This is a genomic window from Corallococcus sp. AB011P, assembly GCF_003611605.1.
GTDB lineage: Bacteria > Myxococcota > Myxococcia > Myxococcales > Myxococcaceae > Corallococcus > Corallococcus coralloides.
Genome location: NZ_RAVX01000016.1, coordinates 114,604 through 171,256, shown reverse-complemented (window position 1 = coordinate 171,256; position 56,653 = coordinate 114,604). Strand labels below are relative to the sequence as shown.

The following is a 56,653-nucleotide window of genomic DNA, read 5'->3' as shown; positions in this document are numbered from 1 at the left end:
CGCGTCCGCATCCGCCTTGGCGCGGGCGGTGGCCTCGGCGGCGGCCTTCTCCTGGGCCTCGCGCTCCGCCCGGGCGGCGTCAGCGGCGGCCTTCACGGCCTTCTCCTGCGCCTCCCGGTCCGACGCGGCGGCGCGGGCCGCGTCCTGCGCGTTCGAGCCGGCCTGGGTGTTGGCCGCGGTGGCCCCTTGCGCGGGGGTGCCCTGCCCTTCCGTGGGCGTGACCTGCGCGACGACCGCGCCGCCCCCGCTTCCCAGGACCTTCACCACCAGCTTGTTGCCGGAGGTCTGGATGTCCGTCTCCACCTCGCGCTCATAGCCGATGAGGATGCGCGCGATGGACGAGGACTCCGTGCCATAGGCCTGCGTGCGGATGCCCGTCACGGTGCCGTTGCCCACCGGCAGCTCCTCCGGCACGTCCTTGAAGACGGCGCCGGACACGTCGATGACGAGCCGGGGAGGGTCCGTCATGGTGAAGCTGTTGAAGTCCGCCTTCTTGCTGCCGGAGATCTCCACCGTTCCGCCGCTGACGGTGACGGACGTGATGGTGTTGTAGTCCACCGGCTGCTGAGCCAGCGCCACCAGGGGCACCAGCCACAACCCGAGCAGCGACACCGCCAAGCCCCTCATCGACCACTCCCGTGACATGCGTCAGAAGACAGACGCGCACGAAATTATCACGCACCCGGGAGGCACCAACTTTTCAGTCTGGCCGGAACGTCCGCGCTTCAACGCAAGCGCGGCAGGGCCGGCGAGCGCGTGCGGTGCGTGCGGGTGTATTCGATGAGGTTCTTGATGTCGTAGCAGATCTGCCGGATGTCGTGCCCCATGGTGAGCTCGACGTGGCTGTTGCCCTTCACCGGCCGCCACAGCAGGTACTCGCTCTTCGCGGCGCGGTAGACGCTGCGCGTGGATTCCACGGACGCCAGCGGATCCAGGTCCCCGAAAATGATGGCCATGGGGATTTCAATCTTCCCGAAGCCGCGCTTGAAGTCGTAGTCCGTGCGGTAGCAGACCATCTCGCCGCGGCGGATCCACCGGGCGAACTGTTCAATCACCTTGCGGGGCTCCCGCTCGCCGCCCTCGCGCAGGAGCCACCGGATGTCGTCCCGGCTGACGCGTTCGGTATTGATGAGCCGGTTCAGCTTGCGCGTGAAACGCTGATACAGCGCGGACTCGTCCGCTTGCGACAGCTGGCGCTCCACCCACTTGAGCACCACGTCCACCGGCACCGCGTTGAACACGAGCGGCTTGGGCACGTCCGGCTCCAGGCGCTTCTGGAGCGCGGGGCTGAAGGCGCCCGCCCCCTTCGCCAGCAGCGACCGGCCCAGCGAGGACGCGCGGCGGTTCAGGTTCAGTCCGCCCAGCGTCAGGTCCACGGCGCTCGCGACGAGCGGTGAGCCGTGCGCCAGCGCGCGCAGGAGCATGAAGCCGCGCCCCAGGTCCGCGGGCGACCCGATGGTGATGAGGCCCTCGAAGTCGTCGTGGATGCCGGCGTAGCCGTAGCCCAGCATGCCGCCCATGGAGTGGCCGCAGTAGAAGACGCGCTCACGGCGGGTGATGCGTTTGACGCCGGAGACGGCCGCCGGCAGGTCGTAGAGGAAGTAGCTGTCCAGGTCCCAGCCGTAGTCCAGGTCCTGAGGCAGCGGGCGCTTGAAGCGCTCCGCGCGCTCCTTCTGGAAGGCGATGGAGCTCTTGCCGTGCCCGCGCAGCTCCAGGATGTGGATGTCCACGCCGAAGAAGAGCAGGTTCTTGACGAACTGGCCGCTCGTCCACGTGTGCCGGTTCTGGGAGAAGCCGTGCACCAGCAGCAGCGGCTCACCGAACAGCGGCTGCGCGAACGCCTGTTTCACCGGCCGGTAGCGCGTGATGACGAGCGACCAGCCGTCCGCCGTCTCCACCACGTAGTTGGTCTTGGAGTACAGCGCCCGGAAGTCGACCTCGTCGACGGTGGGCATCGGAGGTCCCGGGAGCGCTGATCTCCAGTCCGGCAGGCGCATGTCGCAAAGTTACTGCTGCTACCGCATCGCGCCAAGGCTTCGGTCGACCCATCGCTTCACGGCGCCTACCAGGAACAGTGAGCCTGTAGCGAGTACCACGCCGTCCGGACGACCCACTGCATCGGTTCTCGCTCCGGCAAGGGCCTCCTCCAGGGAGGAGTGCGCGACGACCCGTGAACACAAAGTCCGTGCTTCAGCGATGTATCGCTCCGGGGCAAGCGAGCGCGGCGTGTCCAGCGGAGTGAGGTGAACAGAGGCCGCCAGCGGAAACAGGGCTCGCATCATCGGCCCCCGGTCCTTGTCCGCCACCACCCCGAAGACGAGGTGCAACGGCCGCCCGGCATAGAGCGAGTCCAGGGCCTCCAGTAGCACCGCCACGCCCGCCGGGTTGTGGGCGCCGTCCACCACCACCGTCGGCTCCTGGGACACCTCCTCCAGCCGCCCCGGCCAGCGCGCCGTGGCCAGCCCCTCGCGCGCGTCCTCCGGCGTCACCGCTACGCCCCGGGCATGGAGGGCCTCCAGACAGGCCAGGGCCACCGCCGCGTTCTGGTGCTGATACGGACCGCGCAGCGAAATCGTGAGGCCGTCGAGCGACCAGGCGGGTCCCCGGTAGAAAAGCGTCCCATCGGACCCGAGGTCGATGCCGAAGTCGCGGCGCTCCACCTGGACGGGCACGGCGAGCTGCTCCGCGCGGCGCAGGAGCGCGTCCAGGGCCTCCGGCTCCTGCCGGGACAGGACCACCGGCACGCCGAACTTGAAGATGCCGGCCTTCTCCCCGGCGATCTCCCGGAGCGAGTGCCCCAGGTACTCCATGTGGTCGAAGGACACGGGGGTGACGCACGTGACAACGGGGTTCGCGGCGGTGGTGGCGTCCAGCCGGCCGCCCAGGCCCGTCTCCAGCACGGCCACGTCCACGCGCTCGCGGGAGAAGTGCCAGAGCGCGACCACGGTGCCGAACTCGAAGTACGTCATCGGGTCCGACAGCGCGGAGGGGTAGCGCTCCAGGACCTCCAGGATGCGCTGCCCGAAGACGTCGTCCGGGATGTCCTCACCGGAGACGCGGATCCGCTCGTTGACGCGCACCAGGTGCGGGGACGTGTAGAGCCCCACACGGTGGCCGGCGGCCTCCAGCGCGCGCGCCACGAAGGCGCAGGTGCTGCCCTTGCCGTTGGTGCCGGCGACGTGCAGCGCCGGGTAATCCCGCTCCGGGTGATCCAGCGCGGCGAGCGCGTCCCTCACCCGCTCCAGCCCCAGCTTGATGCCGGAGGGGTTGAGCGCCTGGAAGAAGCGCAGGGCCTCTTCGGGGGTGCGGGGCGCGTCCATGGGTGGAAGGCCCGCCGCCCTACCCCAGCATGCCGAGGATCTGGCCCAGCTTCGCGCGCAGGTCCTTGCGGTGGACGATGGCGTCGATCATCCCGTGATCCAGCAGGAACTCCGAGCGCTGGAAGCCCTCCGGCAGCTTCTGGCGGATGGTCTGCTCGATGACGCGCGGGCCGGCGAAGCCGATGAGGGCCTTGGGCTCCGCGAGGATGATGTCGCCCAGCCAGGAGAAGGACGCGGCCACGCCGCCCGTGGTGGGGTTGAGCATCACGGAGACGTACGGCTTGCCGCTGGTGCGGAAGCGGGCAATGGCCGCGGACGTCTTCGCCATCTGCATCAGGGAGAAGATGCCCTCCTGCATGCGCGCGCCGCCGGAGGCGGAGAACACCACCGCGGGGCACTTGAGCTCGAAGGCGCGCTCGAACACGCGCGTGACCTTCTCACCCACCACGGAGCCCATGGAGCCGCCCATGAACTCGAAGACGAAGGAGCCGATGGAGACGGGGTGGCCTTCGATGCGGCCCACGCCGGAGATGAACGCGTCGTTCTCCTCCAGGTTCTTGCGTGTGGACTTGAGCCGGTCCTTGTACTTCTTGGAGTCGGTGAAGCCGAGCGGGTCCTGGGGCTCCAGCGCCTTGTCGAACTCCTCGAAGGAGTCCGGATCCAGCGTGGCCGCCAGCCGCGCGCGAGCCGTCCAGGCGTGGTGGTGCTCGCAGTGCATGCACACCATCCAGTTCTTCTCGAGCTCCTGGCGGTAGATGATCTCGTCGCACTGCTCGCACTTGGCCCAGAGCCCCTGCATGCGGGAGGGCTGGGGCTCGGCGGCTTTCTCTGCGTCGACGGCGATGCGGGGCTTCTTGGAGAACCAGGCCATGAGGCCCGGGGGTTAATCCGCCCGTCGCGGGCCGTCAATACCCGCGTACGCCGCGCCGCGGCACGTCCCTAGAACTGGAACGTCTCGCCCAGTTCCAGGACGTTCACGGGCAGCGGGGCCAGCTCCTTCTTGAGCTGGGTCACGAAGGCGGGCTTCAGGTGGTAGAGCATCACCTGGGCGCCGTTGCGGTCGAACTTGCGCAGCTCCGAGCCCACGGTGGCGGGCGTCAGGTGGCCGGAGATGTCCGCCAGGGCCTGGAGGCTGTTGGGGAAGCTGGCTTCCAGCAGCAGCGCCTTCAGGTTCTTCGTGGCGTTGAGCGCCTTCCACAGCTTGTCCGTGGGGCCGGTGTCGCCGCTCATGGCCAGCGACGTCTTGCCGTCGCTGATGATGAAGGCGCACGACTCCACGGGGTGGCTCACCGGCACGCTCTTCACGGTGTAGGGGCCCACCTGGAAGGTGCTGCCGGCGCGGAAGGTCTTGATGGCCAGGACGGGCTTGTGGCGCGTGGGGATGCGCGTGAAGTCCGGCCACAGCGAGTTGTTGAACATGTTCTCGCGCAGCGCTTTCGCGCACTCGCGGGAGGCATGGATGGTGACGGGCTTGTCCCTGCGGCCGATGACCAGGTCGGCGAGCAGCGGCAGGTCCTTCACGTGATCGAAGTGGCTGTGGCCGACGAGCACGTCGTCCACCTTGCAGAGCTGATCCAACGAGAGCGTGCCGGTGAGTGCGCCCGCGTCGAGCGCGAGCACGTCGTCCACGAGGAAGCAGGTGCTCCTGCACGTGGGAAGCTCGCCGCCGTGGCACCCGAGGACTTGCAGCTTCACGCTAGAGGTCTCCGAACTTCCACTTCATCTCGAGGTAGTTGAGGAAGTCATGCAGCCGGGCCGTGTCGTACACGGTCACCCGGTCACCGCTGCGCTCGATGAGGCCCGCGCGCTCCAGGCGCTCCAGCATGCTGCGCACGGCGGGCTCGCCCACGCCAATCTGCCGGGGCATCTCCCGGATGGCGAAGTCCACCTCCACGCCCTCCTCCAGCGGCCGGCCGCGTGTCTGGCAGGCCTGGAGGATTTGATGGACCACTCGGCTGGCGGGGTCGCCGTGGAGCAGGTTTTCGATCTGGGCGTCCGCCTCGGAGAGGCGCTCGGCCAGCTTCTTGATCATCCGCACGGCGATCTCCGCGTTGCCGCGGATCATCGCCTCGAAGGTCTTGGGGTCGATGACGAGCAGCTTCGCGTCGTCATGCACCACGGCGGAGGCGTTCCGGGGCTTGTTGGAGATGATGGCCATCTCCCCGAAGAATTCGCCCGGCCCCAGGACCGCGAGCACCTTCTCCACGTCGCGCACGCGCTTGGAGATGGCGATCTTCCCGGACTGGATGACGAACATCTCCTTGCCGATCTCTCCCTCGCGGAAGAGCTCGGTGCCCTTGGGGAACTCCTTGCCAAAACGTTGAAAGAGGGTTTCCTCGGCGCCCATCTGGCCCGCGAGTCAATCAGCCCCCACCCCACCGGTCAAATATCCCAGACCGATATCGTGCGGGCGCCCGAGGGCAGTGCGCCGCCGCAAACCCGACACGTCCCATCCGAGGCCCGAGACAGGGACCCCCGGGAGGGGTACAAGGCCGGCCCGTGGGAACGACCTACAAGCAGTCCGGAGTAGACATCGAGGCCGGCGACGCGTTCGTCGAGAAGATCAAGCCCCATGCCGCGCGCACCACGCGCCCTGAAGTCCTGGGCGGGGTGGGTGGGTTCGGTGGCCTGTTCGCACTGCCGCCCGGCAAGTACCAGGCGCCGGTGTTGGTGGCGGGCACCGACGGGGTGGGCACCAAGCTGAAGGTGGCCTTCCTTGCGGGGCGCCACGACACGGTGGGCATCGACCTGGTCGCCATGTCGGTGAACGACATCCTCACCTGTGGCGCGGAGCCGCTCTTCTTCCTGGACTACTTCGCCACGGGGAAGCTGGAGGTGGACGCCGCGGCGGAGGTGGTCAAGGGCATCGCGCTGGGCTGCGAGCAGGCGGGGTGCGCGCTGCTGGGCGGGGAGACGGCGGAGATGCCGGGCTTCTACGCGCGGGGCGAGTACGACGTCGCGGGCTTCTGCGTGGGCGTGGTGGAGCGCTCGGCCATCATCGACGGCAAGACGGTGCAGCCGGGGGACGCGCTCATCGGGCTCACGTCTTCGGGGTTGCACAGCAACGGCTACTCGCTGGCGCGCAAGGTGCTGCTGGACGACGCGAAGCTGCCCCTGGACATGACGCCGCAGGGGCTGGACCGGCCTCTGGGTGACGCGCTGCTGGAGCCCACGCGCATCTACGTGAAGGACGCGCTCGCGCTGTGCCAGGCCGTGAAGGTGAAGGGCATGGCGCACATCACCGGCAGCGGCATCCCGGGCAACCTGCCCCGGTGCCTGCCGGACGGCACGCGCGCGGTGCTGAGCGAGTCCACGTGGAAGAAGCCGGCCATCTTCGACCTCATCGCGAAGACGGGCGGCGTGGCGCGCGACGAGATGTTCAGCACGTTCAACATGGGCCTGGGCCTCATCGTCGTGGTGGCGAAGGAGGACGTGGCGAAGGCGCTGGAGGTGCTGCGCGCCCGGGGTGTGGAAGCGTCCGAGGTGGGCCGGGTGGAAGCGGGCCAGGGCGAGGCCACGGCGGTCATCGACCCATGAGCGCGCGGCGGGCGCGGCTGGGGGTGCTCGTCAGCGGCGGCGGGAGCAACCTGCAGGCGCTGCTCGACGCGGCCGGGCAGGCGGACTACCCGGCAGAGGTGGCGTGCGTGCTGTCCAACGTGCCCACGGCGTTCGCGCTGGAGCGCGCCCGGAAGGCGGGCGTGCGCGCGGAGGTGGTGGACCACAAGGGCTTCGGGTCGAAGGCGGACTTCGAGGCGGCGGTGCTCGGCGTGCTGGCGGACGCGGGCGTCGAGTGGGTGTGCCTGGCGGGCTTCATGCGGCTGGTGAGCGCGGACTTCCTGAAGCGCTTCCCGGGACGGGTGCTCAACATCCACCCTTCCCTGCTGCCGTCGTTCACGGGCCTGCATGCGCAACGGCAGGCGCTGGAGCGCGGCGTGAAGGTGGCCGGGTGCACGGTGCACTACGTGGACGCGGGCACGGACACGGGCCCCATCATCGCGCAGGCGGCGGTGCCCGTGCTCCCGGAGGACGACGAAGCGAGCCTGAGCGCGCGCATCCTCGCGGAGGAGCACCGGCTGTATCCGCTGGCCGTGCGGCTGGCGGTGACGGGCGCGGTGACGCTGGACGGGGCGCGCACGAAGGTGGACGCGCGAGTGACAGGAGACGGCACGGCGCTCCGCAGTCCGGGTGCCCCGAAGTGACGAAGGCCGTGGAGCCAGCGCATTCCGAGGCGTCCGAAGTGACGAAGGCCGTAGCACCGCCGCATGCCGCGCCCGAAGTGACGAAGGCCGTAGCACCGCCGCATGCCGCGCCCGAAGTGCCGAAGGCCGTAGTACCGCCGCATGCCGCGCCCGAAGTGACGAAGGCCGTAGCACCGCCGCATGCCGCGCCCGAAGTACCGAAGGCCGTAGCACCGCCGCATGCCGCGCCCGATGCGCCGAGCCTGACCGAGCTCGCTCCCTTGGATCAAAGCGGGGCGTCAGCCCGCGATGCTCGCCGAGCAGCCCTGCGCGCGGCCCCCACGGTGATGGTCAGCGCGTGCCTGCTGGGCGAGGCGTGCCGCTACGACGGACGCTCGCAGCGTTCGGAGCGCGTGCTCGCGGCGCTGGAGGGCAAGGCCGTCATCCCCATCTGCCCGGAGGCCGCCGCGGGCCTGGGCATTCCGCGGCCTCCCGTGGACCTCGCGGGCGGCACGGGCGTGGACGTCTGGGCCGGCCGTGCGCGGGCCCTCACGCGGGAGACGCGCGAGGACCGCACCGCCGCGTTCCAGGATGGCGCCAAGCAGGCCCTGGAGGCCGCTCGGCGGTTCGACGTCACGGTGGCGCTCCTGAAGGAGAAGAGCCCCTCGTGCGGCAGCCAGCGCGTCTATGAGGCGGGCGTGCTGCGCCCGGGTGAAGGCATCACCACCGCGCTGCTTCGAGCGGATGGACGCACCGTCGTGAGCGACGAGGACCTGTAACCGTCCCCGCGCGCGTTGCTCAGCCCAGCGTGGGCAACTCCATCTCGTCACCCGGCCGAGGCGCGAAGCACGCCTCGACCTCCGCGTCACTCACCTCCGCGAGCGTGGCCGGGCTCCATCGCGGCTTCTGATCCTTGTCCACCAGCACCGCGCGGATCCCCTCCTGGAAGTCCGGCCGCTGCGTCAGCGCCTGACTCAACCGGTACTCCATGCGCGCCGTCGCGTCGTAGTCCTGGCCGCGCCCGATGCGCAGTTGCCGCAGCGTCACCCGCAGGCTCGTCGGCGACATGCGCAGCAGCGTCGCGCGAGTCTCCTCCGCCCACGGCGTCCCCTCGCGCTCCAGCGCCGCGAGCATGTCCTCCACGCGGTCCCCCTGGAAGCACCGGTCGATGACCTCCGCTCGCGCGGCGAGCCCCGAAGCACCGGCGTCCTGATGGAAGCCCTGGAGCACGCGCGCCGCCACCTCGCGCCCCGGCCCGCTCCAGTCCGCGGCCGCCAGCGCATCCACCACGTCCTCCAGCCGCGAGGACTCCACCCGATGCGTCGCGTACCCCAACCACATCGCATCCGCCGCGTCACACCGCGCGCCGGTAAGCCCCAGGTATGTCCCCGCCTCGCCCGGGAAGCGAGGGAGGAACCAGCCACCGCCCACGTCCGGGAAGATGCCGATGGCCGTCTCCGGCATCGCGAGCATCAGCTTCTCCGTCACCACGCGAAAGGCCCCGTGCACGGACAGCCCCAACCCACCACCCATGCAGATGCCGTCCACCCACGCGACGAACGGCTTGGGGAAATGGTGGATCCGGTGATTGAGCGCGTACTCCGCACGGAAGAACTCGCGCGACAGCGATGCGTCCGAGCGTGCGACCGAACTGGCCACCGCGCGCACGTCCCCTCCGGCGCAGAACGCCCGGCCCCCGGCTCCGCGGATCACCACCGCCTTCACGGACGGATCCGCCGCCCAGGCATCCAGCTGGGGATGCAGCGCCCGGCACATCTCCAGGGAGAGCGCGTTGAGCGCCTTCGGTCGATTGAGGGTGACCAGGCCCACGGCCCCCCGAGTCTCCTGCAGCACGTCCTCGCTCATGGCGTGGGGGATATCAGCCCGGAAGGGGCTCGCATGGGAGATTCAGGGGTGACATGGCGTCGGAAATCGGTATTGGGGAGAACATGACTTCCGCAGCCGCCCCCCTGCTCGCCGCCGTCTTCGACATGGATGGCACGCTCGTCGACAACATGGACTTCCACAACCGCGCCTGGGTGACGCTCGCCCGGAAACTCGGTCTGGATGGCCTGACCGCGGAACGCTTCCAGAACGAGTTCGCGGGAAAGAAGAACGAGGAGATCCTCCCGCAGCTGCTGGGCCGCACCCTCTCCGTCGCGGAGCTGGACGCGCTCGCCGAGGAGAAGGAGTCCCACTACCGCGCCATCTACCGGCCGTACCTGGCGCTGCACCGGGGCGCGGAGGGCTTCCTCCACCGCCTGCGTGACGCGCGGTTGCTCCTGGCCGTGGCCACCGCCGCGCCGCACGGCAACCGCGAGCTGGTGCTGGACGGGCTCTCCGTGCGTCCGCTCTTCGCCTGTGTCGTCGGCGCTGAACAGGTGGAGCGCGGCAAGCCCGCGCCAGACATCTTCCTCGCGGCGGCGAAGGCCCTCCAGGTGCCCCCCGAGTCGTGCCTCGCGTTCGAGGACGCCATCAACGGCGTGCTGTCCGCGCGCGCCGCCGGCATGGTCACCGTGGGCATCACCACCACCACGACCGCGGAGGCGCTGAAGAACGCGGGGGCCCACTACACCGCCCCGGACTTCGACACGCTGCCCCCGGAGCTGCTCGCGCGCCTCTTCGTGTCCAGGGCCTGAGGGGGCACATACGCCCCACCCCGGGCGCGGCCTCCCTGGAGAGCCGGGCGCCAAAAGGGCGCCAGACGCGGTGACGTTGTGTAGTGTTCGGCGGCCATGTCGACGTCCGCCAAACTCAAGCTCCCCTCGGGCCCGTCCCGGCACGTCTACGACGTCATCGTGCTGGGCAGCCAGGTCGGAGGCGCGCTCGCCGCCGCGCTCCTGGCGAAGCGCAACCACCGCGTGTTGCTGGTGGAGCACGACGGCATGGGGCCCGGCTACGAGCACGACGGCTTCGTGCTGCCCTACGCCCCCTTCGTCGCGCCGCCCCTCAAGGCGATGCCCGCCGTGGACGAGGCCCTCAACGAGCTGGGCCTGTCCACCGCCATCGGCCGCGCGCTGCGCCCCCACGCGCCGGAGCTCCAGCTGGTGCTGCCCCGGAACCGGGTGGACCTGGTCGGGGACGCCGCCCGCCGCCGCGCGGAGCTGACGCGCGAGTTCGGCGAGGCCGGCGAGGGCATCCAGGGCGCGCTCGCGGGCAGCGCCGCGCAGCACGAGGCCACCGACGCCTTCTTCAAGGCCGGGCCCCAGCTGCCGCCCGACGGCTTCTTCGAGGGCTGGAAGCTCAAGGGGCAGATCAAGGAGCACCCGGCCCTGGACGCCACGCCCCGGCTCGCGGGCGAGGATCCGGCGCTGTCGCTGGTGCGCGGCCTGCTGCCCTTCCTCGTCCACCTGGAGAAGCCTGGCGCGCCCCTGGCGCAAACGCGGGCCCTGTCCCAGGTGCTCACCGCGCCGTCCACCTACCCCGGCGGAATGGACGCACTGCGCGACGTGCTCACCCGGCGGCTGACGGAGCTGGGCGGCGACGTGCTGGGCCGCGACAACCCGGCGGGCTTCATCGTCGAGGAGCTCGCGTTCGACGGCAGCAAGTTCTCCGGCGTGAAGCTGGTGCGCTCGGACACGCTCTACCGCGCGTCGTGCCTGGTGACGGCCACGGACTCCGGGGCGCTGCGCCGGCTGGTGACGGACAAGAAGCACCACCGCGGCCTGCTGGAGCACCTGGATCAGTCCAACATCAAGTCGCTGCTCTTCAGCGTGAACTGGGTGGTGCCGGAGGCGGCGCTCCCACGAGGCATGGGCGAGCTGGTGCTCGTGGACACGCAGGACGCGGAGCTGGGCCCGCTGCTCGTGCAGCAGCACCCGGCGCGCACGGCCGCGACCTCCGGGCACAAGGACGTGGAGGGCGTGCGTGTGCTGTGCGCGGGCGCCTTCGTCCCGGCCTCCGCGCGCGAAGAGGGCGAGGAGCACCTCCAGGCGCTGGCGAAGCGCATCGACGAGCACCTGGAGCGGCTGATGCCCTTCACGAAGCAGCACCGCGCGCTGCGATCGGTTCCCTACCTGGACGCCGGGGGAGTGCGCGGCAGCCGGCTCATGCCCCACCCGCTCTACAGCTTCGAAACGGAAGCCTTCCTGGGCGTCACGGGGTTGAAGCAGCGCACGCCCGCGAAGAACGTGATCCTGGCGGGCCGCGAGGTGCTGCCCGGCCTGGGCCTGGAGGGCGAGCTGCTCGCGGGCATGCGGGCCGCGAAGCTGGTGCAGGACATGTTGAAGAAGAAGGATCCGCTCAAGGGATAGGACCCGGGTCGGATCCGGCTGGATTTCCGGCCTGTTTCTGGTAGGGTCCGCCGCTCTTTTATGGGCTGCTGTCGAACGCCCCAGTTTTCAAGGAGTTAGCAGTCATGGCGTGGAAGTGCGACCTCTGTGGGAAGCGTCCGCTGGTGGGTAACAACGTCAGCCACGCGAACAACAAGACCAAGAAGCGGACCCTGCCGAACCTGCAGAAGGTGCGCGCGAACGTGAGCGGCAGCATCGAGCGCGTCCTGGCCTGCACCCGCTGCATCAAGGCGGGCAAGGTGACCAAGGCCGCCTGAAGTCCGGGAGCCTTCCGGTGGGCATGACGCGCGCTCGAAAGTCCGCGCTTCCGCCCACCGAACGGCTCCATCCCCGTGCGGATGACCTGGACCTCCTCCCTGTCGAGGCGGTCGTCCGACGGTTGCATCAAGAAGACCTGATCGCGCTTCGCGCGGTCCGTGAGGCGTTGCCGTCCATCGCGGCGGCGGCCCGGGCCGTGGCGGAAGCGTTTCGCGCTGGCGGCCGGCTGCTCTACGTGGGCGCGGGAACCAGCGGTCGGCTCGGCGTGCTCGACGCGAGCGAATGTCCCCCCACCTTCGGTGTCCCGGCAACGCGGGTCCAGGCGGCCATGGCTGGCGGCCGGCGGGCCCTGACGCGTGCCGTGGAGGGCGCCGAGGACGACGTCGCCGCGGGGGCCCGGGCGGTGCGGGCATTCCGGGCGCGGGCACGGGACGTGGTGTGCGGCATCTCCGCGTCAGCCTCCACGCCCTATGTCCGGGGCGCGCTGGACGAGGCCCGCGAGCGTGGGGCGAGCACGGTGCTGGTGTGCTGCAACCCGCCCGGGCCGGCCATGCGCGCGGACACGGTGGTGCTGGCGCGCACGGGGCCGGAGGTGGTGGCGGGCTCCACGCGGCTGAAGGCGGGCACGGCGACGAAGCTCGTGCTCAACGCCATCACCACCGCGGCCTTCGTGTCGCTGGGCCACGTGTACCGGGGGCACATGGTGGACGTGCGCCCCACGAACACGAAGCTGCGAGCCCGCGCGGTGCGCATGGTCGCGGAGCTGACGGACCTGCCCCCCGCGCGGGCGGCGGCGCTGCTCCAGGCCGCGGGGGACCACGTGAAGCTGGCGCTGGCCATGCACTTCACGGGGCTTCCGGCGGCCCAGGCGCGGCGCCAGTTGAAGGACGCGGGCCTGCGAGGGCTCGAACGTCCGGCGGCAGCCCGAGCGGCTCCAGGCCCGCGGCCACGTCGGCGCCCTTCGCGCTGAGCGAACTTCCTCCGGAATCCGACACGGAAGGCGTCATTCCCAGACACACGAGGTGCCCTCAGGGCCGGGGTCCGGCGGCCGTGGGAGCTGGCCTTTAGACTTGGGGCATGCGCCCCGCCACGCCCCCCTCCCCCTCCCTGCCGCCCCGGCTGTGCGTGGGCGTGCTGTCCGGCACCAGCGTGGACGCGGCGGACGCGGCGCTGTGCCGGGTGGACGGCACCGGCGCGGACGTGAAGCTCCAGCTGCTCGCGCATGTCTCCCATCCCTTCACGCCGGACCTGGTCGCGCGGGTGCTGGGTCCGCAGGACGCCCGGAGCCTCTGCGCCCTCAACTTCGAGCTGGGGGAGCGCTTCGCCGAAGCCGTGCTGGCCGTCATCGCGCGCGCGGGCGTGAAGCGCGAGGACATCCACGTCATCGGCTCGCACGGCCAGACCATGGCCCACCTGCCTTCGGACCTGTCCGCCATCGCCTCCACGCTCCAGATTGGCGAAGCGGCCGTCATCGCCGAGCGCACCGGCCTGCCCGTCGTCAGCGACTTCCGCACCCGCGACATGGCGGTGGGCGGCCAGGGCGCGCCGCTCGTGCCCTACCTGGACTGGGCCGTCTTCCGGAACCGCGAACGGCCGGACGTCACGCGCGCGTTCCTCAACCTGGGCGGCATCGCCAACATCAGCGTCGTGGGCGAGCACGTGGACGACACGCTCGCGTTCGACACCGGGCCCGCGAACATGGTGCTGGACGGACTGGCGCGCCGGGTGACGAAGGGCCGGCTCGCGTGCGACCGGGACGGGAGCCTGTCCTCCCAGGGCCAGGTGATCCCCGCGCTCATGGAGGAGCTGCTCGCGCATCCGTTCCTCGCGCGGCCGCCACCACGCAGCGCTGGCCGCGAGGGCTTCGGAGAACCGCTGGTGGACCGGCTCTGGGCGGCGGCCCCGGAGCAGCCCCACGACTTGATGGCCACCGCGCGGGCCTTCACCGTGGAGGCCACCGCGCGCGCCTTCGACACCTGGGTGCGGCCTCGCTTTCCCCGGCTGGAGGCGGTGTATGCCTCCGGCGGCGGGACGCGGAATCCGGTGCTGATGGCGGACCTGCGGGCGCGTCTGGCCCCGGTGCCGCTGGAGCGGCTGGACGTGCTGGGCTTCCCCGAAGAGGCGAAGGAAGCGGCCCTCTTCGCCCTGCTCGCGGCCGAGCACCGGGCCGGGACGCCCGCGAATGTTCGCCCGGCAACTGGCGCCGGGCGCCGAGTCGTTCTAGGTAAGCTGACACCGTGAGCAGCGTGAACCTGATGGCCCGCGAAGTGGCCGCGAAGATCGTCTTCTACGGCCCCGGCCTGTCTGGGAAGACGACGACCCTGCGAAAGGTCTACGAGACCGTTCGCCCGGCCCACCGCGGCGAGATGATGTCCATCGCCACCGAAGGCGACCGGACGCTGTTCTTCGACTTCCTGCCGGTGAAGGTGGAGCGCGTGGGCGACTGCTCCGTGCGCCTGGCCCTCTACACCGTGCCCGGGCAGGTCTTCTACAACGCCACCCGCAAGCTGGTGCTCCAGGGCGCGGACGGCGTCGTGTTCGTGGCGGACTCGCAGGCGGAGGCCATGGACGCCAACCGCGAGTCGCTGGCCAACCTGGAGGAGAACCTCCTGGAGAACGGCATCCGCCTGGACCGCTTCCCACTGGTGATGCAGTGGAACAAGCGGGACCTGGACAACATCCTCTCCGTGGAGGATCTGCGCCGGGAGCTCAACCCGCGCGGCGTCCCCGACTTCGAGACGGCCGCCGCCAACGGCCGCGGCGTGATGGACGCGCTCAAGACCATCACCCGGCTGGTCATCAAGGACCTGCGCGCCAAGCGCATCGTCCCGCCGCCCCGCCCCGCCCCGCCCGGCACGGCCCCCGCGGGCCTGGAGGCGCAGCTCTCGCAGCACCTGCACCACCGCCAGCCCCCGGCCGGGACGCCGCCCGCCCCTGCCAGCCCTACCGCCGCCACCATCGCCGCCACGCCCGTGCCCCGCACGCTGACGACGCCCGCTCCGCCGCGCGTGGAGCCCGCCGCCGTGCCCGCCATGGCCGTGGCGCCGTCCACGGGCAGCAAGCTCCTGGGGCCCACCAGCGCGCTGGCGCCGGGGGACCTCTTCGACCACGCCCGGGCCGCGGAGGCCGCCTTCACCGCCGGGGACTACACCACCTGCGTCACCGCCTGCACCGACGCCGTCCGCCGCGCCATGGCGTTCGCGGGTGAAGGCTCCCTGGCCCAGCAGGCCTTCCTGCTGCACGTGGACGGTTCGGACCTGCTGCGCCTGCAGGGCCTGTCCACGCTGCCGCAGCTGCGCGTGGACGACGCGGCGTTCGCGCTCTACGTCCTCATGCAGGTCTTCGTGCGACTCAACGCCGTGGGGCTTCCGACCGCCGGGTGATGCGCGCGTGGGCCCGGCTCGAGCCCGGTGCCCACGGCGCTTCCGTTCAGCGCGGGAGCGTGAGCTGCAACAGCCCCATGCGGTGCAGCTTCGCCAGCGTCTTGAGCGTCTCCAGCTCTCGCGCGGGGCTGGCCAGCACCAGCGTGGACACGTCCCACGTCCCGCTGACGAGCCCGGCGATCTGCCGCTCCTCCGGCTTGAGCATCACCATCGCCTGGGGGGCCTGGATGAGCTGCGGCACCACCAGCGGCGGCAGGTCCGCGTAGAGCGCGGCCACGTGCTCGCGCTGCACCAGGCGCGCGAACTCGCGCACGCGCCGGTCCGCGGGGTCGCTGGCCAGCAGGGACGCGCAGACGATGCCGGCCGCGTCGTACTGGCCCTCGCGCATCAGCACCGCGCCCTTCTCCAGCATCTCCGCCACCGGATCCGCTTCCACCTGCGGCGCGCCGTCCACCTCCACCAGCTTCGCGCGCAAGAGTTCGTGCACCCGGCGCGTCACCGACGAGCGCGACACGCCCATGGACAGCCGCAGCCGCCCCAGGTTCTGCGGCGTCGTCGTCAGCGCCAGGATGATCCGGTGCATCAGCGGCTGGCTGGGGCTGGGCGGCGACAGCGCCTTCACGCTCAGCGCGTCGATGGGCAGCGCCTTGTCCACGTCCCCCTGCTCGTCCACCCAGCGCAGGGACTCGAAGAGCAGCTCGCGGATGCTCATGTCGGACGGCACCCAGTCCTCACCGGTGCGGTCCGCGTCCTCCGTCCAATGGAAGGTGCCCTGCCCCGCGATGGTCAGGTCCGTCATCGCCGCGAACAGCTCCTCGCGGCCCAGGTCGCGCACCCACCTTGCCTGGACACCGTGCGCGTCGAAGGCCGCGTCCACGTCCGGCGTGCGCGCCAGTTCGTCGAACGCCGCCAGCACGCGCGTGCCCGCCGCCAGCTTCGGCAGCGACAGCAGGCGGGCCACCCGGCCGCGCAGGCCTTCGCTCGCGGTGGCGCCCACCTGGCCGGACAAGAGGAACAACTTGCGCTCGCCTGCCTCCCACGACAGCTGGAGCGTCCCCGTCTTGCGGGAGCTGTCCAGCCATTGAAGGAACTCGGGGAGCGGGTAGCTGAAGAGGTCGCCGTGGATGGCCATGCGTGTCGGATTCGAGGATACAGTCCCAGGCCGTGCGCGTCGCGGTCCTGTTCATCGACGGGGTGGGCATCGGACGGAAGGACCCGGCCGTGAACCCGCTCGCGGACCGCGACCACCTCCTGGCCTGGTTCCAGGACGCCCCAGTCCCCGTCCTGCCCCATGGCGGCATGGGCCTCCCGGTGGACCCCACCTTCGGCGTGCCCGGCCGGCCCCAGTCCGCCTCCAACCAGACGGCCATCCTCACCGGGGACCCCGCCCCCGTCCTCGTGGGCGGCCACGTGCTGGGCTACCCCAACACCGCCCTGAGGGATTTGCTCGCGGAACGCTCCATCGTGCGGCGCCTCAAGGCCGCGGGCCGCACCGCCACCTTCGCCAACGCGTATCCCGCGCCGTATCTGGACGCGCTCGGCGTCCCCCGGCGTCCGTCCACGTCCCCGCCGGAGTTCACCCTGCCGGAGCGCGCCGCGCGCAAGGTGCGCCCCTCCGCCGCGAAGCTCGCCTTCGCCGCGGGAGGCGAAGCGCTGCGCACGCTGGACGACGCGCGGGCCGGAGACGGCCTCACCCACGACATCACCGGCGCCGCCGCGCGCGCGCACGGACTGGACGTGCCCCACCGCACGCCCGGCGAGGCCGCGGCCCTCTTCTGGCGCATCGCGGGACAGGCGGACTTCACCTTCTTCGAGCACTACCTCGCCGACGAGGCCGGCCACGCCCAGGACTTCACGGCCGCCCGCCTGGCGCTCGACACCTTCGACGCCTTCCTGCGCGCCGTGGCGGCCACCCGGCCGGACGACGCGCGCGTGTTGGTGTGCAGTGACCACGGCAACGTGGAGGACCTGTCGGTTCGAGGACACACCGTGCACGCCGTGCCCATGCTCTACTTCGGCCCCTCCGCCCCGGAGGTAGCGTCGTTCTCCACCGTCGCGGACGTGGGCCGCGCGGTGATCCGCTGGCTCGGGGCCAACTAGAGGGACGCTGGATGCGGGTGGGCGGTACCGGACGATGGAGCCAGCTGCCCGCCCTGCTCGCGGTGACGCTGCTCCTTTCCGCGTGCGCCTCCGTGCAGAAGGCCCCCAGCCCCGCCGCCACGCTGGCGCTGCCCGGCGGTGAGTTCCTCTTCGAGCACTCCGCGAAGGACGCCCAGTCCGCGGACATGGTCCGCCGCGCCGTGGAGAACGCCGGGCCCCACCTGGCCCGCTGGGGCATCTTCCAGGAGCCCGTCACCCTGGTCATCCACCCGAACCACGCCGCCCTGGAGCGCGCCGCCCGCCGCTCCGGCTACGACTTCCTGCGAGCCTGGGCCCGCTACGAGCAGGTGGAGGTCCAGAGCCCCCGCACCTGGACGCGCGCCGGCGCCACCCAGAAGCAGGTGGACGAGCTGCTCCTGCATGAGCTCACCCACAGCCTCATGTGGCAGGCGTCCGCCACCGTGTCGGACTGGACGAAGAAGGGCATCCCGCTGTGGTTCAGCGAAGGCATGGCCTCCTACACCGCCAGCCAGGGCTACCGCGTCCCCAGCCTGGAGGACCTGGCCCGCTTCCTCCACCAGTACCCCCAGGCGGATCCGCTCGCCCGCGCCGAGTCGCTCTACGAGACCGAGAACGCCACCGTCTACGGCGCCGCCCACCACGCCTTCACCTTCCTCATGGAGCGCTACGGCGAAAAGCGCGTCCGCGGCGTGCTCGCCGCCATGCGCCGGGGCCAGGACTTCACCGGAGGCTTCCTGGAGGCCATCGGCCTGCCCGTGGACGCCTTCCTCCGAGACTTCCGCCGCTACGTGTACCTGCGCGGCTTCAAGGGGGGCCGGCTGACCCCACCTCCGGCCCCTCCACGCCCGGAAGGGCGCGGAATTCCTGGGAATCCGCAGCTCAAAGCGCCATCCACCCCACATTCGCCCACTTCCACGCCACCGGACACAACTCCGGAGGCCCCAAGTCCGACAAGTTGAGCAAGCCCGCTATGCGTGGGCCGCCGGAGGATTGCCCCGTGACTGATTCCAAAATCAACCGCCCGACCCGCACCTCGTCCCCCGCCACGGGAACCACCACGGATGCCGCCACGCTGGCGGAGCGGCAGAAGGCCGCCGCCGCGAAGGCCGCCGCCGCGAAGCGCAACCAGTCTGGCTTCGAGTCCACGCCCGCGTCCGGCGCTCGCGCCCCGGTGGCTGGCACCGGCAACCTGGCCCGCTCCGCCAACGCGAGCGCGCTGTTGGGCGCCGCGCCCACGTCCGCGGTGAAGAACGGCGCGACGGTGGCGAACCCCACCCCCCGCACCATCACCTTCACGTACGACGCGGGCCCGCACGCGGCGCTCACCAACCCGAAGCTCAAGGGCAGCTGGGACGCGGACGGCCGCTACAACGCGCAGTGGTCCTCTGGCGGCATCCCCATGAAGTCGCTGGGCAACGGCAAGTACGAGGCCACGGTGAAGGTGGCGGACGACGGCCTGGCGCGCAACTGGGAGTGGGGCGTCAGCGTGGACGGCCCGTCCGGCAAGGACCAGTGGGCGGTGATGGGCGAGGGCAACCTCAAGTTGGACCTCTCCAAGCCCACCGCGTCCTACTCGCCCACGACGTACCACACGATGGGCGCGCAGAAGTCCGGCCAGGACGTGAACTTCAAGTTCTGGGCGCCGGACGCGCGGGCCGTGCAGGTGAAGGTGACGGACAAGCAGGGCCGCGAGCAGCGCATCCCCATGACGCGCGACGAGGGCGGCAACTGGACCACGCAGGCCAAGGGCGCGTGGTCGCAGATGGAGGGCAAGGCCTACGTCTACGAAGTGGTGGACTCCACGGGCGCTGTCAGCGACCGGCCGGACCCCTACGCGCGCCGGATGATGGGCGAGCAGCGCGGCCTGGACCGGCTCTACCTGGACCCCACGCGCGGCAAGGAGGTGGACCGCTACTTCACCGGCGCCACCGGCCTGATGCGCTTCGACATCGACAGCGCGGAGGGCGCGGACAGCGCGTACCTCGTCCTCAAGGACGGCGACGGCAACCCGCTCAACAAGCAGCAGCTCCAGGAGCGCCTGGGCAAGTTCGACGACACCCTCATCGACAAGCTGCACGGCGGGAAGCTCAACGACTTCTGGTCTCGCAACGTCTCCGACGACGGCCGCATCAAGATGACCAACCAGGCCGGCGCCTGGACCGCGCTCGTCAACGACCCGGACAAGCTGGTCGGCCTGCGCTACGAGTTCCAGGTGTTCGACAAGGACGCGCAGGGCAAGCTGCACCTGCGCGACGACGTGAACAACGACGGCAAGCTCTCCGACACGGAGCGCCTGGCGTCGACGGAGAACGACCCCTGGAGCAACCTCATCACCAAGGGCAGCGGCGTGGACTTCCGCGGCTCCATCCTCACCGACCCCACGACGTTCCAGTTCAAGAACGACGACGTCCCGCGTGAGAAGGATCCGTCCAAGTGGGTGGTGTACCAGCTCCACGCGGGCAGCTTCCTGGGCGAGGCGGGCAACGCCAACCGCTCCACCATGGAGGACCTGATCAAGAAGCTGGATTACTTCAAGGAGCTGGGCGTCACCACGCTGGAGCTGTTGCCCACCAACGAGGTGGAGGGCCCGCGCAACTGGGGCTACCTGGGCGTCAACAGCCTGGCCACGGAGAGCTCCTTCGGCTTCGAGGACGAGAACGGCCAGTGGGTGGAGGGTGATGAGGCCCTCAAGCGCTTCATCGACGCGGCCCACGGCAAGGGCCTGAACGTGGTGTCGGACGTCGTCTACAACCACGTCTTCGGCGACCACAACGGCCTGTGGAACGTGGGCGGCCCCAGCAACCCCTACTTCAACTGGGCCAAGCAGCCCGGCCAGTTCGAGCAGCGCGACACGCCGTGGGGCGCCGTGCCCGCGTACAACACGCCGCAGGTGAAGCAGCTCTTCGTGGACCACGCCGTGCAGCAGATCGCCGAGCTGAAGTTCGACGGCCTGCGCTTCGACTTCACGGAGCCCATCAAGGGCACGGGCGGCAAGGACGGCTGGGAGATGCTCCGGGAGATCAACCGCCAGGTGCACTTCCTCAACCCCAACGCGTGGACCGTGGCGGAGCAGTTCGACTACGAGCCGGACATCTCGCGCCCGGCGAAGCCAGACGGCACGGGCGGCGGCTTCGACGCCCAGTGGTACACGGAGTTCCAGCACAAGCTGGTGCGCGACAACAGCAAGCCGGGTCTGATCCAGGCCGCCTCGCGCGGGATGAAGACGGACGTGGACGCGTTCGTGAACCTGATGACGAACCCGCGCGGCCTGGACGGCTGGAAGCACGCGCTGTCCATCATCTCCAACCACGACGAGGTGGGGAACGCGGAGCGCACCCTGGACACCGCGGAGGGCGCCAACCCCACCGACTTCCCGGACAACTGGTCGCGCGGCGCCGCCCGCTTCGCCGCCGGCATCGGCATGGCCGGCCCCGGCATCCCCATGTTCTTCCAGGGTGACGAGTTCGGCGCCCAGAACCCCTTCAAGTGGGGCAACCCGTCCACCTGGGACAGCGACTGGAGCTGGCAGGACGTGGGCAAGGGCGTGGACTTCGGCAAGGTGACGTTCAACGACACCACCAAGGCCACCTACGAGCGCCTCTTCGAGCTGTCCCCGGACGCGCGCGCGAAGGACAGCGCGTACAAGGCCTTCTCCGTGGACGACAAGAAGCTGTTCGCGGAAGTGGCCGCCCTGCCCGCCTCCGAGCGCAGGGACGCGATGCTGGACGTCACCCGCCGGCAGTCCTTCAACTTCTACAAGGACTCCATCGGCCTGCGGAACAGCAGCGACGCCTTCAGCGCCGCGGCCGAGGTGAAGCGCGTCTATACCCACAACGACGACAGCGTGATGGCCTTCACGCGCAAGTCGGGCAACGAGGAGTTCCTCGTGGTGGGCAGCCTCAACAAGAAGAACCTGGAGGGCTACTCGCTGCCGCTGCCCCCGGGCCAGTGGAAGGAAGTGCTGAACAGCGACGCCGCGGCGTACGGCGGCGGCAACTTCGGCAACTACGGCGCCACGCTGAACGGCGGGAACACCCCGGTGAACATCCCCGCCGCCGGCTACGTGGTGATGAAGAAGGTCGGCTAGTCCTTCTTCGCCTCCGGTCCGGCCGTCCCCTTCTGAGGGGCGGCCGGGCTGGGCAGCAGCGGCGGCCGGTCCTTGCCCTCCATGGTGCGCTGCAGCTCCAGCTCCTGGAGCAGCACCGCGGGCGCCACGGTGGACACGGGCACGTTGCCGCTCTCCGCGCCGCAGAAGCCGTTGAACACGCCCAACCGCTGGCCCGTGGCGAGGATGCGGTTCACGGACGACAGCGGCGTGCCCACGATTTCAACCCCGCGCACCAGTGTCTCCTCGCCGGTCTTCACGTCCACGCGGTACACCATCCGCGGCACGCCCTTGAAGGCCTGGTAGCCGTAGCTGGACGTGTTGGTGTTGCCGCCGGTGATGTCGCGGATGATGAGCCCGTACGGCTTGCCCTGCCGCTTCGCCTCCGCGATGAGCAGCTTCTTCAGCTCCGCGTCGCTCACCTGCTTCGTGCTGTCCACGATGAGGTTCGCCATGCGCGCCACCGGCTGGAGCGTGCCCTGGCCGCGCCCGTGGCCGTTGGACTTGGGGAAGCCCTCCACCGGGTGACGGCTCATCAGGTAGCCCTTGAGCACGCCCTTCTCCACCAGGCTCACCGGCTGCCCCTTCACGCCCTCTTCGTCGTAGAGGTAGTAGCCGTTGAGCGGCTCGCCGTTCACCTCGCGCCGGGACGGATCATCCCGCAGCGACAGGAAGGCCGGGAGGATCTGCTTGCCCTCCTGTCCCTTGAACGTCTTGCCGTCGGTGTCGCCGTCCTGCCGGTCCGCCTCCAGACGGTGGCCCAGCGTCTCGTGGAAGAGCACGCCCGCGGCCTCCGGCGCCAGGATGGCCGGGCCCGCGTACGGGGTGATGGCCGGGGCCTGCCTCAGCGCGAGCAGCTCGTCGATGACCTTCCGAGCCGCCGCGTGCACGCGCGCCTCGTCGGGCAGCCCCGCCTCCGTGGGCAGGTAGAAGCTGCGCGAGTTGTCGAGCAGCTGTCCATCCGGCGCGCGCGTCACCGCGGAGACGTGCAACGCGTAGAGCGTCTCCTCCGTGATGAGGCGCGTGCCTTCCGAGGACACGAACAGCCGCGTGATCTTGTCCGCGGTGATGCGCACCTCCGAGTCGAACAACTCCGGGTGCGCGTTGAAGCGCGCGGACACGTCTCGCGCCAGCTTGCGCCACTTCTGGCGATCAAACGGGAACGCCACCGGCGGCTGCACGTAGGTGGCCGGCGTCTCCTTGGAGAAGGACGCGGGGCGCTTGGGGTCCTCCACCGAGTAGACGTCCTCGCCCTTCTTCTTCAGGTACTGGAAGAGGGCGGCCTTGTACTTCTCGTCCGTGACGAGCCACAGCGCCGTGCGCAGCGCGAGCGGTGAGTCGTCCTGCGGCCCGTCCTTGCGAGCGGTGAAGCTGGAGCCCTTGCTGGTGCTGAAGCCGAAGTCGAGCGAGTCCGCCACGGAGCTGTCGTAGTCGTAGCTGCCCACGCGCACGTCCACGCCCAGCTTGCGCTCGCGGTAGTCGTCGTCCTGGAACAGCGCTCCGTAGCGCGCGATGATCAACCGCGACTCGTAGTCCTTCACGCCGTAGCTCAGGAAGTACGGCGCTTCATGACCGTTCACCTTGAGCTGCTGCTGGTTGCGCTGAAGCTCCGCGCTCATCGCGTCCAGCAACGGCGCGCGAGGGTCGGGAGCGGGCGCCGCGCCCATCAGCAGGGACGCAGCCATGAACAGCGGGAACAGGGGGCGGGAGGAGCCAGGCACGGCCACGCACTGTAGCCAGAAACGCGGCGAGGGCCCTCCCCTCACGCGCCAGGCGTGAAGCGAGGACCCTCCTGCCCGCATGCCCTGTTCGCTACAGGCTTACGCCTTGACGATCTTCTCGCGGCCCTGGGTGACGCTCTTGGTCGCGTTGCGCGTGTCGACGACGATGTTCGAGCGCTGGACCAGTTCGTTGTAGTCGATGTGCGAGTGGTCGGTGAGGATCATCACCGCGTCGTACTGGCTGAGCGTCTCCGGGTCGAGCGGGACGGACTTCATCTCCATGTTGAAGCCGTGGCCCTTGTGCAGCTCCTTCACGAACGGGTCGTGGTAGGCGATCTCCGCGCCCTTCTCCTTGAGGAGCGTCATCACGCGCAGCGACGGGGACTCGCGGTGGTCGTCGATGTCCTTCTTGTACGCCGCGCCGATGCAGAGGACCTTCGCGCCGTTGAGGACCTTCTTGTTCTGGTTGAGCGCCTCCATCGTGCGCTGCACCACGTAGTAGGGCATCTGCCAGTTCACCTCACCGGCCAGCTCGATGAACTTGGTGTGGAACTCGAACTCGCGCGCCTTCCACGTCAGGTAGAACGGGTCGATGGGGATGCAGTGCCCGCCCAGACCGGGGCCCGGGTAGAACGGCTGGAAGCCGAAGGGCTTGGTGCTGGCGGCCTGGATGACCTCCCACACGTCCACGTTCATGCGGTCGCAGAGCATCTTCATCTCGTTGACCATGGCGATGTTCACGCAGCGGTAGATGTTCTCCAGCAGCTTGGCCAGCTCCGCCACGCGCGTGGACGACACAGGCACCACTTCCTTCAGCGCGCTGCCGTAGAGGGCGACCGCCACCTCCAGGCACGCGGGCGAGTAGCCACCCACGACCTTCGGAATCGTCTTGGTGTTGAAGCCCTTGTTGCCCGGGTCCTCGCGCTCGGGGCTGAAGGCCAGGAAGAAGTCCACGCCCGCCTTGAGGCCGTTCTTCTCCAGCAGCGGCTTGAGGACTTCCTCGGTCGTGCCCGGGTAGGTGGTGGACTCCAGGATGAAGAGCTGGCCGGGGCGCACGTACGGCGCCAGGGCCTCGCCCGTCTGGATGATGAAGGTCATGTCCGGCTCACGCGACGCGGTCAGCGGCGTGGGCACGCAGATGACCACGCAGTCCAGCTCGCGCGACTTCGCGAAGTCGTTGGTCGCCTTGAGCTTGCCCGCGTTGGTGAGCTCCGCCAGCGGCGCGCTGGGGATGTGCTTGATGTAGCTCTCACCCTTGGCGATCTTGTCGATCTTGCGCTGGTCGACGTCCAGCCCCGTGACCGGGAAGCCCGCTTCCGCGAAGGCCATGCCCAGCGGAAGACCGACGTACCCGAGACCCACCACGCCCACCTTCGCTTCCCGATTCTGAATCCGACCCAGCAACGGGTTGCCAACCATCACGCGCATTGTCGTTACTCCCAGCAGTTGACGTGCTGCCTCGCCGGCTCACACGTCCCGACCCACACCAATCACCTGAAGACGAACACCCACCCCAACCATGCCGGAGGCGTCAGCTGCCTCCGGAACTCCACCGACACCGCCGGCACCACGCGCCCATACGCAGGCGAGTAGCGAGACGGCACGAGCAGGGTCTCCAACCCCTGCCCGAAGAGCACCCAACCCGCGGGTGCATCCGCCGGTCCAATCTCCAGGGCCCGTGCATCGAAGGCCTCCGGGCCCTCCTGCACGCGCCCCGCCCGCGCCACCACTTCCGCCGCGGGCTGGCACCACCGCGCCTGCGCATCTGGCAGGTGCAAACGTCCGACCACCTCATGACGGCCCGTTCCGACGAGCCGGTCCCCCACGGCCAGCGCGCGCACGTGCCGGTCGAGGAAGAAAGTCCTCTCGATCCCTACCGGGGCCGGCAGGTGGCGGTAGCCGTCATGGCGCACCACCAACCGGTCATGCTTCGCGCCGGGCTGGAAGGCCACGACGCGAGCCCGGGCATCCTCCGGCAGCGCGAACAGCCGCGCCGGATCCAACGGGGCCTGCTCCGCCCCATCCACCTGAAGCGTGTTGTGCGCCGCGGTGCTCCGCATCGCGTTGCGCAGGGCCGGATCCCGCGTGTACGAACCCGTGCCTGAATCGACGATGACAGGGCGGCCGGCGAGGTGAAGCTCGAAGGAAAGCTTGTCGTTGTGGCTGTGTCCTCCGACGCCCCGCTGCCCCTGTTTTCCGGCCGAGACGGTGAGCACGACCCCTTCGCCGCGCAAGATGTGGAAGCCACCTTCCGAAAAGCTTACCGACGCGGGCACCGGAGCCACGGGCAGCGCGTTGAAACGCACCAGGCCCGCGTCGCCCACAAGCCACGCCGCCTCGTCCGGGAACACGCCGCCGCCCAGCCCCGCGTCGTTGAAGAGCGCCGCGCCCAGCCCCGCGAGGTAGCTGTGATCCCCGTCCTCGCGATCCTGGAACGGGAACACGCGGCCGCTGTCGTTGTCGCCAATCTGCGGCGCCAGCCCGGCTTCCGAAGACCACGCGCGGGCCGCGACGAACATCAGTCGCAGCCGCGCTTCATACGCGGGGCCCAGAGACACGCCCGCGCCGCGAGCGATGAGGTAGGCCAGGGTGAAGAGCTCCACCGACAGGCGGTGATAGGGAATGGAGCCCTCGAAGGACGTGCCCTCGGGGTGGACCTGCGCCTCCATCTGCGCGCGCAGGCCGTTCGCCGCGAGCGCCACCTGCCGGGGCGCGCCGGGCAGCTCCGGGAAGAGCAGCCCCACCACCGCGAGCCCCACGTAGTTGGAGACAAGGTGGTTGTTGGGCACCGCGCTGGTGTCCTCCAGGTGGGCCTCCACCCAAGCGCAGTGCTCCGCGAGCGCGCCCAGCACGGGCACCAGGAACTCCGGACGGCGCACCTGGGGCGCGTCCGCGAACATCGCCAGCGCCTGCGCGATATTCGCCGCGCGCAGTGCAATCTCCATGGGGCACGTCCAATGGACGCCCATGCCCACGGGGTTCGCCTGCAGGAAGTCCAGCGTCTGCGCGACGAATGCCGTGGCGAAGCGCGAGCGCTCCGCTTCCGTGTCCGCCACCCACGCGCCCTGGGCCAGGGCCAGCACGCTGTCCAGCCGGGCCATCACCCACGGGTACTTCGGATCCATGCCCGTCACGTGCAGCGGCATGCGCTCCACCGGATCCACCGGATAGTGCCGGCCGCTCACCGGCTCCAGGGACCAGTCCACCGGCTTGCCTTCACCGAAGGCCACCTGCGTGCCGAAGACGTCCCACTCCTGACGGAGCGCCTTCGCGGCGCGCTCCAGCGTGCGCGCCTTCGCGCCCGGAAGCTTCTGGATGGCGGCGCGAGCGGACTCGCGCTGCGACAGTTCGCACCAGGCCCGCGATGTGCGGTGATCCAGCGCGAGCGTCACCAGCTCCTCGGCGCGCGTGGCGCCGAACGACTCCAGCAGCTGCGCTTCGTCCACCTGCTCCCGGCGGCGGTACAGCGCCTGCCGTGCGACCTTCTGGACCCGGCGGACCGCGCTCTTCGCGAGCGCCCCAGGCGCCATCCGAGCCATCGTCGCGTAGTAATCGAGAGTACCCATCCGCCCCTTCCCGCCCAGCCTGACGTGGGCAGGTGATAGCAAGCGGCTGGCCAAAACCTTTTCCCAGCAAGAGCAAGGGTTTGGCGTGAGGGGGCTGCCCATACGGCGGTAAAAATGTCCGCCAGTGCCGATCACGGTGGGTAAAGGATTGCTGCCTGGTGCGGAACGGAAGTGCTCCCCGGTGGAGCCATTGCGCCTCTTGACGGGCATGGCCATTCCTTGGCGCGTGCGGGCTGGGGCTTGGATGGGGCGGCGCATCGAGGACGACCTCGATGCCAGGATGGAAACGACGCTGACGGCGGTGGCCGAGCAGGCGCTGCGCGGAGGAACGCGCGCGGGCCTGGAGGCTCTCCTCAAGGCGTCCTTGCGGCTGACCGGCGCGACCGGCGCGGCCCTCTATGAAGGACGCGTGTGCGTGATGAAGGTGGGCAATGTCCCCGCCCGTCGCGCGGATGCCACGAAGCGGTCCTCTGTCTTGGAGATCTGGCCCACCCCCCTGACGACGTCGCAGCGGAGCGTGGTGAAGCGCTTCAGCGCGTTCGCCCCGGCGCTGCTCGCGGCGCACGCGCGCGAGGTGGCCCAGGGCGCGCGGCATGCCCGGCTGCTGGAAGCAAAGCGGCGCCTGGAGCGGACCGTGGCGGTGCAGGACAAGCGGCGCTCGCGCGCGGCGCACGACCTGCGCACGCCGCTGATGGTCATCAAGGGCTACGTGGACATGATGCTCAAGGGCACCGGCGGACCGCTGGGCCCGCAGGCGCAGCGCTACCTGGAGCGGATCGCCAAGGTCGCCGCGGATCAGAAGGAGCTCATCGACCGGCGCCTGTCACCACCCGTGCCGGGCCTGGATGACCTGCGCCCCGTGCTGACGCACGCCTTCGCACCCACGCGAGGCCGCGCCGCCGCCATGCTGACGCTGCCCGCGGAGCGGACCGTGCCGGTGAGGGGCGCCCGAGCGGAGTGGGAGCTGCTCGCCCGCACGCTCGCACGGGGCACCGCTGGCGCTGTCGCCGTGGACGTCCACCTGGGCCCGGCCCAGGAGGCCTCCCAGTGGCTGCTGCGCGTCCGGGCCTGCCCTGGCGCGGCCCTGACGGCGCGGACGCAGGCCATGCTCCAGCAGCTCGCGGAGCGCCTGGGAGGCACGCTGGCCGTGGCCGTGGCGCCCCGGCTGGAAATCACCCTGGTGCTGCCAGGGGATGACGCCTTTCCCGTACCCGCCCACCGGTAGGGGACATCGGGCCAGCGCACGAAAGGTAGGCAGAGGTCGCAACTCGCCTACCTGCAAGTGCGATAAAAGGGAAAGCGGTTTTCCTTCCTGACCCCGAAAGCCTCCCCCATGAAGCTCAACCGAAGCTCGAGCGTGCGCTCCACGCAGTCGACGCCGCAGCCGCGTCGCGGCAACTCCGTGGACTCGAAGCCCAACACGACGACGTCGCCGTCCTCGACGCCGACGAAGCCCACCCGGTCGAACTCGGCGCCCCCGACGGCCAACCGGCCGCCTTCCGACATGTCCACCGGCAGCCCGTCGCGCACGCGCCCGCGCAACCCGGAAGGGGCGGCGAAGGTGAACGGCACGGACGTGGGCGCCGCGAAGAAGCCCACGACCAACAGCGAGATCCGCGCCTGGTACAAGCAGCAGGTCGCCGGCATCCCCGCGAACGACGCGAAGCTGGCGGCGCAGGGCGCGTCGCTGGAGGACCGCGCGAAGGCCGCGCACTCCATCCGCCATCAGGCCCGCGTGGACGCGCGCCAGTTCATGGGCACGTTCGAATCCGCGATGCTCAAGGCGCGCGACTTCTTCAAGTACGGCCGGCTGGACGGCCCCTCGTTCGAGCAGCTCGTCGGTGAGGCCAAGAAGAGTGGCTTGAGCGAGGCGCAGGCGTACGACAAGATCATCAACAGCTCGCAGCGTACCAACCAGGCCGTGGACAACATCTACGCCAAGCCACAGGCAAAGCTATGACGGCTGATCAACTGATGAAGCAGAAGCTGGAGTGGGTGAAGACGTCGGACCCGCTCCACCCGCTGCGCACCAAGGCGGAGGGCAAGGAACTGCGCCTGCGCATCGGCGACTTCCCCGAGGAGTCCATGTACACGCTGCTCGTCGACGACCAGGAGGTCACCGAGTTCGACGACTGGCCCAAGGCGTGGGTCCGCCCGCGCTGAAAGAGCGGCTCGCAGCTGAAAGAACAGACGCCCTGTCCCTCGCTCCAGGCGAAGGACGGGGCGTCGTCGTTTCCAGAGGCCGCCCTGCCCGGCTCTCAGCCAGGCAGCAGCTGGCGCACGAGCTCCAGGAGCTTGCCGCGCTCCACCTCGCGCTTGACGAGGTAGCCGTCCGCGCCCGCTTCCAGACCAGCCGCGCGGTCCTCGTTGCTGTCCAGCGACGTCACCAGGATGATGGGCGTGCGCCGGAACATGGGGTGGCCCTTCATCCGCCGCGCCAGTCCCACGCCGTCCAGCCGGGGCATCTGCCAGTCGCTGACCACCAGGTGGCAGTGCACGCGCTCCAGCACCTGCCACGCCTCCTCGCCGTCCGACGCCGTCACCACCGGGTAGCCGGCGATCTCCAGCAGGGACTTCATCGCGAAGCGCGTGGTGAGCGAGTCGTCGCACACCAGGATGCGCGGCAGCTTGGATTCGCCGCTGGAGGTGCGCGTGTCCGGCTTGGCCGCGCGCAGGAGCTCCGGCGCGTTGAGCACCGGCACCACGCGGCCGTCGTCCAGCACCGCCGCGCCCGCCAGGTGCGTGACGTCCCGCAGGTGCTTGCCCAGTGCGCGGACCACCAGCTCCTGCTGCCCCACCACCTCGTCGATGGCGTACAGCACGCGCTCCTCACCCAGGGACAAGAGCACCGCCGTCTGCCGCCGGCCCGACTCCAGCGCGAGCGGCATGCGCGGCAGGCCAATGGCCTCCGAGAGCGACAGGAACGTGAGCTGCTCGCCGTCCAGCCGCGCCACCACGCGCCCCGCCACCGTGCCCACGTCGTCCGCGTCCAGCCGCAGCACGCGCTTCACGGTGTCGGAAGGAATCGCGGTGACCGTGGTGCCCGTGCGCACCAGCAGGCCCAGCGCCGCCGCCAGCGTCAGCGGCAGGTCCACGATGAAGCGCGTGCCCTTGCCGGGCGTGAACTCCACGTCCGCGCTGCCCTGCAGCCGCTGCGCGGTGGCCAGCACCACGTCCAGGCCCACGCCGCGGCCCGACGTGGACGTCACCTCGTCACGCGTGGAGAAGCCCGGCTGGAAGACGAGCCGCGCGGCCTGCGCGTCCGACAGCTTGTCCGCCGCCTCCTGGTTCATCAGGCCCCGGCGCACCGCCGTCGCGCGCACGCGCACCGGGTCCAGGCCCCCGCCGTCATCCTCCACGATGACGCCGATGCGCGTGCCCCGCGCCTCCACCCGCACCACCAGCCGGCCCGTCTCCGGCTTGCCCGCCGCCTTGCGCGCCGCGGGCATCTCCAGCCCGTGGTCGATGGCGTTGCGCACCAGGTGCACCAGCGGATCCTTCAGCGCGTCCACGATGCGCCGGTCGAGCCGCACGTCGGTGCCGCCCAACTCCAGCGTCACCTCCTTGCCCAGCCGCGAAGCCGTCTCTCGCACCGTGCGCCGCAGGGGCTCCAGCACCTGCGAGGCCGGCACCATGCGCAGGTCGCGCAGGTCGTCGCGGATGACCTGACCGATGAGCGCTTGCTGCTCACCGTCGCGGTGCGCCTCCTTCGCATGCTCCAGCAGGCGCTTCTGCATCGTGCGCATCAGGCCCACGCCCGTGCGCAGCGGCTCCAGCGCGGGCCCGCCGCCGGACATGGCCAACTGCGACGCGGCGCGCTCCAGGTGCAGCAGCACCTCATGCGCCTGATCCGTCAGCGACCGGAAGCCCTCCGTGCGCCGGCCCTGCTGCGACCGCCCGGACACCAGGTGCTCCACCTGGAGCGCCAGCGAATCCAGCGTCTTCACCGACACGCGCACCGCGCGGTCCACCGTCCCTGCGCGGCCTTCCGGAACCGGAGTGCTCGCGCGCGCCGCGGGCTTCGCGGCGGGGGCCGGAGCCAGCTTCACGGGCTCGGGCTCCTGGACCGCGACCGCGTCCTCCGCCACGCTCAGCGCCATGCGCAGGTCCACCAGCGCGCCCGCCACCTCCGACGCCGCCTGTCCCGCCGCGTCCCCACCCTCCTCCATGCGCGTGAAGCCCAGCGCCGCGGCCTCCGCCAGCGAGGCCACCGCGTCCGCCTGGACGGACTCCGCGCTATGGCGCAAGGCGTGCGCCTGCTCCACCGCCGCGCGCACCGCGCCCGCCCGGTCCTCCACCTTGGGGGACACCAGCGTGCTCAGCGCCGTCTCCAGCGCCACCAGCGCCTTCAGCCCGTCCTCACCCAACGGGCCGTTGATGGCGGCGTCGTCGGACCCGGGGGCGGCCGGCTCCTCGTGGCCCAGGGCCTTGAGCAGCGAGCCCACGCCGTCCACCACGGGCTGTTCACCCGCGTCGCCCCGGTTGAGGGCGTTCTCGATGGCGGAGAGGCCCCGAAGCATCGCCTCCACGGCGCCCCGGGAGATGGGCTGATCCACGTCGACGTGGGACAACCCGTCCTCGATGGCGTGGACGATGCGTTCGATGTCGTCCAGCCCCAGGCTCGCGGCGGAGCCCTTGAGGCTGTGCACCACGCGCTTGAGCGACGGCAGCAGGTCCGCGTCGCGGGCGCTGGCAGGCTGCTCCAGCCCCAGCACCTTCGACCCGATGGCCTGAATCTGCTCGCGCGTCTCCGCGGCGAACACCGGCCAGATGCTGCGCAGCAACTGCGGATCCATGAAACCCCAGTCCCCTCTAGCCGCGCCGTGCGGCCGCCGGGTTGCCCAGCTGTGTGAGGTCCAGCACCGTGAGCCGGTCCGACGTCAGGAACAGGAACGGCCCCGGCGGCGGCTGGGACAGCTCCGCGCGCGGCAACTCCAGCCGTCCGTCCACGACCTCCGCCGCCAGCCCGAACGCCTCGTCCTCCACTTCCACCACCACGACCTTGCTCAGGTCGGACATGCCCCCGCCCTCCAGCCCCAACAACTGCCGCAGGTCCAGCACCGGCACGATGCGCGAGCGCGACAAGAGCGCCCCCAGCACGTGGCGCGGCGCCCCGGGAAGCGAGCACATCCCGCGCGACTCCAGCACGTGGTCCACGTAGTCGATCTTCACCGCATAGCGCTCGCCGCCCACATGGAAGGCGAGCACCGTGACGACCTCCTGGCGCGTCTCGTGGCGCGAGTTGGCCAGCGCCACCGCGCGCTGATGCAGCACCTCGCGCCGCCTGTGGGCGCTCACCACCGTGGCGCCTTCCAGCAGCATCTGGGCCGCGTCGAGCGAGGCCTTCAGCTCGTCGAAGTCGATGGGTAAGAGCTTGCGGTCGTCGTTGGACATGGGCGGGCGGTCAGTACTTCGTGGCCGGCAGCTTGAGGATGTCCCGCACCTTGGAGCGCAGGTCGTCCACGGACACCGGCTTGTTGAGGAACGCGCTCGCGCCGACGAGCTTCCCCTTCTGGCGGCTCGCGTCGTCCTTCAGCGACGTGAGCAGCATGAAGGGCGTGTCGTGCAGCTTCGGGTCGCCCCGGATGGCCGCGCACAGCGCGAAGCCGTCCATCTCCGGCATCTGCACGTCGGAGATGATGAGGTCCGGCTTCTGCTCGCGCGCCCGCTTCAGTCCCACCGCGCCGTTGGGCGCGTCCACGAAGTCCAGCCCCCACCCCATCAGGTAGACCTGCAGGAGGTTGGTGATGGTCTTCGTGTCCTCCACGATCAGCACCTTCGCTGCCTTGCGTGCCCCACCCGTCACGTTGCTGTTCATAGCTGGTACCTGCCTACAAGTTCAGAGAAGCGCTTCGACAAGATGGAGAGGTTGCCGGCCACCTGCTCGATGCGCCGGGTGCCCTCCACCGAATCACTCATGGCGGACGTCAGTTCGCCCATCGCCGTGGCGATCTGCTCCACGCCAATGGTCTGCTGCCGCGTGTTGCCCGCGATCTGCCGCGCCGCCCCGGACGACTCGCGGATGACCTCCGACAGGCCCAGGATGGTGGAGCCCGCGCCACGCGCAAGATCCATCGCCGCCTGGGCGCGCCGGCTGCCCTCGTCCGTCGTCGTCACGGCCACGCGGGTACCCTTCTGCACCTCACCCAGGAGCACGCGCACCTGCTCGGCCGCCATGCGGGACTGCTCCGCCAGCGTGCGCATCTCCGTGGCGACCACCGCGAAGCCGCGCCCGTGCTCGCCCGCCTTCGCCGCCTCGATGGAGGCGTTGAGGGCCAGCAGGTTGGACTGCTCCGCGACGTCCTTCACCTGTCCGATGATGTCGCTGATCTGCAGCGTGCGCTCGTTCAGGTCGGTGATGGACAGGGCAATGGCCTTCACCTGTTCGCCCAGCTTCTCCATGCCCTCCACGCTCTCCGTGACGACCTTCTGTCCCTGAGCGCTGAGCGACTCCGACTTCTGCGTCTGGGCGATGACCGCGTCCGCGTAGGACGTGGCCTGCTTGGAGGTCTGGGCGATCTCCGCCACCGTGGTGCTCGTCTCGTTGATGGCGGACGCCTGCTGGTGCGCCATCGCGGACTGCTGCGTGGACGTGGCCAGCACACCCGCGGCCTCGTGCTCCAGGTCCGTGGCCGCGCCGCGCAGGTCGTGCAGCAGGTGCACCAGCGCGTCCGCCATGGTGGCGAAGCTGCGCGCCAGTTCGCCAATCTCGTCCGTGCCGGTGGTGTCGATCTGCTGGCGCAGGTCCCCCGCGGCGATGCCCACCGCCGCGCGAGCCAGCCGCTCCAGCGGCTGGATGAAGAGGCTGGCCATGCCGGCCGCCGCCAGGAGGCCCAGCACCAGCACCAGCAGGCCCAGGCCCGCGGTGCGCCAGGTGCTGGAGGACAGCGAGTCCGCCAGCGCCTCGCGGTCCAGCGCCAGTTGCACGGTGCCCACGCGCTTGAGCATGCCGCCCGGCGGGCCGAAGAGAATGGGCGCCGTCGTCTCCACCACGGGCAGCTTGCCGGCCGTCAGCAGGCGGTCCACCACCCCGTCACCGTCCGCGGGCTCCACGGCGGCGGCGGTCGCGAAGTGCTCGCCCGCGGAGCGCGCCAGCACCTTGCCGCCCGCGTCGCGGATGACGATGTACGCGATGTCCGGCACGCTCTTGAGGGCCGCGTCGGTGCCCGCCTGGAGCATCACCGCGTCGTTCGCCGCCGCGGACGCACCCACTGCGAACGCCATGCCGATGCTCACCGCGCGCGAGCGCTTGGTGAGCTCATCCAGCAGGCCGTCGCTCATCTGCATCCAGAACGCGAAGGTCAGGATGCCGACCAGCACGATGCCGAAGATGCCCGTACCCCCGAGGATCTTCGTCCGCAGGCTGAGCCTGGTCGAATCCGCCCCTTGAGGCGACGCCATCTTCAAACCTTTCGCTTCCACGTTGTCCCCACCTCACGTGTACCGGCGCGCCCCACGACATCAGCGCGCACCCTGCCAGCCCATCTGCGAAGGACGGGGGGCCAGCGCCTGCCGCAAGCCTCCCGCCGTCATCGTCGTCTCCACGCCTCGCAGCGGGTGCTCGTCATCCAATCCATCCAGCGCGCGCAACGCGTTCTGCCGCGCGCGCTCCGCGTCCTCGCGCCGGTCCAGCCGGCTGTAAAGCGCCACCAGCGTCGCATGTCCCAGCGCCAGCTGTGGCTCCAAGTACAGCGCCTTGCGCACCGCCTCCACCGCCGCGTCCAGGTCGTTGCGCGACTCGGCCACCATCGCCAGGAGCAGGTACGCCTCCGGGGACAGCGCCCGCGCCGCCTCGCGCGCCAGCGCCTCCGCCTCCTCGAAGTGGCCCGCGTGCGCCGCCTCCAGCGCCCGCGTCAGCAGGCCCGCGTCCTTTGCCGCGCGAGCCGCCGGCGTGGCGGCCTGAGCGCGCGGGGCTTCCGGCACCGGAGCCGGGGTGGACGGCCGCGCCACGTAGGCCGGCATGGGCGCGGGCGTGGGGCGGCGGAGCGAAAGCCGCAGGCTGCCCGGCACCGGCGTCTGCCGGCCGAGCGCGGCGGCGGTGAAGGCCGCTGGCGCGTCGCGACGAGGAGGGGCCACGGTCGCGGACTCGCCCGCGGTCCACGGCTGCTCCAGGGGCATGCGCAGGACGGGGGTGCCGTCCACGTCCAGCGTCTCCAGCCCCATCCCGTTGGTGAGCGGCACCTCCGCGGGCGACACGAAGAGCAGCCCACCCGGCGCGAGCGCGCTCAGCAGCCGGCTCAGCACCGCGCGCACCAGCTCCGGCGTGAAGTAGATGAGGACGTTGCGGCAGAAGATGGCGTGGAAGCCCAGGGACGGCACCGCGTCCGTGGCCAGGTTGTGGCGGCGGAAGTCCACCGTGCGCACGACCTCCGCGGAGACGGTGTGCTGCGTGTCATTTCCCGTCGCGCCCGGGTGCGGCACCAGGAAGCGCTTCTCCAGGTCCGGCTCGATGCGCCGCAGCGACCACGGGCTGTACACACCGGCCTTCGCGCGCTGCAGGGCCCGGCCGGACACGTCCGTCGCCAGCACGCGGAAGCGCCCGCCGTTGCCCAGCCCCGCGGCCATCAGCGCCATGGCGATGCTGTAGGGCTCCTCGCCGCTCGCGCAGCCCGCGCTCCAGACGTGGAACGGGCCGCCCTGGTGCAACCGGGCCCGCGAGGCCAGCGCGCGCAGGTGCTCCGGGTGGCGGAAGAAGTAGGTCTCGCCGATGACGGCGTGCTCGATGAACGCCTCCACCGCCGTCGGCTCGCGAATGAGCAACTGGCGAAGGAAGGCCGCCTCGGACATCTGGCGCGTCAACGCCGCGCGGGCCAGCGCGGGCTCCAACGAGCGACGCAGGCTGCTCGCGAGCGTCAGGCCGCAGGCGCCCTGGAGCACCTCCTCGACCTTCGCGAGCGTGGCGTCGTCGAGAAGCCCTTCGCTCACAGGCCCTCCGTGCCGTTCAGCAGCGCGCTCGTGCGCAGGAGCGGGCGCAGGCCTTCCGGCGTGCGGCACAGCCCGGCCATCAGCCCGGTGCCGTCCCAGGGCAGCTTCTCCTCGCCGCTCTGCGAGCCGTCCACCAGCACCGGCGTCTCCACCAGGTCCTTCACCCGGTCCACCAGCAGCGCCACCATGCGGCCCGCGTCCACCACCACCAGGAGCGAGTCCAGATCCGGCGTGCGCTTGACGCCCAGCAGGCGCGCCACGTCCACCACCACCGCCGGGCTGCCGCGGTAGACAAACGAACCGGACACGTGCACCGGCGCGCCGGGCAGCGGATCCAACGCCACCAGCCGCACCACCTCCTGCACCTGCTTCGCGGGCACGAGCGCGGTCGTGTCGCCTGCCTCCACGGTCAGGTAGAGGCCTGGCAGGCGAACCTCTCCCTGCAGGGAGACGAGCTCCTGGCGCAACTGGTTCTGCTCCGCCTCCAGCGCGCTCAGGCGCTGTTGCACGGAGACCCGACGTACCTGCGGAGGAACGGGGACTCTGGGGGTTTCGGCCATCGAAGAACTCGGCCCGCCGGATGGCAGGCAGGAAGAAAAACCGTAATCCGGGAGCCCTGTCCAAAGCAATGCGGGCTTACCCGAAGGTCGCGACTCACATCCCCCCCTGCGACCGGGGTCGCGCTTGCCCCGACGTGGTGGATTCCGGACCCCCTTGGCGTGCGCCGCACCGGCGAGTTGTGCTTGGATATAGAGGCGCTGCTTTTGCCGGAGAAACCATTTTGCACGCAGCTTCTAGGGGATACGAATGATCAAGAGCGATTCCCCGAGCCCTGAGGCGCCGGGAACGGATCCGCTCATCGGCCGGACGTTGAACGGCCGCTTCAGCATTCTGGAGCCCCTGGGCGTGGGTGGAATGGGCAAGGTGTACCGCGCCCTGCAGGCCCCCTTGGAGCGCGTGGTCGCGCTCAAGGTGCTCAACCCCAACTTCCCGACCAGCCGCGACCCCGGCTTCCAGAAGCGCTTCCTGCGCGAGGCGTCGCTGACGTCGAAGCTGCGGCATCCGAACACCGTCACCGTCATCGACTACGGGCAGACGGACGACGGCATCTATTACATCGCGATGGAGTACCTGGAGGGTCGCACGCTCCAGCAGGTGCTGGGTCAGGCGGGCCCGCTGCCCTGGGCGCGCGCGGTGTCGGTGGCGCAGCAGGTGTGCCGCTCCCTGCGCGAGGCGCACGCGCTGGGCATCATCCACCGCGACCTGAAGCCCGCGAACATCATGATCCTCAACGAGGCGGATCAGGACCTGGTGAAGGTCCTGGACTTCGGCCTCGTGAAGTCCGTGGCGCCGCAGGAGGGGCCGGTCAGCCCTGAAATCACCCAGAACGGCACCTTCCTCGGCTCGCCGCAGTACATGGCGCCGGAGCAGGCGCGCAACGTGGCGGACGCGCGCAGCGACGTATACTCGCTGGGCATCATGCTGTTCCAGATGCTGATGGGTCGGCCGCCCTTCATCGCGCGCGACCACATCGAGCTCATCTTCGCCCACTACAAGGAGCCGCCCCCCACCTTCCAGTCCGTGCGCCCGGATCTCGCGGTGCCGCCGGAGATTGAGATGGTGGTGCGCCGCTGTCTGGAGAAGGACCCGGTGCGGCGCTTCCAGACGATGGACGAGCTGCTGGAGGGCCTGCGCGAGGCGCACATGGCCGCGGGCGGCAACAGCGGCGTGTTCCGCCGGCTGGGCGGCGCCTCGACGACGGGCCCCTACCCCTCTCCGCCGACGACGGGCCCCTACGCGTCCCCGCTGTTCGCCAACGTGGGCAACGCGGAGCCCGCGGACGGTGGGCTCGCGGTGGACATCAGCGTGGAGGTGCCGGCGGACGTGCAGCGCGCCCGCCAGCGCACGCTCATGATGGGCGCGCTGGGTGGCGTGATGGTCGCGGGCCTGGTGGGCATCACGCTGTTCTTCCTGCGCGGCGGAAGCCCCGAGGAGAAGCCCGCGCAGCCGGTGGCCCAGGCCACGGCCCCCACCGCGCAGGCCCCGGTGGCGGAAGCCCCCACGGCGGCGCCCGCGCCGGGCAAGGTGCGCTTCCGGCTGATGAGCCAGCCGTCCGGCGCGCGCGTCTATTACAAGGGCAAGGAGAAGGGCGTGACGCCCTTCGTGATGGAGCTGCCCCTGGGCAGCGAGGGCAGCATCACCGCGGAGCTGACCTTCGCGCTGGAGGGCTACCAGACGGAGACCATCATCACCGGCGGCTCCGGTGAGGTGGTGCTGTCCCAGAAGCTGACCAGGCGCCGGGGCGGCGGTGAGCGCCCGAGCCGCGTGGACCTGGCCACCGCCTCCACCCCCGAGGACTTCGAGAACGTGGCCCCGGCGACGCCGGGTGGACTCGCGGCGCCGGTGATGATGCAGGCCGCGAACCCGTCCACCCCCGCGGCGGTCCCCGCCACGACGACGGACAAGGCGATGGGCGCGTTGGGCGCGTCCGCCGCGGCGCCGGTCAGCGCGGCAGGCAGCCTCGCGGTGCCGTCGCTGACGACCGGCGCGCTCGCGCCCGTCAACCCGAACGCCGTCATCCCCTTCAACGACGCCATGGAGCGGCCGATGCTGGTGGAGGAGGGCCGGGACATCGCCTACACGCGAGAGGCGCTCGCCATCAAGGCGGAGGGGCTCGTGGCGGTGCGCTGCACCATCACCAACAAGGGGCGCGTGGAGAACTGCCGCATCCTGAAGATGGTGCAGCACATGGACAAGGCGGTGCTCGACGCGCTCCAGTCGCGCGTCTACAAGCCCATCCAGTACCAGGGCCGCCCGGCGAACGTGGACTACACGTTCACCATGCGGCTCGTGTCCCCGCGCCGCTGAAAAAAGCGACGCGCCTCCACCGCGTCCTCCATCTCATCAAGGGCCGGTGGAGGGCACGAGCGGCGGCGACGGAGGGACGGACGGGGTGGCGCCTCCAGGAGGCACGCCCCAGTCCACCACCGGCCAGCCCCGCCGCCGGGCCTCGCGGCGCAGCCGGTGGTCCGGGTTCACCACCACCGGGCGCCCCACCACCTCCAGCACCGGCAGGTCCGAGTACGAGTCCGTGTAGAAGGCGCACGTGGACAGCGGCACCCCCGCCTCCTTCGCGGTGGCCTCCGCGTAGAAGCGCTTGCCCTCGCCGAAACACACGGCCCCCAGCGGGCGTCCGGTGTGCAGCCCCGCCGCGTCCACCTCGAAGCGGTTGCACAGCACGCCGTCCAGGCGCAGCTCGCGCGCCACCAGGTCGGAGAGGTAGCCCGAGGAGGACGTCAGCAGTACCAGCCGGTCTCCGGCCTCGCGGTGGGCCTCCAGCGCGACCAGGGCCCCGGGCCGGTACTGCCCGCGCACGGCCTCCGCGTAGAAGTCCGCGGAGCGCGCCTCCAGGGCCTTCGCGTCGGAGCCCGAGAGCAGCGCCGTGGCGCGCAGGAGCACGTCCTGCATGGCCACGAAGCCCAGGTGATAACGGGCGAGCAGCATGCTGGCGCGCAGGGCCTCCCAGCGGGAGATGTGGCCCAGCGCCAGCTCGCGGCGCACCCAGAGCGACGCGGAGTTGGCGGCGAGCAGCGTCCTATCCAGATCGAAGAAGGCGACGGCCACGGTCAGAGTCTAACCGCGCGGTCCGCCCGGGGCAGCACCAGGGAGACCGGCCCGAGGGGCCGTTGACCGCCTGCCCCTGCGCATCAGCGCCACGCCCCAGAGCAGCACGGCGGCCATGCCCGGTCCTCCCGCGGAAGCGCCGCAGCCGGTGCCCTTCCCGTCCGCCACGAGCTTCAGGCCCGGGTCCTCTGGGATGCGGCACTGCGTGGGCGGCAGGCCGCGCGGATAGGCCGAGCAGAAGCCGGCCGCGGAGCCCGCGTCGATGACGCGCTTGGAAGTCTCGCCCTGGGAGGCGGTGGCCTCCATGGTCGAGCCCGCGGAGAAGACGTGGTCCAGCCCGACGACGTGGCCAATCTCATGCGTCATCGTGTTCTGCACGTCCGTGGCGACGCAGCCGGTGGACGGAGTGCCCGAACACGGAGGGCCATTCACGGTGGTGAAGAGGAAGCTGGGACCATAGTCCGTCTCCGCCGCGTTGAGCTCGATGTCCGAGTCCACCACGCGCCCGTCCTTGAAGCTGAACGACGACGTGGTGAGCCCGATGGTGGCGCCCCCGTGCGCCCAGCACTGGTAGACGTTGCCGCACGTCTCCTCCTCCCAGCACGCGTCGTCCGGCGGGGCGACGTCCTGGCAGTTGCGCTCTCGGAAGGTGACGACGTTGTAGTTGTCGAAGGGGTGTTCCTCGTCGTAGCCAATGTCGACGGAGCGCAACCAGTCCTCGCCCCGGATGAAGCGGAAGTCGCTGCACGTCGCGGACAGCGCCCGCCACGCGTCGAAGGCCGCCTCGATGGCGACGACCTCCGAGTCCCCGGGCGTGCGCGTGCTGCCGGCCGCGTCCAGGTGGTAGACGTAGTCACGCCCCGGCCACACCAGGCACAACGGCCGGCCCGGCACGAGCGTGCGCTTGAAGTCCTGCTGCGCGCCCGCCGCTCCCGCGCACAGCAGCACTCCCAGGAGCAGCAGGCGACAGCTCACCGTCCACCCCTCCGGCGGCGCGCCAGCAGCGAGGCCGCGGCCAGCAGCGGCAGCACCGCCAGTCCGCCGGTCGCCGCGGTGCAGCCGTCGTCACCCTCCCCGTCGCCGTCCCCATCGCCGTTCCCGCTGCCCTGCACCGGGAAGCAGGGCTGGCTCGCGCTGCCCTTGGGGTACGCGGCGCACACGAAGCTGCGCGAACCCGGGTCGATGTTGCGCTTGGACGTCTCGCCCGGAGGGGCGCTGGGGTTCATCGTGGAGCCCGTCGCCAGCGTGTGGTCCAGGCCCACGAAGTGGCCCACCTCATGGGTGGCCGTGTTCTGCACGTCCGTGTCCACGCAGTCCGGCGTGGCCACGATGCCGCACGGTCCGCCGTTGCCGGTGGTGAAGTTGAAGCGCGCGGCGTTGAAGGAGATGTCCGAGTCGTAGACGATGCCCGTGCGCTCGTCGTACGTGGTGAGCGTGATGGCGATGGTGCCGTCGCTGTCATCCCAGCAGTCGTACGTGTTCGCGCACGTGTCCTGGGTGAAGCAGGCGTCGTTGGCGTCCACGACCTCGCGACAGGCGCGGCCCCGGAAGAGGATGAGGTTGATGTTGTCGCCGGAGCGGTTGTAGCCCACCGTCCGGGAGTTCACGCGCGAGCCCTCCGCCAGCGTCAGGTTGCCGCAGCTGGCGAAGATGTCCTGCCAGCTCTGGAACGAGCGGGTGATGGCGTCGAACTCCGTGTGGTTCGTCGCCTTCGGGTTGCCCACGGTGCTCTGCTGCCAGGTGACCTTGGACTGCGTCCAGTACAGGCACTGCGTGGCTTCATCCCCAGGGGACACGCGGCTGCGCACGTACGGCGCGGAGCTCTGTCCCATCACCGCCGCCAGCACCACCCACGACGCGAGCGCGCCCATCACTTCGCCCCCTTCTTCGCGGGCGCCGCCTGCTGCGCCTGGACCGCCGCGCGCACGGAGGCCTTCAGCTCCTCCAGCGTCACCGGCTTCGCGCCGGACACCGTCTCCTGGCGCGTCTTCGGATCAATCAGCACCGCGTCCCCGGTGGACGCCGGCACCGCCATCGCGCCCGGGCCGGTGCGCTGCACCTGGTACTTGCCCTGCGCCATGCCCGACAGCTGGAACGCTGCCGCGCCGCGCTTCTCCAGGAAGACGACGACCTCCTCGCCCTCGGAGAAGGACGCCAGGCCACCCACCACCTGGCCAATGTCCCCCACCCGGCCTCCCGGCTGGGTGACGACCACCGTGCCGCCGGGCTGCCCCTTGAGGGCCTCCGTCACTTGAATCTCCACGTCGGTGACGATGCGGCGCTTGTCCCCGCTCCAGCGGCTCTGCACGCGCCGGACGACGCCCTGCACCACCGCGTCCGACGTCTGCGCCATCTGCGGCAGGTCCGCCCGCAGCATCGTGGTGGCCCCCACCGGCAGCCCTCCGAGCAGGGTGGCCAGCACCACCGTGCGAACCGCGTGTCGAATCGACATGGATAGTCTCCTTGGCCGCGCAGCCTAACCCCAAGCGGGCGGCTTGCGTTGACCCTCGTGCACCCGTCCTGCTATCGCGCGCCTGCCCATGGCTCCGTCAAAACCCCGCGTCCGCTTCGCTCCGTCACCTACTGGATACCTCCACATCGGAGGCGCCCGTACCGCGCTCTTCAACTACCTCTACGCGAAGCGCTACGGCGGCACCTTCATCCTGCGCATGGAGGATACGGACCAGGAGCGCTCCACCCCGGAGTCCGTGAAGGCCATCCTGGACGGACTCAACTGGCTGGGCCTGGACTGGGATGAAGGTCCCGGCAAGGAGGACCCGAAGTACGGTCCCTATTTCCAGACCCAGCGCCTGGACACGTACCGCAAGCACGCGGACCAGCTCCTCGCGGAAGGAAAGGCCTTCCGGTGCTACTGCACCCGCGAGGAGATTGCCCAGCGCCGCGAGGCGGTGGAGAAGGCGAAGGGTCAGGGCAGCTACCGCTACGAGGGCACCTGCCACGACCTGAAGGGCCCGCCCCCCGGCAAGAAGCAGGAGGACGCCGTCATCCGCTTCCGCATGCCCGCGGGCGAAGGCACCGTGTCCTTCGACGACAAGGTGCTGGGCACCATCACCAAGGCGCACTCGGACCTGGATGACTGGGTGATGATGCGCGCGGACGGCATCCCGCTCTACAACTACGGCTGCGTCATCGACGACCACCTGATGGACATCACCCTGGTGTCGCGCGGCCAGGAGCACGTCAACTCCACCTTCCCGCAGCTGATGCTCTACAAGGCGCTGGGCTGGACGCCGCCGGACTTCGCGCACCTGCCGCTCATCCTGGGGCCGGACCGCGAGAAGCTCTCCAAGCGCAAGCATCCGGAAGCGGACGTGATGCTGCACAAGCGCACGGGCATCATGCAGGAGGCCCTGCTCAACTTCGTCATCCGCCTGGGCTGGAGCCACGGCAACGACGAGGTCATCACCCGCGAGCAGATGGTGGAGTGGTTCGACTTCGACGGCGTGGGCAGCACCTCCGGCGTGTGGAACCCGGAGAAGCTCCAGTGGCTCAACCAGCAGTGGTTCAAGCTGCTGCCCCCGGCCGTGGTCGCGGAGCGGCTCGTCCCCTTCCTGGAGGCCCGCGGCTTCCAGGCGAAGGGCGACGCGCGCCTGGAGCCGCTGGTGCTCGCGCTGCGCGAGCGCTCGCGCACCCTGGACGAGATGGCGAACACCGCGTCCATCTACTTCAAGAGCGGCGTCACCCTGGATGAGAAGGCCGCCGCCAAGCACCTGAGCGGGGACTCGCTCAACCTGCTGCGCCAGGCCCGGGAGAAGCTGGCCGCCCTGCCCGCCTGGACGGTGGAGCCGCTGGACGGCGTGGTGAAGACGGTGAGCGAGGCGGCCCAGGTGGGCATGGGCAAGGTGGCCCAACCCCTGCGCGTGGCCATCACCGGCAACACCACCAGCCCCGGCATCGGTGAGACGCTGCTGCTCGTGGGGCGCGATGAGGCCCTGCGGCGCATCGACGCGGCGCTCGCTCGCGGGACGTGACATTGGCGGTGGACGCGCGCATCGCCGGGCCCTATCTTGGCCGGCGATGACGCGACCGCTTGACAGCCTGAGACCGCATTTCTATAAGGCGCGCCCGCTCGGGGCGGTGCTGCTGGCCCTCTGGGCAACGGCTTCCGGCGCCGAGCTGGTGAACGGCGCGCAGATTCCGGATGGTGCCCAGAAGGTGGGCGAGAACAGGTACCGGGCTTCGCGAGACTTCGAAGCGACGCTCGACTACTACAAGAACGTCTACCCGACCTCGAGCTACCCGAGGCGGTCGATCGTCAACCAGCCGGGCGTCAAGGCCGTGCACATCTCCAACCCCTCCGGGAAGAACTTCGAGGGGCTGAATATTTACGAAGCGAACGAAGAGGTTCGCATCTATGTCGTCCCGCTGCAGGGGGCGGCGAAGCCGGCGAAGAAGACTGATGGCAAGCCGGTCAGGAAAACGAAGTAGTTGAAGTCAGCAGCAGAAGTCGGTAGTAGAAGCGCCCGCAACAACGCAGCCGCAGCACGCAGCGCCTTTGGGGAATCGTCTAACGGCAGGACAGCAGACTCTGACTCTGCTTATCTAGGTTCGAATCCTAGTTCCCCAGCTGAAAATCTCCGGTTGACTGGTCAGAACGGAGAATGTAGGAAGCAGCAGCAGAAACGAAGCGGTTGTAGGGAAGCAAGCCGGCCCTGTCGTCTAGTGGTTAGGACGGAGCCCTCTCACGGCTCAAACTCGGGTTCGAATCCCGGCAGGGTCACTCAGAGACGCCCACCTTCAGAAACGAAGGTGGGCGTTTCGCTTTGCGGGCTACGGCATTCCGCCCTGCCCTCGCGGACAGAGCTCCAGCGGTTCCGCGTCCAGGTGCCTGGACGCGGCCAGGAGCTCCGGTGGCCCCGAGGTTTGGGCGCTGCTCCTCTTCAGTTCGGGGTCGCGATGCTCTGGAGGAAGGTGTCGAGCGCGGCGGTGAGCCGCTGCTGGGCGCGCTGGATGCCCCGGCGCATCAGCAGCATGCGCACCTTCTCCGGCAGGACGCGGGCGGCGTTGGACTGGCCGTAGCCCACCAGGTCCATGCGCAGGGTGATGGCCTCCAAGAGGTCGCTCAGGTCGGCGTCCGCGCCGGCCAGGAGCACCACGTCCGGGGAGCGGCCCTGGAGGCGCTCCGCCAGCGTGTGCCACTGGGGGTCTCCGGTCTCCACCACCACCACGTCCGCGCTCTCCAGTTGGGGCGAGTACGGCGGCAGCTCCACCACCTCGAAGGACGCGTCGCGCAGCACCTTCACGGCCTCGGCGCTGCCCACCACCGCGACGTTGCCGCTGTGGCCCAGGCGTACCGCCTGCTCGTAGTTGCGCAGCTCCGTCTCCAGCGCTTCGTGCGCGGGCTCGGGAGCGTCCCGGCCCGCATCCAGCAGCGCCGCCGCCTGCCGGGCCATCTCCCGGGCGCCGTCGCGCGTGCGCACGCGCTCCGAGCGGCGCTCCAGCGCGGCGCGCACCTTGGCGCGCAGCACGCGCAAATCATCGAAGGGCTTCACGATGTAGTCGCTGGCACCGGCGGCGAACGCGGCGATGACGGACTCGGAGCTGGCGTAGGCGGTGATCATCACCGCCTCCAGCGCGGGCTGCATCCGCCGCGCTTCAGCGATGAGCTCCACCCCGCCCATGCCGGGCAGGTTCTTGTCCGTCACCAGCACGTCGAAGCGCTGGTCCTTCAAGAGGACGAGCGCCTCCTCCGCGCTGCCCACGGGGGAGACGATGAGGTCCGCCTCCCGCCCCAACAGGCGCACGCAGATGTCCAGCACCACCGGCTCGTCATCGACCAGCAGCACCTTCGAGGCGAGCGTCCCCCGCCCTTCCCCTTCACCTTCACCGGTCTCAAACGGGAGATCCATGAATTGGGAGGATCGCACAGCTCTCGTCCAACTTCGAGGGTGGGAAACAGGCTCGGCCACTATGCTCTCCCGGTGAGCTTCGAAGACGCGCTGCGGGAGAACCGGGTGCCACCGCGGCTGGGGGACGTGCGGCTCTTCTACGACGGGGGCCGGCTGGTGGGGGAATCCCTGCCCCCGGCCTGGATGCTGCGGCTGTTGCCCACGCTCCTCGTGGCCCTGGCCGCCGTGTGCACGGGGGTGGGGTTTCTGCTGCTCGTCCTGGACTCGGCCCGGACGCCGGGCGCCGCGACCCTGCTGCTCGTGCTGGCGGGGGGCCTGGTGGGCGGCGCGCTGGTGCTGGAGGCACGGCTGCGTCGGAGGCGCTTCGTGCTGCACTTCAAGACGGAGTCGCTGCGGCTGGAGACACTCGCGTGGGCCCCGGGCGCGGCGCGCACGGAGGTGTTTCCCTTCGACGACGTGCGCGCGGTGCACATCGTCCAGCCTCCGAAGGGCGGATACGCACTGGTGGTGGAGTACGGCCCGGAAGCAGCGCCCCGGCGCGCACTCCTGGTGCGGGACGTGCGGTCACAGGAGAGCGACACCCTCTACCGGGTGTGGCGGCTCCTGCACAACGCCTTCGGGCTCAAGGGAGCGGGGCTCGCTTGAAGGTGAGCTCGATTTCGGTGCCCTCGCCCGGCGTGGACGCCAGGCGCAGCTGACCGCCGAACTGCATCACCAGCTCGCGGCAGATGGACAGGCCCAGCCCCGTGCCGATGCCCACGGGCTTGGTGGTGAACAGCGGCTGGAACACCTTCTCCTGAAGCGCCACGGGGATGCCGCAGCCGTTGTCCGACACGGTCAGCACCACGTCCTCGTCGCGCGCCGCCCACCGCACGTCGATGCGGCCCGGACGGCCCGTGCCCTCCATGGCCTGCGCCGCGTTGACGATGAGGTTGAGCAGCACCTGGCACAGCTTCACCGGCCCGAAGACGATGCGGATGGGCTCGCCGTTGCTGGTGAGCCGCGCCCGGTCGCGCACCTCCGCTCGCGCCAGCTTCACCGCGAAGGAGACGACTTCCGCCACCTCCGCGGTGGCCTCCATGTCCTCGCCGCGCGCCTGCGCGCGCAGGCCCAGCGCCACCCCGCGCAGGTGGCTGGCGCCCTCGGACAGGTCCTTGATGAGCGACGGCAGGTCCTCGATGGTGGAGGACACCTCCGTGTCCGGATCCGTGGCCAGGTGCCGCGACACGTACTGCACCACCCGCTCCATGTCGCGCTGGAGCGACGACACGTTCTGCGTGAGGTAGCCCACCGGGCCCATCAGCTCGTGCGCGATGCCCGCCGTCACCTGCCCCAGCGTGGCCAGACGCTCGGACTTCATCATCCGGCCTTCCACTTCGCGGATGCGCAGCTCCAGCCGGGCAATCTTGAGCGCGTCCTCCAGCGCCGCCAGCAGCTCCGCGCGGTCCCACGGCTTGACGAAGTAGCGCGTCACCTGGCCGCGGTTCACCGCGTCGATGACGGCCTGCATGTCCGCGTACGCCGTCACCAGCATGCGCCTGGCGTCCGGCGCGATGCTGCGGGCGCGCTCCAGGAGCTCCACGCCCGTCATCCCCGGCATGCGCTGGTCGGACAGCACCACGCCAATCTCCGAGCGCCGCTGCTCCAAGAGCGCCAGGGCCTCGTTGGGGGACGAGCACCGGAAGATGCGAAACCGCTGCCCGAAGTTGGCGTCGAACACCCTCAGGTTGAGGGCGTCGTCGTCCACGTACAGCACGGCGGGCAGGTCCGAGGCGTTCATGGAGCTCCTCCAGACCATGGCTTCCTCATCCGGAAGACAGGCTGGTCGCGCCGAAGATAACGCGCACGTCCGTCAGCGCGCCTGGGGGTACCTTGTACCCAGGCCGAAAGCGAACGTCGCGCGACAGCACTCCGCCTCAGACGGAGGCGTTCCCGAGCGCGAGGGCCACCGTGTCCACCGACGGGAAACGGCCCCGCGGCAGCGAGCCCAACAGCGACACCACATGGGAGGGCGCGTCGTTCTCGCGCGCGACCCAGACCAACTGCTCCGCGGTGAGCGGGTACACCGCGCCGCGCAGCGCCTGCTGCAGCGAGTGCGCCAGGGACACCGCCGGAGTCTGGGGCGCCGGTGAAGGCTCCACCTCCCGCAGTCCAAGTCCCAGGCGCTCGCGAGTCATGTCGTCGTTCATTGAGTAAGAAGTTAAGCAGCGAACCGCGCCGCCTGCCGACCTTTTTTCGCCGTCCGAAGGGAGTCAGGCAGGCAGGCGCTCTGCCCCTCCATCCCACCGGGTGGCCACGCCAGCGTGGGCATCCCACCGTACCGCCACGGAAGTCCTACCCACACCCCCGACCCCGGGGAGGAGTGACGCACCATGGCGAACAAGAAGAACGAAGACGTGAAGCCGGTGAAGCACGTGGAAGCCACGCGTCCGGAGCCGTGGCCCGGCATCCAGGGCCGCAGCCGCGAGCACGAGGAGGAGCTGGAGACGGGCACGCGCCGCGCGGACCAGGCTGACGTCACGGAAGCCCAGCGCAAGTTGGAGAAGGACGTCGAGCCGGATGAGCCGGCGCGGGAGTAGCCCAGGCCATGCCCCGCCCCCGTGCGTGTCACACGGGGGCGGAGGCGGCGGACCGCTCGACCGCTAGAACAACAGCCGCGAGGGGTGCTCCAGCAGGCCCTTCAGCTCGCGGAGGTACTCCGCGCCGGTGGCCCCGTCGATGACGCGGTGGTCACCCGACAGCGTCACCGTCATCATCTTGCGCACCGCCAGCTGGCCGTCACGCACCACGGCCTTCTCCGCCACTGCGCCCACCGCGATGATGGCGGACTGGGGCGGGTTGATGACGGCGATGAACTGGTCGATGCCGTACATGCCCAGGTTGCTCACCGTGAGCGAGCCGCCCGTGTACTCGGCGGGCTTCAGCGAGCGCTTGCGGGCGCGCTCCGCCATGTCGCGGGACTCGGAGGAGATGGCCTGCAGGCCCTTGAGGTCCGCGTCGCGGATGATGGGGGTGATCAGCCCGTCCTCGATGGCGACGGCGATGCCCACGTCCACGGTGCCGAAGTGCAGCACCTGGTCGCCCTGGAGCGACACGTTCATCTTCGGTGAACGGCGCAGCGCGATGGCCGCCGCCTTCACGATGATGTCGTTGACGGACACCTTGAGGTCCAGCGCCTTGGCCTCTTCGCGGATCTTCACCGCGGCGTCCATCTCCACCTCCACCGTGAGGTAGAAGTGCGGCACGCCGGGCTTCACTTCCGACATGCGCTGGCCAATGACCTTGCGCATGGAGGACATGGGCACCGCCTGCGGCTCCGGACGCGTACCGAAAGCGCGAACCTCCGGCTGGGCCCCGGCCTTCTTCGCCGCCGGCGCCTGCGCGGGAGCCTTCGCCAGACCCTGGCCCAGCGCCTGCTCCACGTCGCGCTTCACCACGCGGCCCAGCGGGCCCGTGCCGCGCACCTGGCTGATGTCCAGCCCGCGCTCCTGGGCCATGCGCTTCGCCAGCGGGCTGGCGCGCAGCCGGCCGCCAGCGCCGGACGTCGACCCCTGGGGAGCCTGGGGCTCGCGGCGCAGCGGAACGACCTGTCCCCCGGCGGGCGCGGACGGAGCCGCGGCGGCGGGGGCCTTCGGAGCGGCCGGAGCGGAGGCCCCGGCCTTGGCGCCCTTGGGCGTGAGGAACGCGATGGGTGCGCCGACCTTGGCCATGTCGCCCGCCTGCACGGTGATGCGCGCGAGCGTGCCGTCGTCGTACGCCTCCACCTCGAGGTTGGACTTGTCCGTCTCCACCTCGGCGATGGCGTCCCCGGAGGAGACCTTGTCCCCCTCCTTCTTCAGCCACTTGACGATCTTCCCCTCCGTCATCGTCGGGGAGAGGGACGGCATCAGGATGGCAATCCCCTCGCCCGCGCCGCTGGCGGCGGGAGCCGGGGCCTGCTCGGCAGGCTTCGGGGCGGCGGCCTTGGGGGCCTCCGCCTTCTGGGGCGCCGGGGCCGAAGGCGCACCACCGGTGGCCTTCTCACCCTTCGCGCCGAGGAAGCCGATGGGCGAACCCACCGTGGCGACCTCGCCCTCGGGCACGGCGATTTGGATGAGGTAGCCGTCGTCGAAGGCTTCCACCTCGAGGTTGGACTTGTCCGTCTCAACCTCGGCGATGGCGTCTCCGGAGGAGATCTTGTCTCCCACCTTCTTCAGCCATTTGACGATCTTCCCCTCCTTCATCGTAGGGGAAAGGCTGGGCATCTGGATGGGCGTCGCCATACGCGTTCAGGCTCCCTCGCGGTACAGGACCTTCTTGATGGCGGCGATGATCTTGGGCGCGTCCGGCTGGGTCGCGTTCTCCAGGTTCGCCGCATAGGACATGTTCACATCCAACCCGGTGACGCGCACGACCGGCGCGTCCAGGTCGTCGAACGCCTGGGACTGGATGAGGTCCACCACGGACGCGCCAATACCGGCCAGCGCCCAGCCCTCCTCGCAGATGACCACGCGGTTCGTCTTGCGCACGCTCGCGAGGATGGCCTCCTCGTCCAGGGGCCGCAGGGTGCGCAAATCCAGCACCTCCACGCTGATGCCTTCCTTCGCCAGGGCCTCCGCGGCCTCCATGCAGAAGTAGTACATCCGGCTCCAGGTGATCAGCGTGACGTCGGTGCCCTCACGCTTCACGTCCGCCTTGCCCAGCGGGACGATGTGCTCGCCCTCCGGCACCTCGCCCTTGATGGCGTAGAGGCGCTCGCCCTCGAACATGACCACCGGGTTCTCGTCCCGGATGGCGCTCTTGAGCATGCCCTTGGCGTCCGCCGGGGTCGCCGGGGCAATCACCTTCAGGCCGGGGAAGTGCGCGTAGTTGGCCTCCAGCGCCTGGCTGTGCTGGCTGGAGAGCCGGCCGCCCGCGCCGCCCGGGCCGCGGAACACGATGGGGCAGCGCAGCTGGCCGCCGCTCATGTGGCGCAGCTTGGCCGCGTTGTTGACGATCTGGTCCATCGCCAGGATGGCGAAGTTCCAGGTCATCATCTCCACCACCGGACGCAGGCCCACCGCCGCCGCGCCCACGGAGAGGCCCGTGAAGCCCAGCTCGCTGATGGGCGCGTCGATGATGCGCGCGCTCCCGAACTTGTCCAGCAGGCCCTGGGACACCTTGAACGCGCCGTTGTAGCGGCCCACTTCCTCGCCAATGAGGAACACATTGGCGTCGCGCTCCATCTCCTCGGCGAGCGCCTGGTTCAACGCTTCGCGATACATCAACTCGGGCATCGTCGGCTCCGAACTCGAATCTCGAAAGGGTAGTGGCTTAAGGGAACGTGAGCGCTAGCGGATCAGGCCTGCCTTCTTGTCCGCCTGCTCGGCCTCGGCGCGGGGCTCCAGGTCCCACGTCACCTTCAACTCCTGGCCCGTCGGGTACTTCGGCCAGTTGGTGACCTTCACGCCCAGCACGCGCTCGCGCGGGCGCACATCCTCCTCGCCCGGCTCCACGATGGTGTCGCGCCACAGCTCGTCCACGCTGGGCTCGGGCGACTCGTCGGCGAACTTCACCGCCGCGTCCACCGCGCGCTTCTCCTCTTCCTCGATGGCCTCGAAGTCCGCGTCCGTGAGCTTGAAGCCCTGCTTCATCGCGAACTCGCGCAGCTTCGGGATGGGATCGCCCTTGCGCTCTTCCTCCACCTCCTGCTTGGTGCGGTAGTTCGCCGGGTCCGCCATCGAGTGGCCGCGGAAGCGATAGGTGTTCGCCTCCATCAGCACGGGGCCCTTGCCCGCGCGGCAGTACTCCGCGGCGTCCTTCACCGCCTCGTACATCTTGAGGACGTCCATGCCGTCCACCGCTTCGCCGCGCATGCCGTACGCGGAGGCGCGCTTGTGGATCTCCGGCACCGCGGACGTGCGCGCGATGGCCGTGCCCATGCCGTAGCGGTTGTTCTCGCAGATGTAGATGACCGGCAGCTTCCACTTCTGCGCCATGTTGAAGGTTTCGTGGAACGCGCCCTGGTTGGCGGCCGCGTCGCCGAAGAAGCACACCGTGACGCGATCTTCGTTCCGGTAGCGGCTGGCGAAGGCCATGCCCGCCGCGAGCGGAATCTGCCCGCCGACGATGCCGTAGCCGCCGTAGAAGTGGTGCTCGATGTCGAAGATGTGCATCGAGCCGCCCTTGCCCTTGCTGTAGCCGGAGCCCCGGCCGAACAGCTCCGCCATGATCATCCCGGCGTCGCTGCCACGCGCCAGCGGCTGGCCGTGGTCGCGGTAGGCGGACAGCATGTAGTCATCCGGGCGGATGGCCTCGTTGCAGCCCACCGCCACGGCCTCCTGGCCGATGTAGAGGTGGCAGAAGCCGGCGATCTTCCCCAGCGTGTACTGCTGGCCGGCCCGCTCCTCGAAGCGGCGCAGGAGGTACATCTTCCGGTACATCGTCAACAACAGGTCCTTCGAGTACGCGCTGGCCACCGCGGCATGCCTCCGTCTGGGCCGCCCCTTGAAGACCCGAGGGGGAAGGGCGGCGAACGCCGTGCGCCTCTTAGCGCGCGGCCAAGGGACTTCCAAAGCCTTTCAGAAACCGTCGTCCACCGTGCCTTTCTTTCAGGCGCGGTGCGTCACGTCCTCCATGGAGAAATGCGGCACCGACACGATGCCATCCTTCAATTCCACGGCCCTTCCCGAGTGGTCCGTGGCCAGGTGGATGACCGTCGCCTCCGGGAAGCGGTGGCGGTAGTCATTGGCGTGCGTGGGTTCATTGTCGAACGCAGCCACCACGATGCCCATGCGGCCCAGGCGCGCGTGCGCCTCGCGCTTGAAGGCGTCGTCGTCCTCCGCGAGCGTGGGCTTCATGACCAGGTGCACGCGCCCGTCCGTGCCGGGGGGCGTCACCATTCCGCAGCGCGCGAGGCATGACACGGTGCCTTCACGCATCGCTTCATGGCGGCCCGTCAGGTAGACGACCTGCGCGCCCGTGGCGGCCACCGCCTGGGTGAAGGCTGCCGCCCCTTCAATCGCCTCGTCGGAGACGCAGTAGGCGCTCGTGAAGAAGCGCTCCTGCCAGAAGGCGCGCGCGTCCGCGTAGCGCTGCTCCACCTCCGCGTCCTCCATGCCGCACGCGCGCATGGCGGCGCGCATGTCCCAGCCGGTGTCCCAGTGGCGCGGCTCGCACACGGAGAGCAGGTGCAGGGACCGCGCGTCGCCGTACTCGCGCAGGATGCGCGCCTGGCGGGGCCGGTTGTCAAAGAGGGTGGAGTCCAGGTCGAACGCCAGGACGGCCTGGGGACCGAGCGAGCGGGCCTTCTCCAGGATGCCGAGGAGCGTGTCGCGCCAGTCCTGCCGCACGCGTTGCTTGAGATCTTCAAAAGCCATGGACGCCGGAAGATACATGCCCCCGGCGCGAGGCTGGCCATCAAATCACGCGCCCTGGCGCCACGCGGCCGGCTGGATGGGCACCGACCCCGCGGGCTCCGAGGCCCCCACCGGAGCCTCTGGGGCCCGGGCGAAGTTCTGCATGCGCTGGATGCCGTTGCGATCCAACACCAGGCGGACCAGCTGCGCGGATTCATGACGCACGCCGTCCTCCATCACCGTGAAGCGGAAGACCAGGTCCACCGGGTAGCGCTTCGCGCCCCGGATGTGGCCCACGGAGAAGTCCCCCAGGTCCACGTACTCCAGCGCGAACTCCGGCTCGTCCATGTCGCGCAGGAAGCGCCCCACGTTCAGCCGGAGGATGTCCGTGACACCCGTGAGGCCACGCTCGGAGCGGGGCAGCAGGCGCGCGTCCAGCACGATGCGCTTCTGGTAGCGGATGACGGCTTCCGACAGCTCGCCCTGGGACACGGTGAGGAAGTCGTCCTGCAGCCGCAGCGACGACACCGCCTGCGGTACCTTCACCGCCGCGCCGTAGTCCACGCGCTCCTCGCACGTGCCAATGGCGCGCGCCGTGACGGGGTCCACCAGGTCCGTGGTGCGGTCGTACAGGTGCGTGGCGGCCACGCGGCTGAACATGCGCCGCAGCCCTTCCTTGATGCGGTCCTTCATCATGTAGCCGACCACGGCTATCAGGAAGAAGTTGAGGCTCACCTGCGTGAAGCGAACCTGCGCCCAGAGCGCCACCGACGTGGCGAAGGCCATGGCCACGCCCGCCGCGATGGCGAACAGCACCTCCTCCCAGCCCTGCCGCCCCGAACGCCGGCGCGAGGACAGGAAGAGCACGTTCATGCAGAACTTCTTCAGGAAGCCCAGCCGCTGCATGTACTCCTCGTTGTCCCCCGTGGGGCTCAACACGGAGCGCAGCCGGTGCTCCTTGCGATAGGACTCCTCGCGCAGCACCGCCTCCATCAAACCCTTGCGCAAGGGCAGCCACGGCCCCGTGCGCGGCAGCGCGTCCATGTCCGCCACCGCGCGGCGGAAGAACTGCTCCACCAGCAGGCTCACGTACTCGTCCACCAGCCGCAGCGACGCGCGCGTCTTCTCCTGGAGCTTCGCCTCACCGGTGGCGCGCAGCCACGCGCGGAAGCGCTCCAGCACCACGGGCACGGAGTCCCCCGCCTGCCGCACCACCGTCTCCAGGTCCACCCTTCCCGCCTCGCCCGTCTTGGCGTCACAGCGCGTCTCCACCGTGGTGGCGAACCTGCGCAGCGCGCCGCGCAGCACGCATGAGAAGAGCTTCGCCTGGTAGACGACGTCCGCCTCCGGCGCCACGCCCGCGCGCTGCCACGCCTCCAGCTTCACCAGCGGCGAGCCCTCCGACGACAGGAGCTCCCCCAGCCCCATCACCGGCGTCTTGAAGCGCACGTAGTTGTGGATGTCCGCGTAGAAGTCCGCGCGCGGGTACGTCTCCGCGTCGATGTTCAGGCTCGACGGCAGGAAGAGGTAGGCCTCCACCAGGTAGCGCGTCTCGTCCGCGCCCGTGGGCTGGTACTCGAGCTTGATTTCAAACTGCTTGCGGTCGTGGACGTCGAACCGGCTGTGGAGCGCTTCGGGGGCCTGGGACACAAACTCCAGTCTATGTCACAGGCCTGTCACACGGGAGCCACCCCCACCAAAGGATGGAGAAGCGTCCGGGGCGGCACACCGGACGCACTCCGCCGGAGCCTCAACCGTTGGTGCCCGTACGAGAAGAGGACGCGCCCGGCACGGCGCCCGGGACGACGTCGCCCACCGGCAGCGGGGCCGCCTTGGGCTGGGGCTTCGCGTTCCACACCCGCGTCGCCAGCACCAGGCCCACGATGGCCAGCGGCAGCATGGCCAGGGGCCAGGGCTTCCAGTTGGCGGGGTCCTTCATGGCGTCGCCGGTGGGGAGGATCATGCCGTAGACGAGCGCGTGGATGGCCGTGCCCGCGTACACCGCGCCGTCGATGATGCCCACCACGATGCCCGCGTTCTTCTTGCCGCCGAAGTCCATGGTGGCCGTGCCGGACAGCATGCCGTGCACGCCGATGACGCACAGGGACATGAACACCACGGACCAGCCGGCGCCCGGCGTTCCCAGCAGGAACACCGCGCCGATAGCGCCCAGGAGCAGGCCCGCGTAGAGCACCGCGGACACGGGGCCGCGGCGCGAATCGAAGATGCGGTCGCTGATGACGCCCGCGAACATGCCGCCCAGGATGCCAGCGACGCACGACAGCATGCCCCAGTTGGAGGCCACGAAGCCGCCGGACTCCCCAATGGCCTTGGCGTACTTGGGGAACCACTGCATCACCGCGTTGCGCAGGAAGCCGCTGCAGAACTCCACGCCCAGGATGATGAGGATGACGCGGTTGCTCAAGAGCTTGCCGAACATCTGCGGCACGCTGAGCGCCGGGCCCGTCTCCCCGCTGGACGCGTCCGCCGTGTCGAAGTCCGGGTGGCCCGTCTGGGACGGCGTGTCGCGGATGACGAAGAAGTCCAGCACCAGGAACGCCACGAGCAGCGCCGCGGGCACGAAGAACACCCACCACACCGGCGCCGCGTCCGCGATGAAGCGGCACCAGTCGAACGCGAAGTACAGGCCCAGCGAGATGAGGATGCCGAACACGCCGCCCAGCTGGCCGCGCTCACGCACGTGGAACCACGACGCGTTCACCTTGACGATGGAGACCGCGCCGAAGCTCTGGAAGTACATGTTCACGCTGTAGAGGAACGCGAGCCACGCCACCACGCCGCCCGGCGGGGCCCAGCCGTTCTTCAGCACCGCGTACACCAGGCCGCCCATGGCGATGTTCGCCACCGCGCTGCCGCCCGCGGACAGGAGGATGGTGAAGCGGCCGCCCAGCTTGTCCGTCAGCGGGCCGTTGAGGAGGAAGGCCGCGCCGTACGTGAGCGTCCCCCAGAAGAAGATGGTGGCGAAGTCCGCGTTGGACGTCTGCGCGCCCATGGCGCTGGTCGCCACGTTGACGTTGTAGCGCCCCATGTAGAGGAACGCGTACGTCAGGCCCAGGGGGAACCAGTTGAAGAAGCGGCGGCGGCGGAACGCATCGGTGTGCCCCAGCTCCACCTTCGGCAGCCGCGAGAGCACCAGGCCAATGGCCCCGAGCAGGATGACGATGGGGAGCAGCTGGGCCAGCCACGGGGGCAGCGACGACATGCGACGAACCTCGCCTGCAGGAGGAAGCGGAACGGGGCAGCACCCTACCCCGTCCGTCCTCGGCCCGGAAACAGCAAGCGGCGTCAGGAAAGCCGGGCGAGCAGCCGCGTGAGGGAGACCTCCGTCTTCGCGTCCGCGATGTCACCCCGGCGGCACGCGTCGAGCACCGCGCCCACCGGCCGCCATTGCAGGTGGATGCCCTCCTCCAATGGAGAGCCGTCTCCCTCCACCTCGCCCTGCGCCACGCCGGTGACGTCCACCGCGGCCGGGAAGACCTTCTCCGACAGGATGCCCGGCGCCAGGAAGAACGCGCCGCCCAACAACTGGATGTCCTCCGGCCGCACCGTGTAGCCCGCCTCCTCCTTCACCTCCTCCGCCGCGCGGCGGCGAAGCCCCTCCTCGCCCTTGTCGGAGGGCTCCAGCAGGCCCGCGACGATTTCCTCCACGCGCAGATGGCTCACCGTGTCAGGCACGGTCATGGACGCGGTCTGCTCGCGGCGGAAGTACGCCGCGGGGCGCAGGTTCATCCGCGTCAGGACTTCCACGTTTCCATCCGGCGCGCGGCGGTAGATGAGCACCGACACCGCGTCCAGCCGGGGCCGGTCCACCACATCCACCCGGTAGACCGGAGACGACGAGCCATCCGCGCGCCGGTTGCGGCAGCGCAGCCGACGCACTCGGAGGAAACCTTCGTCACAACGCGCCGTGGCGGAGAAATCCTCGATGATCTCGATGTCAGTCACATTGGAAC

General features: G+C 70.1%; 51 protein-coding genes and 2 tRNA genes (2 of these 53 running past the window's edge). 22 read left to right on the top strand and 31 right to left on the bottom strand.

Features of this window, described 5'->3' with window-relative positions:
- The 6 genes from D7X30_RS30665 to D7X30_RS30640 form a co-directional block, all read right to left on the bottom strand.
- Positions 1-627, bottom strand: the start of a protein-coding gene (locus D7X30_RS30665) for an AMIN domain-containing protein (RefSeq protein ID WP_199724592.1). Its footprint begins 873 nt before the window's first position; the window shows 627 of its 1,500 coding nt (coding positions 1-627); the start codon lies at positions 625-627; its stop codon lies beyond the left edge, outside the window.
- 98 nt (positions 628-725) lie between these two features.
- Positions 726-1,997, bottom strand: coding sequence for an alpha/beta fold hydrolase (locus tag D7X30_RS30660; protein WP_120566516.1), 1,272 nt, complete (start codon positions 1,995-1,997; stop codon positions 726-728).
- A gap of 18 nt (positions 1,998-2,015) precedes the next feature.
- On the bottom strand, positions 2,016-3,320 hold the full coding sequence (locus D7X30_RS30655; RefSeq protein WP_199724591.1) for a folylpolyglutamate synthase/dihydrofolate synthase family protein: 1,305 nt from the start codon (positions 3,318-3,320) through the stop codon (positions 2,016-2,018).
- Positions 3,321-3,339: 19 nt separating this feature from the next.
- Positions 3,340-4,191 carry an acetyl-CoA carboxylase, carboxyltransferase subunit beta gene (gene accD / locus D7X30_RS30650; RefSeq protein ID WP_120566515.1) on the bottom strand — a complete coding sequence of 284 codons (852 nt, stop codon included), beginning with the start codon at positions 4,189-4,191 and terminating at the stop codon, positions 3,340-3,342.
- Positions 4,192-4,259: 68 nt separating this feature from the next.
- Complete coding sequence (locus D7X30_RS30645; protein WP_120566514.1) at positions 4,260-5,015, bottom strand: MBL fold metallo-hydrolase; 756 nt, start codon at positions 5,013-5,015, stop codon at positions 4,260-4,262.
- 1 nt (position 5,016) lies between these two features.
- A complete protein-coding gene (locus tag D7X30_RS30640) occupies positions 5,017-5,667 on the bottom strand; it encodes a Crp/Fnr family transcriptional regulator (protein WP_014398127.1) in 651 nt (216 codons plus the stop codon).
- A 152-nt stretch (positions 5,668-5,819) separates the two neighbouring features.
- Here D7X30_RS30640 and purM point away from each other — a divergent pair, with 152 nt between their 5' ends.
- The 3 genes from purM to D7X30_RS30625 all read left to right on the top strand — a co-directional run bounded on the left by purM (position 5,820) and on the right by D7X30_RS30625 (position 8,277).
- Entirely contained in the window at positions 5,820-6,857 is a 1,038-nt protein-coding gene (purM, locus tag D7X30_RS30635; RefSeq protein WP_120566513.1) for a phosphoribosylformylglycinamidine cyclo-ligase, read from the top strand.
- Complete coding sequence (gene purN / locus D7X30_RS30630) at positions 6,854-7,519, top strand: phosphoribosylglycinamide formyltransferase (RefSeq protein WP_120566512.1); 666 nt, start codon at positions 6,854-6,856, stop codon at positions 7,517-7,519. Before purM ends, purN begins: the two co-directional genes overlap by 4 nt.
- A gap of 260 nt (positions 7,520-7,779) precedes the next feature.
- Complete coding sequence (locus D7X30_RS30625; protein WP_370051802.1) at positions 7,780-8,277, top strand: DUF523 domain-containing protein; 498 nt, start codon at positions 7,780-7,782, stop codon at positions 8,275-8,277.
- A gap of 19 nt (positions 8,278-8,296) precedes the next feature.
- Here D7X30_RS30625 and D7X30_RS30620 read toward each other — a convergent pair whose 3' ends face one another.
- On the bottom strand, positions 8,297-9,364 hold the full coding sequence (locus D7X30_RS30620) for an enoyl-CoA hydratase/isomerase family protein (protein WP_120566510.1): 1,068 nt from the start codon (positions 9,362-9,364) through the stop codon (positions 8,297-8,299).
- A gap of 83 nt (positions 9,365-9,447) precedes the next feature.
- Between D7X30_RS30620 and D7X30_RS30615 the strand changes: the two genes are divergently transcribed.
- The 6 genes from D7X30_RS30615 (at position 9,448) to D7X30_RS30590 (ending at position 15,431) form a co-directional block, all read left to right on the top strand.
- Positions 9,448-10,137, top strand: a complete 690-nt coding sequence (locus D7X30_RS30615) for an HAD family phosphatase (RefSeq protein ID WP_120566558.1) — start codon at positions 9,448-9,450, stop codon at positions 10,135-10,137.
- 96 nt (positions 10,138-10,233) lie between these two features.
- Positions 10,234-11,751 (top strand): NAD(P)-binding protein, encoded by a 1,518-nt coding sequence (locus D7X30_RS30610; RefSeq protein WP_120566509.1) that lies wholly within the window; start codon positions 10,234-10,236, stop codon positions 11,749-11,751.
- Between the two features lie 104 nt (positions 11,752-11,855).
- The gene (rpmB, locus tag D7X30_RS30605; protein WP_014398134.1) at positions 11,856-12,047 is read left to right on the top strand and encodes a 50S ribosomal protein L28; all 192 of its coding nucleotides are present in this window, start codon (positions 11,856-11,858) and stop codon (positions 12,045-12,047) included.
- Between the two features lie 23 nt (positions 12,048-12,070).
- Positions 12,071-13,018: an N-acetylmuramic acid 6-phosphate etherase gene (murQ, locus tag D7X30_RS30600; RefSeq protein ID WP_120566508.1), complete on the top strand. Its 948-nt coding sequence runs from the start codon at positions 12,071-12,073 to the stop codon at positions 13,016-13,018.
- Positions 13,019-13,125: 107 nt separating this feature from the next.
- Positions 13,126-14,289: an anhydro-N-acetylmuramic acid kinase gene (locus D7X30_RS30595; protein WP_120566507.1), complete on the top strand. Its 1,164-nt coding sequence runs from the start codon at positions 13,126-13,128 to the stop codon at positions 14,287-14,289.
- Positions 14,286-15,431, top strand: coding sequence for an ATP/GTP-binding protein (locus tag D7X30_RS30590; protein WP_120566506.1), 1,146 nt, complete (start codon positions 14,286-14,288; stop codon positions 15,429-15,431). Before D7X30_RS30595 ends, D7X30_RS30590 begins: the two co-directional genes overlap by 4 nt.
- A gap of 46 nt (positions 15,432-15,477) precedes the next feature.
- On the opposite strand, the gene D7X30_RS30585 is transcribed toward D7X30_RS30590, so the two are convergent.
- Positions 15,478-16,563 (bottom strand): DUF4388 domain-containing protein, encoded by a 1,086-nt coding sequence (locus D7X30_RS30585; protein ID WP_120566505.1) that lies wholly within the window; start codon positions 16,561-16,563, stop codon positions 15,478-15,480.
- A 32-nt stretch (positions 16,564-16,595) separates the two neighbouring features.
- On the opposite strand from D7X30_RS30585, the gene D7X30_RS30580 reads away from it, so the two are divergent.
- Genes D7X30_RS30580 through D7X30_RS30570 form a run of 3 tightly spaced genes read left to right on the top strand, consistent with a single transcriptional unit; the run spans position 16,596 to position 21,639 of the window.
- Positions 16,596-17,531 (top strand): metalloenzyme, encoded by a 936-nt coding sequence (locus D7X30_RS30580; protein ID WP_120566504.1) that lies wholly within the window; start codon positions 16,596-16,598, stop codon positions 17,529-17,531.
- 11 nt (positions 17,532-17,542) lie between these two features.
- On the top strand, positions 17,543-18,511 hold the full coding sequence (locus D7X30_RS30575) for a hypothetical protein (RefSeq protein WP_120566503.1): 969 nt from the start codon (positions 17,543-17,545) through the stop codon (positions 18,509-18,511).
- Positions 18,512-18,549: 38 nt separating this feature from the next.
- Entirely contained in the window at positions 18,550-21,639 is a 3,090-nt protein-coding gene (locus tag D7X30_RS30570; RefSeq protein ID WP_120566502.1) for an alpha-amylase family glycosyl hydrolase, read from the top strand.
- Here D7X30_RS30570 and D7X30_RS30565 read toward each other — a convergent pair.
- The 3 genes from D7X30_RS30565 to D7X30_RS30555 form a co-directional block, all read right to left on the bottom strand.
- The gene (locus D7X30_RS30565) at positions 21,636-23,342 is read right to left on the bottom strand and encodes a TldD/PmbA family protein (protein WP_233591885.1); all 1,707 of its coding nucleotides are present in this window, start codon (positions 23,340-23,342) and stop codon (positions 21,636-21,638) included. The genes D7X30_RS30570 and D7X30_RS30565 overlap by 4 nt on opposite strands.
- Positions 23,343-23,477: 135 nt before the next feature.
- A complete protein-coding gene (locus D7X30_RS30560; protein WP_120566557.1) occupies positions 23,478-24,797 on the bottom strand; it encodes a nucleotide sugar dehydrogenase in 1,320 nt (439 codons plus the stop codon).
- Between the two features lie 71 nt (positions 24,798-24,868).
- Positions 24,869-26,944 (bottom strand): alginate lyase family protein, encoded by a 2,076-nt coding sequence (locus tag D7X30_RS30555; protein WP_199724590.1) that lies wholly within the window; start codon positions 26,942-26,944, stop codon positions 24,869-24,871.
- 280 nt (positions 26,945-27,224) lie between these two features.
- On the opposite strand from D7X30_RS30555, the gene D7X30_RS30550 reads away from it, so the two are divergent.
- From D7X30_RS30550 to D7X30_RS30535, 3 genes are all read left to right on the top strand, one after another.
- The gene (locus tag D7X30_RS30550; protein ID WP_233591879.1) at positions 27,225-28,169 is read left to right on the top strand and encodes a histidine kinase dimerization/phospho-acceptor domain-containing protein; all 945 of its coding nucleotides are present in this window, start codon (positions 27,225-27,227) and stop codon (positions 28,167-28,169) included.
- A gap of 108 nt (positions 28,170-28,277) precedes the next feature.
- Entirely contained in the window at positions 28,278-28,904 is a 627-nt protein-coding gene (locus D7X30_RS30540) for a hypothetical protein (protein WP_147443363.1), read from the top strand.
- 14 nt (positions 28,905-28,918) lie between these two features.
- Positions 28,919-29,107, top strand: coding sequence for a hypothetical protein (locus D7X30_RS30535; RefSeq protein WP_199724589.1), 189 nt, complete (start codon positions 28,919-28,921; stop codon positions 29,105-29,107).
- Positions 29,108-29,202: 95 nt separating this feature from the next.
- Here the strand turns inward: D7X30_RS30535 and D7X30_RS30530 are convergent, their stop codons facing one another.
- From D7X30_RS30530 to D7X30_RS30505, 6 genes are read right to left on the bottom strand one after another with little or no spacing between them, the layout of a single operon-like run.
- Positions 29,203-31,740 (bottom strand): response regulator, encoded by a 2,538-nt coding sequence (locus tag D7X30_RS30530; RefSeq protein ID WP_120566497.1) that lies wholly within the window; start codon positions 31,738-31,740, stop codon positions 29,203-29,205.
- Positions 31,741-31,756: 16 nt separating this feature from the next.
- Positions 31,757-32,338 carry a chemotaxis protein CheW gene (locus D7X30_RS30525; RefSeq protein WP_120566496.1) on the bottom strand — a complete coding sequence of 194 codons (582 nt, stop codon included), beginning with the start codon at positions 32,336-32,338 and terminating at the stop codon, positions 31,757-31,759.
- Positions 32,339-32,348: 10 nt separating this feature from the next.
- Positions 32,349-32,762 (bottom strand): two-component system response regulator, encoded by a 414-nt coding sequence (locus D7X30_RS30520; protein ID WP_120566495.1) that lies wholly within the window; start codon positions 32,760-32,762, stop codon positions 32,349-32,351.
- Positions 32,759-34,345 carry a methyl-accepting chemotaxis protein gene (locus D7X30_RS30515; RefSeq protein ID WP_120566555.1) on the bottom strand — a complete coding sequence of 529 codons (1,587 nt, stop codon included), beginning with the start codon at positions 34,343-34,345 and terminating at the stop codon, positions 32,759-32,761. The genes D7X30_RS30520 and D7X30_RS30515 overlap by 4 nt, the downstream gene beginning before the upstream one ends.
- Positions 34,346-34,405: 60 nt before the next feature.
- Positions 34,406-35,869, bottom strand: a complete 1,464-nt coding sequence (locus D7X30_RS30510) for a protein-glutamate O-methyltransferase CheR (protein WP_120566494.1) — start codon at positions 35,867-35,869, stop codon at positions 34,406-34,408.
- Positions 35,866-36,429, bottom strand: a complete 564-nt coding sequence (locus D7X30_RS30505) for a chemotaxis protein CheW (RefSeq protein WP_120566493.1) — start codon at positions 36,427-36,429, stop codon at positions 35,866-35,868. Before D7X30_RS30505 ends, D7X30_RS30510 begins: the two co-directional genes overlap by 4 nt.
- 247 nt (positions 36,430-36,676) lie before the next feature.
- Here D7X30_RS30505 and D7X30_RS30500 point away from each other — a divergent pair, with 247 nt between their 5' ends.
- The gene (locus tag D7X30_RS30500; RefSeq protein ID WP_120566492.1) at positions 36,677-38,737 is read left to right on the top strand and encodes a TonB family protein; all 2,061 of its coding nucleotides are present in this window, start codon (positions 36,677-36,679) and stop codon (positions 38,735-38,737) included.
- 36 nt (positions 38,738-38,773) lie between these two features.
- On the opposite strand, the gene D7X30_RS30495 is transcribed toward D7X30_RS30500, so the two are convergent.
- From D7X30_RS30495 to D7X30_RS30480, 4 genes are read right to left on the bottom strand one after another with little or no spacing between them, the layout of a single operon-like run.
- On the bottom strand, positions 38,774-39,493 hold the full coding sequence (locus D7X30_RS30495) for an HAD family phosphatase (RefSeq protein WP_120566491.1): 720 nt from the start codon (positions 39,491-39,493) through the stop codon (positions 38,774-38,776).
- 9 nt (positions 39,494-39,502) lie between these two features.
- Positions 39,503-40,468 carry a myxosortase-dependent metalloprotease, MXAN_2677/MXAN_2678 family gene (locus tag D7X30_RS30490; protein WP_120566490.1) on the bottom strand — a complete coding sequence of 322 codons (966 nt, stop codon included), beginning with the start codon at positions 40,466-40,468 and terminating at the stop codon, positions 39,503-39,505.
- Positions 40,465-41,364 (bottom strand): myxosortase-dependent metalloprotease, MXAN_2677/MXAN_2678 family, encoded by a 900-nt coding sequence (locus tag D7X30_RS30485; RefSeq protein WP_120566489.1) that lies wholly within the window; start codon positions 41,362-41,364, stop codon positions 40,465-40,467. The genes D7X30_RS30490 and D7X30_RS30485 overlap by 4 nt, the downstream gene beginning before the upstream one ends.
- Complete coding sequence (locus tag D7X30_RS30480) at positions 41,364-41,945, bottom strand: hypothetical protein (protein WP_120566488.1); 582 nt, start codon at positions 41,943-41,945, stop codon at positions 41,364-41,366. Before D7X30_RS30480 ends, D7X30_RS30485 begins: the two co-directional genes overlap by 1 nt.
- Before the next feature lie 88 nt (positions 41,946-42,033).
- On the opposite strand from D7X30_RS30480, the gene gltX reads away from it, so the two are divergent.
- The 4 genes from gltX to D7X30_RS30460 all read left to right on the top strand — a co-directional run bounded on the left by gltX (position 42,034) and on the right by D7X30_RS30460 (position 44,234).
- On the top strand, positions 42,034-43,485 hold the full coding sequence (gltX, locus tag D7X30_RS30475; RefSeq protein WP_120566487.1) for a glutamate--tRNA ligase: 1,452 nt from the start codon (positions 42,034-42,036) through the stop codon (positions 43,483-43,485).
- Positions 43,486-43,531: 46 nt separating this feature from the next.
- Positions 43,532-43,942, top strand: coding sequence for a hypothetical protein (locus D7X30_RS30470; RefSeq protein WP_120566486.1), 411 nt, complete (start codon positions 43,532-43,534; stop codon positions 43,940-43,942).
- Positions 43,943-44,010: 68 nt separating this feature from the next.
- Positions 44,011-44,081: transfer RNA gene (locus D7X30_RS30465), tRNA-Gln, on the top strand.
- Positions 44,082-44,162: 81 nt separating this feature from the next.
- Positions 44,163-44,234, top strand: a tRNA-Glu gene (locus D7X30_RS30460).
- 160 nt (positions 44,235-44,394) lie between these two features.
- On the opposite strand, the gene D7X30_RS30455 is transcribed toward D7X30_RS30460, so the two are convergent.
- Entirely contained in the window at positions 44,395-45,363 is a 969-nt protein-coding gene (locus D7X30_RS30455) for a response regulator (RefSeq protein ID WP_199724588.1), read from the bottom strand.
- Between the two features lie 39 nt (positions 45,364-45,402).
- Here D7X30_RS30455 and D7X30_RS30450 point away from each other — a divergent pair, with 39 nt between their 5' ends.
- Entirely contained in the window at positions 45,403-46,008 is a 606-nt protein-coding gene (locus D7X30_RS30450; RefSeq protein ID WP_120566484.1) for a hypothetical protein, read from the top strand.
- Here the strand turns inward: D7X30_RS30450 and D7X30_RS30445 are convergent.
- Entirely contained in the window at positions 45,986-47,143 is a 1,158-nt protein-coding gene (locus D7X30_RS30445; RefSeq protein ID WP_120566483.1) for a sensor histidine kinase, read from the bottom strand. The genes D7X30_RS30450 and D7X30_RS30445 overlap by 23 nt on opposite strands.
- Before the next feature lie 136 nt (positions 47,144-47,279).
- Positions 47,280-47,540, bottom strand: coding sequence for a DUF2795 domain-containing protein (locus tag D7X30_RS30440; RefSeq protein ID WP_233591877.1), 261 nt, complete (start codon positions 47,538-47,540; stop codon positions 47,280-47,282).
- A gap of 195 nt (positions 47,541-47,735) precedes the next feature.
- Here D7X30_RS30440 and D7X30_RS30435 point away from each other — a divergent pair, with 195 nt between their 5' ends.
- On the top strand, positions 47,736-47,942 hold the full coding sequence (locus D7X30_RS30435) for a hypothetical protein (protein ID WP_120566481.1): 207 nt from the start codon (positions 47,736-47,738) through the stop codon (positions 47,940-47,942).
- Positions 47,943-48,005: 63 nt separating this feature from the next.
- Here the strand turns inward: D7X30_RS30435 and D7X30_RS30430 are convergent, their stop codons facing one another.
- The 7 genes from D7X30_RS30430 to D7X30_RS30400 all read right to left on the bottom strand — a co-directional run.
- A complete protein-coding gene (locus tag D7X30_RS30430; RefSeq protein ID WP_120566480.1) occupies positions 48,006-49,625 on the bottom strand; it encodes a pyruvate dehydrogenase complex dihydrolipoamide acetyltransferase in 1,620 nt (539 codons plus the stop codon).
- Between the two features lie 6 nt (positions 49,626-49,631).
- Positions 49,632-50,618, bottom strand: a complete 987-nt coding sequence (locus D7X30_RS30425) for a pyruvate dehydrogenase complex E1 component subunit beta (protein ID WP_120566479.1) — start codon at positions 50,616-50,618, stop codon at positions 49,632-49,634.
- Positions 50,619-50,672: 54 nt separating this feature from the next.
- The gene (gene pdhA / locus D7X30_RS30420; protein WP_120566478.1) at positions 50,673-51,800 is read right to left on the bottom strand and encodes a pyruvate dehydrogenase (acetyl-transferring) E1 component subunit alpha; all 1,128 of its coding nucleotides are present in this window, start codon (positions 51,798-51,800) and stop codon (positions 50,673-50,675) included.
- A gap of 132 nt (positions 51,801-51,932) precedes the next feature.
- Entirely contained in the window at positions 51,933-52,700 is a 768-nt protein-coding gene (locus D7X30_RS30415) for a hypothetical protein (protein ID WP_120566554.1), read from the bottom strand.
- Positions 52,701-52,745: 45 nt separating this feature from the next.
- Positions 52,746-54,329 (bottom strand): hypothetical protein, encoded by a 1,584-nt coding sequence (locus D7X30_RS30410; protein WP_120566477.1) that lies wholly within the window; start codon positions 54,327-54,329, stop codon positions 52,746-52,748.
- 100 nt (positions 54,330-54,429) lie between these two features.
- Positions 54,430-55,902: an MFS transporter gene (locus tag D7X30_RS30405; RefSeq protein WP_120566476.1), complete on the bottom strand. Its 1,473-nt coding sequence runs from the start codon at positions 55,900-55,902 to the stop codon at positions 54,430-54,432.
- A gap of 83 nt (positions 55,903-55,985) precedes the next feature.
- Positions 55,986-56,653 carry the 3' portion of an NUDIX hydrolase gene (locus tag D7X30_RS30400; RefSeq protein WP_120566475.1) on the bottom strand. 13 nt of this gene lie beyond the right edge of the window, so the window shows 668 of its 681 coding nt (coding positions 14-681); the start codon falls outside the window, past its right edge; the stop codon is at positions 55,986-55,988.

Bases quoted from the DNA above. Each gene is read 5' to 3' on its own strand.
- D7X30_RS30525 (WP_120566496.1), bottom strand. From the start codon at position 32,338: ATGTCCAACGACGACCGCAAGCTCTTACCCATCGACTTCGACGAGCTG.
- D7X30_RS30520 (WP_120566495.1), bottom strand. From the start codon at position 32,762: ATGAACAGCAACGTGACGGGTGGGGCACGCAAGGCAGCGAAGGTGCTG.
- D7X30_RS30485 (WP_120566489.1), bottom strand. From the start codon at position 41,364: ATGGGCGCGCTCGCGTCGTGGGTGGTGCTGGCGGCGGTGATGGGACAG.
- D7X30_RS30470 (WP_120566486.1), top strand. From the start codon at position 43,532: ATGACGCGACCGCTTGACAGCCTGAGACCGCATTTCTATAAGGCGCGC.
- gltX (WP_120566487.1), top strand. From the start codon at position 42,034: ATGGCTCCGTCAAAACCCCGCGTCCGCTTCGCTCCGTCACCTACTGGA.
- D7X30_RS30540 (WP_147443363.1), top strand. From the start codon at position 28,278: ATGAAGCTCAACCGAAGCTCGAGCGTGCGCTCCACGCAGTCGACGCCG.
- purN (WP_120566512.1), top strand. From the start codon at position 6,854: ATGAGCGCGCGGCGGGCGCGGCTGGGGGTGCTCGTCAGCGGCGGCGGG.
- D7X30_RS30530 (WP_120566497.1), bottom strand. From the start codon at position 31,740: ATGGATCCGCAGTTGCTGCGCAGCATCTGGCCGGTGTTCGCCGCGGAG.
- D7X30_RS30560 (WP_120566557.1), bottom strand. From the start codon at position 24,797: ATGGTTGGCAACCCGTTGCTGGGTCGGATTCAGAATCGGGAAGCGAAG.
- D7X30_RS30435 (WP_120566481.1), top strand. From the start codon at position 47,736: ATGGCGAACAAGAAGAACGAAGACGTGAAGCCGGTGAAGCACGTGGAA.
- D7X30_RS30405 (WP_120566476.1), bottom strand. From the start codon at position 55,902: ATGTCGTCGCTGCCCCCGTGGCTGGCCCAGCTGCTCCCCATCGTCATC.
- D7X30_RS30555 (WP_199724590.1), bottom strand. From the start codon at position 26,944: ATGGGTACTCTCGATTACTACGCGACGATGGCTCGGATGGCGCCTGGG.
- D7X30_RS30550 (WP_233591879.1), top strand. From the start codon at position 27,225: ATGGAAACGACGCTGACGGCGGTGGCCGAGCAGGCGCTGCGCGGAGGA.
- D7X30_RS30515 (WP_120566555.1), bottom strand. From the start codon at position 34,345: ATGGCGTCGCCTCAAGGGGCGGATTCGACCAGGCTCAGCCTGCGGACG.
- D7X30_RS30585 (WP_120566505.1), bottom strand. From the start codon at position 16,563: ATGGCCATCCACGGCGACCTCTTCAGCTACCCGCTCCCCGAGTTCCTT.
- D7X30_RS30655 (WP_199724591.1), bottom strand. From the start codon at position 3,320: ATGGACGCGCCCCGCACCCCCGAAGAGGCCCTGCGCTTCTTCCAGGCG.
- D7X30_RS30660 (WP_120566516.1), bottom strand. From the start codon at position 1,997: ATGCGCCTGCCGGACTGGAGATCAGCGCTCCCGGGACCTCCGATGCCC.
- D7X30_RS30640 (WP_014398127.1), bottom strand. From the start codon at position 5,667: ATGGGCGCCGAGGAAACCCTCTTTCAACGTTTTGGCAAGGAGTTCCCC.
- D7X30_RS30415 (WP_120566554.1), bottom strand. From the start codon at position 52,700: ATGGCTTTTGAAGATCTCAAGCAACGCGTGCGGCAGGACTGGCGCGAC.
- D7X30_RS30500 (WP_120566492.1), top strand. From the start codon at position 36,677: ATGATCAAGAGCGATTCCCCGAGCCCTGAGGCGCCGGGAACGGATCCG.
- D7X30_RS30455 (WP_199724588.1), bottom strand. From the start codon at position 45,363: ATGGATCTCCCGTTTGAGACCGGTGAAGGTGAAGGGGAAGGGCGGGGG.
- rpmB (WP_014398134.1), top strand. From the start codon at position 11,856: ATGGCGTGGAAGTGCGACCTCTGTGGGAAGCGTCCGCTGGTGGGTAAC.
- D7X30_RS30610 (WP_120566509.1), top strand. From the start codon at position 10,234: ATGTCGACGTCCGCCAAACTCAAGCTCCCCTCGGGCCCGTCCCGGCAC.
- D7X30_RS30440 (WP_233591877.1), bottom strand. From the start codon at position 47,540: ATGACTCGCGAGCGCCTGGGACTTGGACTGCGGGAGGTGGAGCCTTCA.
- D7X30_RS30425 (WP_120566479.1), bottom strand. From the start codon at position 50,618: ATGCCCGAGTTGATGTATCGCGAAGCGTTGAACCAGGCGCTCGCCGAG.
- D7X30_RS30595 (WP_120566507.1), top strand. From the start codon at position 13,126: ATGCGCCCCGCCACGCCCCCCTCCCCCTCCCTGCCGCCCCGGCTGTGC.
- murQ (WP_120566508.1), top strand. From the start codon at position 12,071: ATGACGCGCGCTCGAAAGTCCGCGCTTCCGCCCACCGAACGGCTCCAT.
- D7X30_RS30565 (WP_233591885.1), bottom strand. From the start codon at position 23,342: ATGGCTGCGTCCCTGCTGATGGGCGCGGCGCCCGCTCCCGACCCTCGC.
- D7X30_RS30575 (WP_120566503.1), top strand. From the start codon at position 17,543: ATGCGGGTGGGCGGTACCGGACGATGGAGCCAGCTGCCCGCCCTGCTC.
- accD (WP_120566515.1), bottom strand. From the start codon at position 4,191: ATGGCCTGGTTCTCCAAGAAGCCCCGCATCGCCGTCGACGCAGAGAAA.
- D7X30_RS30505 (WP_120566493.1), bottom strand. From the start codon at position 36,429: ATGGCCGAAACCCCCAGAGTCCCCGTTCCTCCGCAGGTACGTCGGGTC.
- D7X30_RS30480 (WP_120566488.1), bottom strand. From the start codon at position 41,945: ATGTCGATTCGACACGCGGTTCGCACGGTGGTGCTGGCCACCCTGCTC.
- D7X30_RS30445 (WP_120566483.1), bottom strand. From the start codon at position 47,143: ATGAACGCCTCGGACCTGCCCGCCGTGCTGTACGTGGACGACGACGCC.
- D7X30_RS30430 (WP_120566480.1), bottom strand. From the start codon at position 49,625: ATGGCGACGCCCATCCAGATGCCCAGCCTTTCCCCTACGATGAAGGAG.
- D7X30_RS30535 (WP_199724589.1), top strand. From the start codon at position 28,919: ATGAAGCAGAAGCTGGAGTGGGTGAAGACGTCGGACCCGCTCCACCCG.
- D7X30_RS30620 (WP_120566510.1), bottom strand. From the start codon at position 9,364: ATGAGCGAGGACGTGCTGCAGGAGACTCGGGGGGCCGTGGGCCTGGTC.
- D7X30_RS30615 (WP_120566558.1), top strand. From the start codon at position 9,448: ATGACTTCCGCAGCCGCCCCCCTGCTCGCCGCCGTCTTCGACATGGAT.